This is a genomic window from Bacillus sp. AFS077874 (genome assembly GCF_002566505.1).
In the GTDB taxonomy this organism is placed as follows: Bacteria; Bacillota; Bacilli; order Bacillales; family Bacillaceae_G; genus Gottfriedia.
The window spans coordinates 1-57,671 of sequence record NZ_NUYF01000012.1; the positions used below are offsets into that span (position 1 = coordinate 1).

Sequence of the window (57,671 nt, forward strand, 5' to 3'; positions counted from 1 at the left end):
GTAAACGCTTCTATTGTCATTAAAAAATTAAATTAGTTTCAAATAGTTTAGTATTTTCATTTAGCATTAACTCTTTAACTATTTTATTTGAAGAGATGACAATTTAAATGTGCTCTGATTCGTTAACAGTATAGTCATTATAAAGCCTTTTTTCTATAAAGAAAAAACGGCTTTTTCTTTGGATATATAAATAATTAAGTAACTTTATTAGTTGTTGCTGTTCTGTTAAATCTTTTGCCTGCAAGGTCATTTTTAATCTCTTCAGTGAATTGCATTAATAACTCTTGAATATCTCGATAGTGTAACCAAAATGTTGTCCGATTTAATCCTGCTTTAACTGCTGCTTTCTGAACCGTCAAATTATTGCTACTTGAGTCCTCGCTCAATGGTGAAAAGAAAGCATTTTTTAAGATTTCTTTTGATCTAATTGTAAGTGGAGTTCAACTATTTTGTATCATTATAGATATATTATCTCTGAAGTTCTATTTCATCTTGTACACTAATAACATCTTATTGATAGTTATTTTATCGAATGATGAGGTGATATCTATGATTCAAAAATTACTACTTTCAATGGAGCAAATGATTTACATAATTCAAAATGGATTACAAAAAACGAATTCACCAAAACATATTACAATTATAGGTGCAGGGATTTCAGGTTTAGTTGCTTCATCACTTTTGAAAGAAGCAGGGCATCAGATTACCATTATAGAAGCGAATAACAGAATAGGGGGTAGAATTTACACAAAAAGGGAACCTTTTATAAATAATCAATATATAGATCTTGGGGCAATGCGTATCCCCTCATTTCACTATTTAGTTTTAGAATATATAAAAAAATTTAATTTGCCAGTTAATGAATTCGTTAATAGTACCCCTAATGATTTAATTTACGTTAATAACGTATTAACAAATGATAAAAATTATAAAGCTAATCCTGACCAATTAAATTTTAATGTCTTACCTAGTGAAAAAGGAAAAACTGCATTAGAGTTACTTTTGTTAGCAGTTGGTCCAGTTATTGATTTTATTAATCAAGATCCTGAAAGAAATTGGGAAATCATTATTAATATGTATGATCATTATTCAATGGCTAACTTTTTGAAATATAACCCTGTTGGTGTATCACTATCAACTGAAGCTATTAATCTAATTGAAACGTTTGTTGGATTAGAAGGATTTTCTGAACTTGCATTTACAGCCATATTAAGGGAAGTTTTAATCCTAATAACAAAAGACCTTAAACTTTACGAAATAACAGGTGGGACAGATCATCTTATAAATGGATTTTTACCACAACTTAAAGACTATATTATTACGAATCAAAGAGTAAAAAAAATTGTGCAGCAAGAATCAAACGTAACAATTTATACTGAAAATCAAATTCTTAATACAGAGCATCAACTTACTAGCGATTTTGTTATTTCAACAATTCCTTTTACTTTATTAAACTTTGTAGATTTACTTCCCTTTGAATCTATTTCATATGAAAAGAGGAAAGTTATTAGAAAAATACATTATGCAAATTCAACTAAAATAGCTCTACAATTTAAAACTAAATTTTGGGAAAAATATGGAATTCATGGTGGAAAATTAACTACTGATCTACCAATTAAATTTTCGTATTTTCCTAGCCATGAGTCTGGTACGTCTTTAGACACAGGTATTATGTTAGCAAGCTACACATGGGAAGATGATGCAAGTATTTGGAATAATATGACACAGGCAGAACGTATAAAAATTGCCTTGAATGATCTTTCGTATATATTTGGAGATGAAGTGTTTTCAGAGTTTCTAATAGGCTATTCACATGATTGGAATGAATTTCCTTATTCTGGAGGAGCATTTGTCATGTTTAAACCCGATCAAATAAAAGAATTAGGTCAATATATTAGTACGCCAGAAGGGAGAATTCATTTCGCTGGATCCCATTCATCTACTACACCAGGATGGATGCAAGGGGCAATTGAAGCAGGAATTAGAACAGCTTATGAGGTTAATAGTAGATAAATAATATTTAAATAAATTTAATAGATTTCCTTATGTAACTAAAGCAAGCTTTAGTTGAACAACATGATCGGCTGTATAGTCGATTTTTTTTAATGCACAATGTCAGTTCAGTTAACACTCATTTTTACATATTTGATCTATTCATACAGTTCAAAGGCTCAAACTTCAAAATTCGAATCTATTCTAAAATAATTTATCACGATCGTAAATTGACAATATAATTTTTGACGATCTTATTTAGCGAATTCCCCCAAGTTTAAAAAAGAAATTTTTGTATTCATATTCTATTTACTTCTTAATTCTACATTTTCTTTCAATTTTCAACATTTTACTACAAAACCTGAGCGTAGGAGTGAAGCTTTATTGGTCTCTTGTTAAAATAATCTACATGAGCAACGAAAAATTAACCCCAATTTACAGTGAATATAGGCCTAAGTACAATAAAAATTATAAGTCTTATTATTGGGAAAATTCTTAATAATCTGGTTTTTGACTTAGGTTTTGAGCAAGTGAACTTCACTAAAAGATTGTTCAGTCAATGGGGGAGGAAATATGAAGTATAGAAAAAGATTGTTGAAAAAAATGTCGTATATGGCGGTCTTCGGCCTTGTCATGTCAAACATGAATTTTGTATTTGCTGAGGAAAATAGTCATAAAAATCCATTCACAGTAAAAGAATCCAAACCAAAATCAGGAATATTTGTTACGAATGGTAAAGGGAGCTTAAATTCAGCTAATTTGTCTCAAAAAGACCTGGATGCTTTGAATGAGAAAGGTAAAAAGAGTATTGAGGCTGCAGTTGAAAGGGATAAGAAAAAGAAACTAGCAGATATGTCGAAATTGTCGAACCTAGAAGCGCGTAAGCCAGATGAGAAGGTTTCGGTCATTGTTCAGCTTAAAGGTCAAACGGTTTCGGAGTTGACAGCAGCTGATCATATTGGAGTCAATAAAATGTCTGTGACCAATGCAACAATTAGTGTTCAAGAAGATATTAAAACGACAAAAAACCAAATCATGAGTGAATTATCAAATAGTAAAACGAAGAGTAGTAATAAACTAGAGTTTAAGCACGAATTTGAAAATATATTTAAAGGGTTTAGTATTGATAATATCAAATTCGAAGATATAGATTATATTAAATCATTACCAGATGTTCAAGCTGTTACATTACAACAAACATTTACACCAGCTGTTAATCAACAGCATGATTTGACAGGAATTAAAAATCTTTGGAATGGTTCTTCATTAGGAAAACCGATTGGTTATAAAGGAGAAGGGATGGTCATTGCAGTAGTTGATACTGGCGTTGACTATACGCATGAAGCATTCCCAGATCCGAAAGATATGAGTAAAGCAAGAATTAAAAAGGGGAAATTTAAACGTCTAGATGGCACAACTTCACTAAAAGTAGTAGACGGCTACAATTGGGCTGATCAAAATGATGACATCATCCCACGAGTGGAAGATCCAAATAATGCAACAAGCTCACATGGTGTCCACGTGGCAGGAATTGCAGCTGGATCTGGCCCAGTTATACAAGGTGTTGCACCAGAAGCACAAATTATTGCTGAAAAAGTGTTCTCTGATCATCAAGCCGGTGCATTAACAGAAGATATTATTAAAGGAATCGATCATGCTTCTGCATTAGGAGCAGATGTGATTAACATGAGTTTAGGTTCATCTTCTTCTTTCGATACAAGAGACCCTAACGATCCATTAGGAATAGCGATTCGAAATGCAACAGATGAGGGACATGTTGTCGTTGTTGCAGCTGGAAATGCATCTAATGCATACTCAGATCGATCTGGTGGTCTGGGTGAAACAATAAAAATTGGACAAACTCCTGATTTAAATAAGATTGGTAATCCAGGTGTTTATCCAGATTCATTTACAGTTGCGGCTGCAAATAATATTGTATCGAAACATACCTATAAATTTCATACAGACGAAGTTGATAATGATATTTCTGGGGAAGGTCTAGATGACTGGAATTGGCCAGCAGACAAAAACAAAGAGTATACATTAGTTTCGCTAGGAAAAGACAGTAGTGGAAATGAACGTATTGGCGTACCATCTGATTACAATGGTATAGATGTGACTGGTAAAGTTGTTTTAATAAAGCGCGGAACAATAAGTTTTGCAGAAAAAGTAGCAAATGCGAAACAAAAAGGTGCTGCTGGAGTAATCGTTTATAACGGAAGTTCTTCTCAACCAGCACCAGATCCACAAGGATTCGGAACAATTCCATTTTCATTTATTAGTTATGAAGATGGAAAGGCATTAGACGATATACTTTCATGTGGTGGCGGTGATGGCCCTGTTATTGGTCCACTTAGCACATGTGGAGGTGGACCAGTTATTGGACCACTAGATGCAACAACTCAGAAGTCAATCAAGTTTAAAATTAATGACGAGAAAGTAAGCTCTGCATTCGCTGAATCGAACCCAGGACAACCAACGGATTTCACATCTTGGGGGACAACTAGTGATTTATTATTAAAACCAGAAGTAATGGCTCCTGGTCATGCGATTGTATCATCAGTTAGAACTGCTGATACGAATAAACACAATGCTTATGAGAGCGAAGATGGAACTTCTATGGCAGCTCCATACGTAGCTGGTGCAGTTGCAGATGTAATGCAAGCTTTAATTGATAAAGGATTTAAACCGGGAACAAGAGCTTTTGCGGGGTTATCGAAGAATTTAATTATGAATACGTCGATTCCAGCAAAAAGAGATTATGTCAATGGTAATAATTCAATTGACCGAAGTGACTATATGACTGAATATCAGCCTAGAAGACAGGGCGCAGGGATGATTCGCCCAGACCTTGCTGTAAAAACACCTGTGGTTGTTACCGGCTCAACTGGTACTGGCAGTATTAGTTTGAAAGAAATAGGCAAAGATACAACATTTACACTAACTGCTTCAAATCTTTCAGATAAAGCTGTAACTTACAAATTAAATGGAACTGTGATGACGGATGTTTTAAAAGACGAGCTTAAGACAAATTCGGATAACATTCGTAGCCGATATTTAGATGATGCAAAATTATTATTTGATTTAAAAGAAATTACAATTCCAGCAAATTCAACTAAGCGAGTAACTGTTACTTTATCTTTAACAGATGCTACAGTAAAAAATACATTTGTTGAGGGCTATATATATTTAACTCCGACAGATTCAAATAACCCAACATTAAACGTTCCATATAATGGTTTTTTCGGGAAATGGGATGAGCCAAAAGTCATCGATACACCAGATACTACAGATGTGTGGACTCAGTCAGGATTTGGGACACAATTAGCAATTCAAACAGGTCCTTTTTATTTTGGGTACGAGGAGGTATTCGGTAAACCACATACACCGGCTCAAATCGCTTTAGGTGACAAGTTTTATGCTTTTGGTCCTGAATTCTCCCCAGTACCTGCGCTTGCTTTACTTCGAAGCGCACGTAACTTGAAAATTGATGTTGTCGATAAAGAACATAATCTTGTGACTCATTTGGCAGATGATGAATGGAATGTCAAAAATGATCCATATTCAGGTGGTATACCTGCTCAGATTTCAGCAAACTGGGTTTGGTATGCATATAATCAAGGACTACCTGTTCATGATGGTCAGTATTACTTTGCGGTTACGGCAACAGCAGATGCACCGAATGCCAAACCTCAACCGACTGTTTATATACCGATGTATAAGGATACAACTGCACCGACTTTAAATTTATTACGATCAGCGGATTATGATGAAAAAACACATCCTGAAGTGACAAATTCAGATAGCTATACTGTGCGCTGGACAATGAATGATGGGGATGCTGGTGATGTTGACGGTAGTGTATATCTAGCCGTAAATGGAAGCGAGCCATTTACTACTTATAAATCAGATGTAAAGCATAATGCAGATGGCACATATGAATTAAAAGTACCTGGATTAAATGAAGGACGAAACATCATCACTATTGCTCCAATTGATAAAGTTGGAAATTTTGGTGAATATCATACAGTAATCGTTAATAAAACAAGTAATCATGTTTGGATTGATATGTATTCAGCTACTTTAGGCAACAACATTCCAAGTATGTACTGGACTGCTAACGTAAAACCTGGTGATAATTTTAGTTTGAACTTTAATGCAGTTGGACGTACAGGTGCTGTGAAAAAAATTCAAGTTGTCCTTTTAAAAGATTATTACGACAATAATACGATTGTTGGAGATCCAATCGATCTTGATCTAAATCAAGTGATGACGGAAAAACCAGCATATGGAGATTACAGTGAGTATTCGATTAAAGGACAATATACTGTTCCAAAAGATTTACCTGCAGGAGAGTATGTTGTGAAGTATGTATGTTTAGCTGATGGTGAACATTGGAATGATACAGAAATTCCAGCTATTGGTATCGAGACATTCGTAGATACAGTGGCACCAACGATTTCAGTGAATGCGGATAAAATGAAAGCCTTTATAGAAAAGAGCGGAGATCCTGTTTCTCTAATGTTAAATACGACAGTGAAAGATGAAATAGCAAATTCACGAGGCTATAAAGTAGAAGTTGCTGTTGATGGTGGAACTAAAAAATCGATGGGAAGTATTACAACTTTAGATAGATCTGAACAAACGTTCCGATATCCAGTTGTGTTAGCAAATGGTGATCACTCAGTCGAACTGACAACTACCGATTATATGGGAAATGCAAGCACGATTACGTTTGATGTAAATGTTGCATCAGATAAAGTAATTGTAAAAAATGGGGAAACAAACACTGAACTTCGGATTGAGGTTGTTCCATATAAAGATGCAAGTAGAAATCCAGAAATAAAACTACATTACAATAAGACTTACCATGTAGAAGGTTTCGATCCATGGGTTGGAGGTTATCTAGTTACGCCTTATGGAAATAATAAAACATGGTCAGCGGATCCAGATTTAGCACCAATTTTATTAGTTGGAAATCAACAAAGAAAAGCGGCAACATCGTATTATCCTAATGCTATACCAGAGTGGGACTTGCCATTAGGAGATGTATATGCCTTTAATAGTCCTGTTGGATATAATGATCCGGGCAGTATACCAGAAGGTGAAAGTACGTTCCCGGTAACGATGATTGACTATTTAGGTCACGAGACAACGATCCAAGTACCTGTCATCAAAAATCCGTATATACCAAAAGTAAAATTTGAAAATGCAATTATTGATTCAACAGGTACTGCAACATTCTTTACTTATGATTCAACGTATGATGTAAAAGGGTCGATAACTGCGGTTGGAATGAATTTCTATGCTGAATGGGTTGATTGGAATCGAGCAGCAGAGGGAGAAGATAAATTCTATAAAAACTTATTTGATCCAACGTTAGAATGGAGAAGTGGTCCATATGACGATGGGTTAAACGAAGAAACTGGCGGAAATATCCCAACAGGATATAACAATGAACCAGGGGTAAAACCATTCAGTATGCCAACAGGTGAGTTAAAACCGGGAGCAAACTTTTTTGAAATAGATGGTGGAAGTACAATCGGTGAGAACCCTAGTCACCCATTTGCAGGGAACCATCCATTAGTTTTCAATGTGGTAGTCTATCGTCTTGGTGCTGCAGAAGCCGCTGATCAACCTCTAGCAACAAAAGCAGCGGAACAGTTGAATTGGGACAAGATAAAAGGTGGTAACACAGAGCAAACGAATGTGATGACTAATTTAGTGCTACCTTTCTATGATAAAAATAATCTAGCAGAAATTAGCTGGGAAAGTAGTGATCCGAACATTATCACAAATGATGGGAAGGTATATCGAACAGATAAAGATACGAATATCACACTAACAGCTACTGTAACTGTAGGTGCTGCTACTGCTGTTAAGACGTTCAACCTAAAAGTGAATGCGAAAACTCAAAATGATTCACAGGCTGTTGCTGAAGATTCTTCATCAATTACTTGGGATGTTATTCGAGCAGGTAATACAGAACAAGGTGATGTATCGCAATCTTTATCATTACCAACTAGAGGATCAAATGGTTCAGTAATTACATGGACTTCTGATGATCAAAAGCATATTACAAATCAAGGACGCGTGTACCTACCTTTATTTGACGAAGATGATGCACACGTGGAGCTTGTTGCAAAATTCACGCGAAACAGCGGTACATTCTACAAAACGTTCCATCTAACGGTTCTAAGAGATACACAACACGCAGATCGAACAAAGGTACTACGTGTGTATCAAGGGTTAACAACTGACAAATTACTTGGCGAAAACATAAGCGATTTGGACGTCACAAAGGATTTAACGTTCCCGACAACTTTTGGAAAAGACGGTGTCGAAATTCGATGGGAATCGGACATGCCAGATGTGATTGCAAATGACGGGAAAGTGACAAGACCTGCTCAAAATCAGTACATTTCAGTATTCGCCTATATCAAATTAGGTGATGCTAGACTTGGAAAAACGTTCTATTTCTTTGTAAGAAGTCAAGATAATAATGACGAACCTGCCGTTTTGGCAGCAAAATCATCAGTCGTTTGGAATTTAATTAAGAACGATAATACAGATCAAAATTCTGTAACATCTAACTTGAATTTACCAACAAAAGGGACAAATGATACAACAATTAGTTGGTCTTCAAGTAATCCTTCTTTCATTAAAAATGATGGAACAGTAACAAGACCTAAATTTGAGCTTGGTAATCGTCCTGTTACGTTAACTGCAACTATTAAGAAAGGAAATGCGAGCACGACGAGAGAATTTTATCTGACAGTATTAAGACAAAATTATGAAGAACCACCAGTATCAACAATCAACACAATTGATGACAATGACACAAGTATTTCAGGAACTACGCTAGCCAATGCAAATATTATTGTGAAAAATAAAGAACTTGTAGTAGGAACTGGAAAAACAAATGCTGATGGAAAATTTGTCATAAAGATTAGTCCACAAAAAGCTGGCACAGTTTTAACGGTATATGTCCAAGGACTACAAAGTAAATCAGTAATCGTATTAGATCGTACAGCACCTAATGCACCAAGGATCTATCCAGTTGATGACAATGATACATCAATATCAGGAAGTACCGAAGCAAACGCATCGATTACGATTAGCGTACAAAATAAAGTACTAGCAACAGGAAAAGCAGATTCAAAAGGGGCATATCGAATTAAAATAAGTAAACAAAAAGCTGGTACAGCATTAATCGCATATGCAAAAGATCAAGCAGGAAATACAAGCGCAGCATCAAAAGTGACAGTATTAGACCGTACGGCACCTAATGCTCCAAGGATTAATCAGATTGATAACAACGATACATCAATATCTGGTACGAGCGAAGCAAACGCATCTATTATTGTTAAAAATCAAAACAAGATAATTGCAACTGGAAAAGCAGATACAAAGGGAGCATATCGTATAAAGGTAAGTAAACAAAAAGCAGGCACAATTCTAACAGTCTATGCAAAAGACCTTGCAGGAAATCAGAGCGCTGCATCTAAAACAAAAGTGTTAGATCGTACAGCTCCAAATACACCGGTCATCTCAAGCTTGAGTGTAAGTTCCAAATATGGTGTGGAAATTAAAGGTAAAGCAGAAGCTTATTCAACAATAGTTGTAACAATAGGGAATAAAACTGTTGCAAAAGCAAAAGTATCAAGTAAAGGTACATTTTATGTGAAGTTACCAAAACAAAGTAAAGGTACAAAAACTATTACTCTATACGCAATTGATAATGCTGGAAATAAAAGTCATTCTGTAAAACGAACTATAAAAGTTAAGTAATGGTAGTTCAATGTAATTAAAAAAAGAAGATGTCTCAAATGATTCGTATCATTTGAGACATCTTGTCATTTTATTAGCATTATACAATTTGAGGTTGTGAATTAGCTATGAATATGAAGTCGAATCTTAATTTATATAATATTGTAATTCAGATTTAATAAACCGAGTTAAGTGTTCCTCAATTTTTGTAAGAGTTCTATTCTTCGTTTGAATAATGCCAAGCGTTACATTAATAGGTTCATAATTGATAATATCAATTTCAACGATTTTACCTTCCATAACATAAGGGTTAGCTTTAGTAGCAAAGTCTGGGGCAAACCCAATTGCTAATCCATTTGAGATTAAACGAGATAGTTCTTCCGTTTGATTTGATGACAATAAAATATTTAATTTTCCAAAAGTATTTTGAAAATTATTGATAAACCATTTAATATAATCTCCATTATATAAGACTACAGTCTGTTGAATGATTTCCTCTGGTGTTATTTTTTTCTTTTTAGCGAAAGGAGAATCACTACTTACATAAACCTTTAATGTTCCCTCAGCGATACTTTCGAAATTTAAATGCTCAATATTTTTTAAAATATCTTCATATATACAGATCAGTCCGATATCAGCTTTATTCTGTTGAACTGATTCAACTGTCAGTTCAGTTATATTTTCTGAAATCTCTATCGTTAAATTTGAATATAAATTTTTAAATTCCATTAATGGTTTCAACAAATAAGTAATAAAAGCAGGTATTGTAGACACTCTGAGATTTCCAGAGTGTATATCCAAAATTTTTCTAGCCTCTTCGATCAATTCTTCATATTTTAACAAAACTTCATTTGCTTTTTTTACAATTTTAGTTCCTTCATATGATTGAACAACCCCATAACGAGTGCGATCGAAAATTTTTATACCTAATTCATCTTCTATTTTTTTAATATCCTGACTAATACCAGATTGACTTATATGAAGATTCTGACCAGCTATAGAAAAAGAGCCCGTTTTAGCAACTTCAGAAAGAATCTTTAGCTTTTGTATGTGCATAGGATGACCACCTTAGTATATAGATTACTATATTAGAAATTCGATTTGAGAATAATAAAATCCTCTAAATTTAGATATTAGTAATTGTGAACCAGGTATTACAAACCTTAATTTTACTAAGTAATTGTGACGTTATACAATTAATTCAGATAATTCTTAATTTTTAAATTTAATTAAAATTCTAAAAAAACTTTCATCTAATTTTATATTCTAAAAATTTTTATGTGTTTTTGCAAGCGTTTTCTTGGCTATAAACAGTCTGTGGAACCAGGTCATTTTAATTTATCTTAATTCATTTAAAAAGGGGAAAGAACATGATCCATTACCTAATATCGTTATACCCTAATGATCTACCATTTTTTCTAATTAAGAGGTAAGGCCAATTCGAAGGAAAAGGTGTTACTATAAATCCTATTTATCTAATATTAATAAAACTATTTTTAGGAGGTTTTTAAATGCAAACGACTGTAAAAGTATTAGAATTTCCGCTTTATATTGATGGTAAATGGACACCAGCAAAAAGTGGTGAAACGTTTAGTGTGAAAAATCCAGCAACTGGAGAAGTAGTCGCTCTGGTAGCTAAAGCTGGAAGAGAAGATACTGAAGCAGCTATAACTTCAGCTCGTAATGCTTTTGATTCAGGAATTTGGTCAAAAAAATCACCAAAAGAAAGAGCTCAGATCTTAGTTAATTTTGGGAATAAGATTGTCGAACATTCTGAAGAACTTGCATTCTTAGAAGCTATTAGCTCAGGTGCAACTGTAAGACGAATTTCAAATTTAGATATTTTATATTTAGTAGATTTACTTCAGCAGACAGCCAAATTTACTATTGAGTATCCATTTGTTGAGTCACTGCCAGTACTGCCTTTTCCAGGACCAAGCAATAATCAAGTATGGCGTGAAGGGATTGGTGTTGTAGCTGCGATTACACCTTGGAATCTTCCAATGCTTTTAGCAATGTGGAAAATTGCACCTGCCCTAGCAATGGGAAATTCTATCGTTATTAAACCAGCTTCAAATACACCTCTTTCTACTTTGAAATTAGCAGAATTAGCTACTGAAGCTGGAATTCCGGCTGGAGTTTTTAATGTTGTTTCTGGACCTGGAGCTACTGTCGGTGAAGTACTAGCTACACATCCACAGGTTGATAAAATTGCCTTTACTGGATCAACAGAGGTTGGACGACGCATAATGCAATTAGCTTCTGGAACAGTAAAACGAGTTACACTTGAATTAGGTGGAAAGTCACCTTCTATCGTTTTACCAGACGCTGATTTAGATATTACTATTCCAGGTAGCTTATTCGGATTCTGTCTACATTCTGGACAACTTTGCGAATCTGGAACTCGCCTTTTAGTACATGATTCGATTTATGATGAAGTTGTTGAGCGCTTAGCAAATTTAGCATCTTCAATTACAATTGGGAACCAGCTTGATATGGCAAACGGCATGGGGCCAATGGCTTCTCAGCAACAACTTGATACAGTGCTATCTTATGTTGAGACTGGAATTAAAGAAGGTGCTCGTTTAGTTTGCGGAGGAAAACGATTAACGGGCGAAGGTTATGAACATGGCTATTTCATTGAACCGACTATTTTCGCAGATGTAGACAATAAAATGAAAATTGCTCAAGAAGAGATTTTCGGACCTGTACTTTGCGTGATTCGCTACTCTACGGTTGAAGAAGCAATCGAAATTGCGAATGACACAATTTACGGATTAGCAGCCGGTATTTGGTCAAAAGATGTTAATAAAGCACTAAAAATTTCTCGTGAATTAAAAGCAGGAACAGTTTGGATTAATGACTGGCATATGTTAAGAAGTGATGCACCATTTGGTGGATATAAACAAAGTGGTTTTGGGCGTGAACTTGGCCGTTATGCTTTAGATGAGTACACACAAGTAAAGCATGTTCATTGTTCACTTACTCCGGAATTAAGCCAAAAACCTTGGTATGGCATCTTATTATAAAAACTAGATTTAAAAGTTACTAATATAAAAAAATAGATTAATTCAGTAAGACTAATAAAAAACATAATAGAAAAGAGAAGGTGATCCCATGATAACGTCATTTTTTCAGTTTTCGGTTCGTACAGTTGTAAACAGCGGGGCTGGAGCTCGCTCAATGTTACCAGAAATGATAAAAGGACTTGGTGGTAAAAGAGCAGTTCTTTACGTTGATAAAGGAATAACTCAAGCGGGAATTACAGATAAAATTAAGGAACTATTTGAAGCGATTCCTAGTACAGTACAGCTAGTAGGAGTTTTTGAGGACATTGAACAGGATGCAAAAGGTGAAATTATAAACCGCGGAGCTAAGTTCTTTAAAGAATGTAATGGAGATTCATTAATTGCTGTTGGTGGCGGAAGTGTTTTAGACACAGTTAAAGCGATTAAATGGATGCTACATAATAAGGTTCATGATATTCGTGAAGAGCTTCTTATTGGAAATTTAATGGAATTTTGGCCAGAAGCTCAGTATATTCCAATTCCACACGTTGCAATCGCAACAACAGCTGGAACTGGTGCAGAAGTGTCTCCAATCGCAGTAGTACTTAATGAAAAATTAGGAATTAAAACAAATATCCTAAATACATTCATTAGCCCTGATATGGCGATTTTAGACCCTGAGCTTACAGTTGGTTTACCACCAAAAATTACAGCGTTTACAGGATTTGACGCATTAACTCATGCAATTGAGGCTTATTTCTCACCTCAGGCGAATCCTATGACGGATGCATATGCAATTCAAGCAATTCGTATGATTGTAGATAATTTACCTACTGCTGTTCATGAAGGGCATAACCTTGCGTCACGATCAAATATGTTAATGGCTAGTTCGATGGCAATTTCTGCTTTCAGTCTTTCAGTAAATGCGATTCCAGTTCACAATATAGCTCATGTATTTGGAGCGAAATTTGGAATTCCACATGGACTAGCAAATGCAGTGTTATTACCAAATGTAATGGAATCACTAGCACCATATTATTTGAAACGAATTCATGGTTTTGCACAAGCTTTAGGTCTAAAAGATATACCGGAAAAACCAGAAGAGTGCCTTGCAGAAGTTGTTTTATTTATCCGTAATTTACGTGAAAAAGTTGGTCTTCCTAGTACATTTGCTGATTTTGAGGTGAATGTCGATAATATGGGATACATTGTAGCGATGGTTCATAGTGATCCTTGCGGAATATTCTTCAAAATTCCACCTGAAGTAATAGCAAAAGTTTCCAATGAAGTTGCAGGTTCTGGCTTAGTAATTTCATAATTTTTATTTATAGTTACCGGGCACCTTCAAACTTTTTGATGGTGCCTCAATTATATTCAAATTTTAAGTATAAAGTTGGAAGACATAATAATACTAATCTATTTCAATTTTTAGTATTACAATTTCATTTAATCTCACTAATTTAGTAAATTACTAGAATGTAGCCTATAAATAGTATGTAGTTATCAGGAGGAGAAAAATTTTTATGAATTGGAATTTAAATGAAAGTTTAAGAAAAAGTGCAGAAAAATATCCAAATCGTAATGCAATTACATTTGAAAATAAAAATATAACGTATAGTGAATTATATTTACAAGTTGAATGTGTAGCATCTAGTTTAGTACAAGATGGAATCAGAAAAGGTGATAAAGTAGCCTTGGTATTAGGGAATTGTCCGGAATTTGTCATCGCTTATTATGGAATTCTTCGTGCAGGTGGGGTAGTTGTACCGGTTAACCCAATCTATACGAAAGATGAAATTTCATATATTTTATCGAATAGCCAGGCAAAAGCTGTTATAGCAAATTTTACAATGGAAACGATCATTGATTCTCTTAAATTAGAATTAAAACAGATCGAAATGCTTTACTATGTCGGATCTAATAAAGCTGAATTCAATTGGGAGCAGTTGATTGTAAACAAATCAAAAAACAATGAAAATCCGTTAATTATGGCAGAAGATCTTGCTGTTATTTTATATACTTCTGGAACAACAGGAAGACCAAAAGGAGCTATGCTAAGTCACAGAAATATGGCATCAAATGCAGAGTCAATTGTTAAACTTGTCGACTTCAAAGAAGATGATCGCATGTTAGCTGTCCTTCCAATGTTCCATGTATTTAGCATGACAGTTTGTATTAATACACCAATTATGAGTGGTGCTAATATCGTAATTGTTCAAAAATTTAATCCTATTGAAGTCATTCATACAATTTTTAATGAGAAAGTGACATTATTTGCTGGTGTTCCAACGATGTATAACTTTTTATTACAATTAAAAGATTATTCAGCTGAGTATTTCGCATCTATACGTGTATGTTTATCAGGTGGAGCATCGATGCCAGTTGAATTACTTCAACGATTTGAGGAAAAATATAAGACTATTATTGCTGAAGGATTCGGTCTTTCTGAAACAGCTCCTGTTACGGCATTTAATCCTATAAAAGGAATAAGAAAAATTGGGTCTGTCGGAGTAGATATTCCAGGCGTAATAAATAAGGTTGTCGACAAATTTGGAAATGAAGTTCCAAGAGACGAAATAGGTGAACTAATTGTCAAAGGTCCAAATGTCATGATTGGATATCTTGGAATGCCTGATGTAACAACTAATACCATAAAAAATGATTGGTTTTATACTGGTGACTTAGCAAAAATGGATAAAGATGGATATATCTATATTGTTGATCGAATAAAGGACATGATCATTGTAAACGGATACAATGTATATCCAAGAGAAGTAGAGGAAGTTATCTATCAACATCCAGCGATTGTTGAAGTAGCTGTATTAGGAATAACTGATAAAGATTACGGAGAGATCGTAAAGGCTTTTGTTGTATCGAATGATGAAAGTATAACAGTGGATGACATCTTACATTTCTGCAAGGACAAGCTTGCAAAGTACAAGCTACCTAAACAAATAGAATTTAAGAAAGAATTACCTAAGAATAGTACAGGTAAGATTTTAAAAAGAGCTTTAAATGTTGAACAAGTAAAAGTTAATTAGTTTAATAGAGTATTTTTCTGATAAAAACTTTTGAAATTTATATCAAATCATGGAGGTTCCTATGACAAATAACATTTTAACTAAATCAATGCCCGCAACTTCTTTTACAAAAAAGGCTAATTTAGCAGTATATGATTCTCTAAATTTTGATGATAGGCAGGACTTCTTAGATGCAAATAGAGGATTTATTGCACCACTAGAAGCAAAGATTATTAAAGATGATTCTGGGGAAGTCGTTTGGGACATTGAACAGCTAAACTATTTAAATGACGCTGCTCCTGAGACTGTGAACCCTAGTTTATGGAGAAATGCACAATTACAGGCTATATCTGGTTTGTTTGAAGTTGTAGAAGGAGTATATCAAGTTCGTGGACAATCATTGGTAACTAACTTTTTTATTGAAGGAAAACATGGAGTGATTGTCGTTGATGCTTTAGGAAGTAATGAATCAGCTAAAGCCGCGATGGAATTATATTATAAACATCGACCTCAAAAGCCAGTAACAGCCATCATAATCAGTCAAAGTCACGCTGATCATTTTGGCGGTATTCAAGCTGTGCTTAAATATGCTGAAAAGCCTAATATTCCCATTATAGTTCCTCAATATTTTACAGAAGAAGCGTTAAGTGAGAATGCACTTTTAGGTACAATCATGGCGCGTCGTGCAGAGTATCAGTTTGGGAAAGATTTACCAGACGGTTCAAAAGGCTCCGTATCAGTAGGTATTGGCCCAACAATGGGTTCAGGTACTATGAGTTTTCAGTTACCAAATGTTGAAATAGAAAATGAAATCCAATCGATGGAAGTCGATGGTGTAACATTTGAATTTTTATTAACGCCAAACACAGAAGCACCAGCTGAAATGCATTTTTATATTAGGGATTACAAAATATTATTTGTTTCAGAGAATGCCAATAAATTGATGCATCAAATTTATACAGTAAGAGGAGCAAAAACGCGAGATGCATTACATTGGGCTAATTCACTGGATAAAACAATCGAATTATTTAAAAATGAAGAGATCGATGCATTACTCATGATTCATGCATGGCCTGTTTGGGAGAAAGATAATGCAATCAATCATTTAAAACTACAACGTGATTTATATAAATATATGCACGATCAGACGGTGCGCTTAGCCAATCATGGTTATACGATGGATGAGATAGCTGAAATAATTAAACTTCCAAAAGAATTGGATACTTACTGGGGAAATCGTGGGTATTATGGAACTTTAAAGCATAATTCAAAGGGTGTTTACAATTATTATTTAGGTTATTATAGTGCTCATCCTTCCGATCTAGATCCATTACCACAAGTTGAATCTGGCCAAAAATATGTAGAATATATGGGTGGAGCAGCAAACATTTTGAGACAAGCAAAAGTTGACTATGAAAAAGGTGAATATCGTTGGGTAGCTCAAGTATTAAAAAATGTCGTAATGGCTGACCCAGAAAATTCAGAAGCTAAAAATTTATTAGCAGATGCATTTGAACAATTAGGGTATCAAGCTGAATCAGCTAATTGGCGCAATATTTATCTTGTTGGCGCATCAGAACTAAGATATGGAATTAATAGAGATAATTCCCCATTAGATGTCTCAGGAATCATTAAGAAAATGCCAGTCAATGAATTCCTAAAACTTGTAGCCGTTAAATTAAACGGTCCAAAGGCAGAAGGTAAAAAAATAACGATAAATGTAACATTATCAGACTCTAACCAGCTATATACATTAAATTTAGAAAATTCTGTTTTATTTTCAAGAGCAAATAAGTTAGATGACAATGCAGATGTTTCATTAACAATTGATCAATTTGCATTTTATGGAACTTTACTTGGACTTCTATCACCTGAACAAGCAGTTGGAGCAGGAAAATTGATCATTTCTGGTAACCAAACAAAATTGAATGAATTTTTATCACTTTTAGATGAGTTCGACCGCTGTATAAATATCGTAACTCCTTAATTAAGAAAAAATAATGAATGTTTCAATTTTTACAATAAGCATCTGCTCAATCATGTTCGAAAAAATATTGATTGTGCAGGTGCTTTTCCAAAAGTATGTTTACTAAGGAGTAGCGAAAAAGGATAGATTTATTGAGAGGCAGGAGTTTGGATGAAAAGTTGGGCGAAATGGATCATTTTATTTTCACTTTTTATAATGGCTATTATTAATTTTGCTGACAAATCAATTTTAGGTTTAGCTAATATACACATTACCAAAGATTTGAACTTAACATCTACTGAGTTTGGTATCGTAGGTAGTAGTTTTTTTTGGTTATTTTCAATATTTGGAATCGTAGGTGGCTCATTGTCGGATCGTATTGGTACTGGAAAATCACTTGCTATTATGGCAATTGTTTGGACAATCGCGCAATCAATGGCATTGTTTGCTTCAAGTCTACCGATACTAATATTGAGTAGAGTATTATTAGGTGCAGGAGAAGGCGCATTTATGGCAACTGCAATTAGTCATCTTAGTAAATGGTTTAAACCTGAATCACGAGGATTCGCAATATCTATCATTAGTTTTGGAAATGTTGTTGGGATAGCTGTATCAGCTCCTATTCTAGTTTCTTTAATTTCAAATTACGGTTGGAGACAAGCATTTTTTATTTCTGGTATTTGTAGCTTTCTATGGTTTATTTGTTGGCTATGGTTAGGAAGTATGAAACCAACTGTTTCTTTTGAAGAAGTTGGTACCATGGAAAACAAAAATGAGATTAATAGAAGAGATGTTTGGAAAGCTTTACGATCTCCTATTTTTATATTTACAACTTTAATTGCCTTTATTGCTTATTCATTCATTGTCTTTGGACTTACTTTTAATCCTTCGTATTTAATAAAAGTAAAAGGATTATCTGAACAAAGGTCAGCATCAGTAATTGCTATTTCTGGTTTAATTGGGGCTATTTTAGCAATCTTACTATCTATCATTTCAGATCGTTTATACAAAAAAACACAAAGTTTATGGAAATCGCGGATTTTATTTTCTGCTATTAGTGTTTTGCTAGCAGGGTTTTTGTACTCATTGTATCCATTATTGAATGGTTCGGGTTCAATTATCATCGTACTTTCATTAGTAAATACACTGGTCATTACTGTAAACACACTTGCCCCAGCAATAGTAGTTAGTATACTCCCGCAGCGAAGGGGAGTTATGACAGGAACGTATTTTGGAATAATGACTTCATCGGGTATTATTACTCCAATTATTTTTGGGAAACTTATACAAAATTCTGGTACAAATGTAGCAAGTGGATATAGCATCGCAATTTTTGGAATGTCAATTGCTATGGTAATTGCAGCACTATTAATATTCCTTTTCGGAAGCCGAAATCAACAAGTTTCAACAGAAAAGGATAATAAGCTAGTGAACCTCTAATGAGAGTCGTATAGAAGAATCGATGTACTTTTACTCAAATAGTAGATTTAATTCTGGTGAAAATATTCCTATTGAATTTTTTTAAAGGTTATTCTGAAGAAGGATATAAATACAGAGGTATGAATATGAATAATGCGTTAGAAAAGCAGAAAGAAACAATTGATTCTAAATATATACAACAACATTTAGCAAATGAAAGAACCTATCTTGCTTGGGTAAGAACAAGTATAACCATTATGGGGGTTGGCTTTTTAATTACTAATCTTCATTTTTCTACTCTGGCTTCTAATGCAAAATTTGGAGACACATTATCAAAGATCATTGGATTATCATCGATTATTGTTGGAATTTTTGCTTTAATCATTTCAACGATCAGCTATTTTATCAAGGGAAATGATATTAATAATCAAACGTTTAAATTTTCAAGGATATTGGTTGTTTATTTATCGGTGGCCTTGGTTCTTATTTTTATTATTTTTGGAGCTTATTATTTAGATGTATGGGGATTGTTTTAAACTCTTCTGCTATGAGAATTTGTCAAAAAATGATCTTCGTTTTGAGGATCATTTTTTGGTATAGGGATCGAAAAAAGGACCTTCATTTTTTTCACATAGAGTGAATAAATCAATGATAAGAGATTTAATGATAAGTACTTAAATTTAGAGATGTGAGGTAATTGGTAATGAAGGTATTAGTAGAAAAAAAAGAAAAAATCTGTACGATTCAAATCAATCGGCCTAGTGTTAGGAATGCAGTTGACCGTGAGACAGCACAACAGCTTGCTGAAGCATTTCGTGATTTTGAAAATGATGAAAATCTACATGTAGCTGTATTGTATGGAAAGGGAGGAACGTTTTGTGCAGGTGCCGATCTTAAAGCTTTCTCGGTAGAAGAAGGCAATAGTTTGGAGATAGATATGTCGAAAGATGGTCCTATGGGTCCTAGTCGAATGAACTTATCAAAGCCTGTAATTGCTGCAGTTTCAGGTCATGCTGTCGCCGGAGGGTTAGAGTTAGCAATTTGGTGCGATCTTAGAGTGGTTGAAAAAGACGCAATATTCGGTGTTTTTTGTCGTCGTTTTGGTGTACCACTGATAGATGGTGGAACACAACGATTACCTCGATTAATCGGTATGAGCCGTGCTCTCGATCTGATTTTAACTGGTCGACCAGTAGGAGCAGAGGAAGCACTTTCTATGGGGCTTGCCAATCGTATTGTAGAAGTAGGAACTGTGAAAGAAGAAGCTGAAAAGCTTGCAGCTCAAATTGCTGAATATCCTCAATTATGTATGAAAAATGACCGAAAAGCAGTTTATGAAGGATTTGATCTAGATTTTGAGAAAGCAATGCAGTTAGAGTTCACTTTAGGAATGGCTGTTGTACAAAGTGGTGAATCCGTGAAAGGTGCTAAGCGCTTCGCACAAGGGCAAGGCAAACATGGAAATTAATTATGGATGAGAAATAGAAAGAACTACATTAATAATGAGACAAATTGAGATCCATTTATCAAATAATTGAAGGAGGGCGATCGAATTGGAAGGAAATGTAGCAATTATTACAGGGGCAGGAAGAATTTTCTCATGATTGCGTTTCAACACCTCTAAGCTCGTGTACATTTCACTAAGAACCTGTCTCTACTAGGTGTTATGTTAATGATTATGTATTTAGGATCCGGACCTTTTAGTTTGAATTAGTATTTAAACTTCGATAATTTAAATTTAAATATACACTTTTATGATAAAGGCGGCTTTTATAAGTCGCCTTTTAAATTTATACACATAAAATTTTGAAGAATTGTACATAAACTAAAAAGTGTAATGGAATTGGATTGTAAAAAACTTTCTATTTTCATTAGCTCTTTTTCAATGGAATTAGCTACATATCGACGAGTAATTCTCTTAATAAATAATAGCAATACTGAATAAAGAGTCCTTTACCTTGAATGTTTTGTAATACTGAAGGGAAAGCTAATTTGAATGTTTATTTACTAAATATTTATTTGGAGGAAATTATGCAAATTGAGGAGACTTCATTAACCAAGAATATTTATGCGAATATAAAATTAATTAAAGAACAATTACATGATTCTCCAGAATTACTTGTACGACTTATTAACTTAGATCCTTATCAAAATTATTGTGCATTATTATTTATTGATGGGCTTGCTAATACACAGGTGATTCGTGAGAGCATTATTGAACCTTTATTGGAGATACGTAAAATAGATAAAGAGTCACTAATGGATACAATTGCCATTCGTTATATTCGTTCAGAATCAGTTGAAGAGGTTACTTCAATTTCTTCTATAATTGATGGAATTGTTAGAGGGAAGACATTGGTACTGGTTGATGGCTTTGATAGTGTCCTTCTTGTGGATACCACAGAATGGCAAAAACGAGCAGTTGAACAGAGTACGAAGCAACGAAATTTTCAAGGTACATTAATATCATTTACAGAAGAATTAAAAGTGAATTTAAATATATTACATAATATGATTCCATCTCCGATATTGAAAGTTGAGAAAAAACAAATTGGAAGAATTGTAAAAACAGAGATTGCAATTGTATATCTAACTGATTTTGTAGATGAAACTGTTTTGGAGGAAGTACGTCAGCGAATTGATTCATTAGAAGTTAATTATGTAATGGAGTCAAGAATAATTGAAGAAGCGATTGAGGGAGATCAAAAAACGATTTTTCCTCTTAGTTTTAATAGCGAGATACCAGATGCAGTATCAGCTGCTTTGTACGAAGGAAGAATAGCAGTATTTACAAACGGAACGCCAACAGCATCAATTGTACCAAATTTATTCATTCAATACTTCCAAGAACCTAACGAATATAACACTAAAGAAAAATATGCTAAGCGTATTCTTACATTTCTTTGTTTTTTCATAACTATTCTGTCTCCTGGATCTTATCTTACGTTGATTTACCATCATAAAAATTGGGTACCCCCAAAAATTCAAGATGAATTCTTTCAACACATGTTATTGCCTTATTGGCTAGAAATTTTCATAACATTAATTTTTTTTCAAATACTAGGATTTAGTTCGTATAGAATTTCAAAAGAAATGATATTACTTGCTTCATTAGTTTCAACTATAACACTTGGCTCAATTGCTGTTGAAGCTAAAGTAATTCACCCTTTAAGTCTTATCGTAGTTGGTATATGCTATCTTACTAGCACAATACTTACAATTGGAAAACTACCAGATTCGATTATAACTCTTCGTTATGTATTTTTATTTTTGGGGCTTTTGTTCGGGATAACGGGATTATGTATTGGAGTGATAATCTTAATAATACATTTATCACGGTTACGGTCAGTAGGTGTTCCATATTTAGCACCTATTATTCCATTTAATTATAAAGAATTTAAAGATGTCTTTTATCGAGGTGATTTGCGAAAGTTAACAAATAGTCCTCATAAATATCCACACGATGACAAACAATAATATAATTTTTATAAAATTGTAAGGCTATTAAAATCAACTTATCCGATTTCTTTTAATATAAAGTAATAGGTATAAATAGCTTTGGATCCTACCGATATAAAAAACCCAATTTCTCATTATTAAAATTTGAGAAATTGGCTTTTTTATATTGGTTTTGCCTTAACCTATGTCTATAGGGTTACTACTCCATGCCTATCAAAAAAAACACATTCTTTCCATGATATTACAGAAAGAATAGCCTTTTTGAATCTTCAACTATCGCAATGCATTAGTTGTACAAAAGGATCGGCTGTTTAGCAGATCTTTTTGTTACATGAGGATTTTTTTCAAAGTAAATAATGGGAAGAATTTGTATAAAGAAATTGGGGAATTTTTACAATTAATATATAATAATATTACATTTCTTGTTTTTTTACCAATATCACCCATTTTTTAGAGAAACTCTTTCTCCTGTGAGTTTCTCTCTTTTAATTCTTGTTGAACTAATGCAGTGCGATAATTGATCAATGTGAGTTGCTTTTGCAGCTCATTTTTTTATTCAACAAAAGGAATGACTGAAGCTGAATTTTGGAGGCGAATAAACTTTCTTGAAAAAAACTTGTGCAAATCATTTTAAAGATACTTGCCATAGTTAATGCAGGCAATTTATTCCAATTTTGGGGCTATTTATGCAACTCACGCATTGCGTTAGTTGCATAAGGGAATAATTAATAGTATTCGATATAAAACCGAACTTATATATTAATCTACTATTATTAATTCATTTTTCAAAATCCAAGTTTTTCTATATCTTCATTCTTTAATAATTGTCTAATAGACAAAATTGCAAATTCTACATAATCCTCTGGTGATTTACTACTACGGTCCTTCCAATCCATTACAGCTGCATAAATCATCCAACTAAGCATAGTGGCTATTATTCTTAGATTTTCACTTCTTTCAACCTCATATTTTTTTAATAGTGATTGGAAAAAAATATGTTCAAGCTCTTTTTTTATGATAGATTCTATATTCATTTTCATATCATAATAACTTCTTTGACAGCGATCAGACAGGCTCATGTGAAATTTAGTGATTGATAAAAATACACGTTTGAGCAATTCCTCACTGAACTCTTGATCATTTGATAGTTCCAAAAGAACATTTGCCATTAATTCTTCTTTAATGACTTTTTCGAGCAAATCATATTTATCGACGAAATGGTGATAAAAAGTTGCTCGATTAATCATTGCCCCTAATGTAATATCTCTAATTGTAATGCTATTGAAATCCTTTTTTTCCAAAAGATGAATAAATGAATTAATAATGAATTTCCTTGTTCGGATTATACGTAGATCTGTGTTTCCCTCAATCATAAGATACCTCCATTTCAGAAAATTTCGTCATTTTATGTAGTATGTTGCTTAAGCAACATACTGAAGATTTTGTTGCTTGAGAGGTGATAAAACGATACCTATAATCAAATTATACAACAAGTGTTTCCTATACAACATATGATTTGTTCAAATTAAGGAGGGTTTAAATGTTTAACAGAACAAATTTTAGAAGAGATGTAAAAGAGTATTCGGAATGGGGAATCAATAAAAATAGCTGTCAGGCCGGGAGTTCGGAACAATGGAAGACATAGAGACTATGATTGAAACAATGATTAAACTGTATCGATTAAAATTAAATGACACAGCTATGCACTGCGGATTTACTGCTCCGGAAACAGTCACATGCAGTCAGGAATTAGATAAATGGATTTTATTGGCCATTAGTAAGAGTTACCATAAACAGCTTAATAAAAAAAAGTTGCACACTGTACGTGCATAGCGCATAGTGAACGGACTATGAATAGATTTAACAATGGTGTTATTAAGAGGAGGGAGCTCATGAATTTATCAGTTGAAGGATCGGTTTTGTGGGAACCAACCGAAGAACAGATTGCCAATAGTAATATAACTCGTTTTCAAAATTGGTTAAAACAAAATAAAAATATCAGCATTTCAACTGTCCAGGACTTGTGGAATTGGTCTATAAAAGAACTTGAGACTTTTTGGGCCTTTGTTTGGGAGTATGGTGAAGTACACTCTAGTACACCTTACCATCAAGTACTTAGTTCACGGAGAATGCCTGGAGCTAAATGGTTTGAAGGTGCACGTTTAAACTATGCACAACATTGTTTTCGTTATGTTGTTCCAAGTAAAACGGCAATTATTTTTCAATCTGAAAATAAGGGTTATCAAGAATTTACCTGGGAAGAATTACTTCGCAAAACAGCTTCTGTTGCTAATTACTTAAAAGAGCAAGGCGTGCAAAAAGGTGACCGGATAGTTTCTTATATGCCAAATATTCCGGAAACAGTCATTGCTTTTCTTGCATGTGCAAGTATTGGCGCCATTTGGTCTAGCTGCTCACCGGATTTCGGATCAAATAGTGTTATAGATCGTTTTAGGCAAATTGACCCAGTATTTCTTTTTGCTGTTGATGGATACCAATATAATGGAAAAACTTTTAATAAAAAAGAAGTGATTGAGCGGATCCAACAGGAAGTACCAAGTATAAAAAAAACGATCATAGTTTCATATATTGATAGTTTTGAACCTACGGAACTAAAGAATTCGGAAAATTGGGAAAAAACACTTCATTCCGATGCGGAGTTGACATTTGAACAATTACCTTTTGACCACCCCTTATGGATTGTATATTCCTCTGGAACGACTGGCCTGCCGAAGCCAATTGTCCATGGTCATGGCGGGATTTTAATAGAGCAAATTAAATTATCAAGTATAGAACAAAATTTCACTACGGAAGATTGTATATTCTGGTTTACTACCACAGGCTGGATGATGTGGAATTCACTCATTGGGGGACTCCTTTCAGGTGCAACGATCGCATTATATGATGGAAGTCCGACATATCCAAACTTAGGAGTCTTATGGGATTTTGTCAATAAATCCAGAGTATCTATTTTTGGTACAAGTGCAGCTTATATTGATCTTTGCATGAAATATAATTTTAGGCCCAAAGATTACTTTCCATTAGAAGAGTTAAAAGCAGTAATTTCAACTGCTTCACCAATGACAGAAAACGCCTATAAATGGGTATATGAAAATGTAAAAAAGGATATTTGGTTATCTTCTACAAGTGGTGGAACGGATGTATGTACGGCATTTGTTGGTGGTACACCTATATTACCAGTTCGTTCAGGCATTATTCCAACACGTGCATTAGGTGTAAAGGTTGAATCCTACGATGATAATGGAAATCCAATCAAAAATAGTGTAGGAGAATTGGTAATTACAACACCCATGCCGTCTATGCCTCTTTATTTTTGGAATGATAAAGACAACGTTCGTTATTTGGAAAGCTATTTTGAAACATTTGTGAATGTCTGGAGACACGGTGACTGGATTCAAATTAATGATGATGGTAGTTGTGTGATTTATGGACGTTCAGATTCAACTATAAATCGATCCGGTATACGAATGGGCACAAGTGAAATTTATAAAATAGTCGATGCAATCCCAGAGATTCTTGAAAGCTTGATCATCGACTTAGAATACAGTGGCAAATATTCATTTATGCCCTTATTTGTTGTCCTTCACTGGGGTGTGAAATTAACGGATGAACTGAAACAGGTTATTAATGAGCAGATTATGCAAAATTTATCTCCTCGATTTGTTCCGGATGCAATTTATGCGATTAAAGAAGTTCCTAAAACATTAAATGGGAAAAAACTCGAGGTACCCATTAGAAAAATCTTGCTTGGAATGTCTATTGAAAAGTCTATTAATCCTGATTCAATGGTCAATCCAAAATCACTCCAATATTTTGTAGATTTTGCCTTACATATAAATTCCATGAAATTGAATGAGCAAAAACAATTAAATTATCGGTAAAAAACAAAGGAGGTATTCGAAGTGGGAGTAAAAGTTATCCGCTACAGTGAAAACAATGAAGTGAAATGGGGTGTAGTGCAAAGGGATCGAGTAGCACCAATTCAGGGCACATTTGATTCACTTTCTGAATTTTTAAAGGATGGTGCGCCTTTAGCAAGACAAGTTATAAAGACATCAATAGATACGGTATCCCTAAAAGGGTTAGCTATTTTAAGCCCGGTGACAGAGCCGGCCCGTATTGTCTGTCAAGGGGCAAACTATAGAAGCCATCGCCAGGAAAGTGGATTAGATGGAAACCGTCCTCCTTATAACCTAATCTTTACAAAAGCCGACAGTTCTTTGACAGGAGCATATGACGACATCATTTGTCCATCACATGTACAATTGCTGGATTATGAAATTGAGCTGGGGCTTGTGATCGGGGCTGAAATAAAAGAACCAGTAGAGGTAACCGAACAGAATATCCATCAATATGTCGCAGGCCTAGTTATTGTAAATGATGTTTCAGCAAGAGATACACAAATTATGGAGATGCAATGGTATAAAGGAAAAAGCTATCGAACCTTTTGCCCGGTGGGACCTTACCTATACTTATTAGATGAAGGAGAGACTTCATTATTGGAACAGCTAAGCTTGAATTTATGGGTGAATGGGGAGTTGAGGCAATCAGCTGACACAAGCCAGTTGCTATACAAGCCGGCTGAAACGCTTACCGAACTGGCAAGTTTAATGAATTTATCCTCAGGTGATTTAATTTTGACTGGAACAACAGGTGGAGTGGCCCTCAAATTGAATGGAGAAATTCTTCAAAAGATTACCAATCATGCCTTATCGCATCAAGAAAAGGTTCATTTTTTTGTTGAGAGTCAGCAAGGCAATGGATACCTGAAAAACAGTGATATTGTTCGCTGTGAAATCAAAAGTCTCGATGGTTCTATTGATTTAGGATTGCAGCAAAACCGGGTTGTCGTACCCACGGTAGTTGAAACATCAGTAAAATAAAGGGGGAAATAGGAATGTTGAATGTTTTTAAATTAGGATATGCAGAATTTATAACAAAAGATGTCGAGGCACTCTTGCATTATTACACGGAAGTCATTGGACTATCATTAGTAGAACGGGCAGAGGATGGAACGGCTTATATTAGTAGCTGTCAGGATCATCATAATATTATTTTAAGAGAATCTGATAACAGCCGTCTGCAAACAATAGGCTGGCAGTTAGATCGGAATTTATCTTTGAAGGAAGTGCAAGGTTATCTAAGATCACATGGAATTGCCAGTGAAATAAAAAGCGATGCCCAGCCTGGAGTTGCGGAATTACTGGAATTGTCTGATCCGGACGAAAACACCGTTCATCTCTATCAAACAATGGAATTGTCTAGACCCGGGTTTAGGAATAGAGGGATTGTCCCGAACAAATTAGGCCATATTGCATTATGCTCAAGAAACGCTAAACAGGTTGTTGAATTTTACAAAGAGGTGTTGGGGTTCGTCATAACAGACAGAATGTTAGATGTTGCGAACTTTATGACATGCAACCATGATCATCATACGCTGAATGTTGTCTCTGCCCAGAAATCTCTGATGCATCACATTGCATTTGAATTGAGAGGAGCTGGTCATCAATACCACAGTTCCGATCTACTTGTCCAAAATAATATTCCAATTTTATGGGGTCCATCGCGCCATACAGCAGGTCATAATATTGCTTCCTATCATCATGACCCGGATAAACACATTATTGAATTGTTTACTAGCATGGATATATATCTGCCGGAGCTTGGATACATGGAACCTCGTCCATGGCATAAGGATTTACCTCAAAAACCAAAGGTATGGGACACTTTAAGTTACTGGGGAACGGAGTATGGTTTTAACCTTGCATCAGTGATTGAGGAAAAAACTCTCCTGGTCCAAAAAAAATGAAGTTATATATAAGGCTCTAATGGAGCCTTCCATATAAAAAATTTGATTAGAGGTGGATTTTATGAAGCCGGATTTTGATGTTACGATCGTCGGTTATGGTCCAGTCGGAAATATGCTGGCCATTTTACTTGGAAAAAAGGGTTACAATGTCGGAGTTTTTGAACGCTGGCCAAGCCAATACCCGCTTCCAAGGGCGATTGTCTATGATGATGAAATTGCAAGAATGATCAGATTGATATGTGGTAAGGAAGAATCAGAGAAGATTTCGGAAAATTTAACAGGTGCCTATGAATGGCGGAATGCTTTCGGAGATACTCTTCTAAGTATTAAACATCCTGATATTGGTCCCTCTGGTCTGCCCATTCATAACTTTTTTAATCAACCGGATTTAGAACTCGTTCTAAATGAGGTATGTCAAAAAATACCTTCAGTCAATCTTTTTAGAGGATATGAAGCAGTTGATGTTATTGAAAAAGACGATTCTGTTGAACTTGTGGTGGTAAATGAAAAAGGTGAACAACAAAGCTTTTCCTCCTCTTATCACGTTGGATGCGATGGCGCAAATAGTATGGTTCGAAAAAAAATGAAGGTTGGGTATACAGATTTAGGATTTGCCTTTACATGGCTTGTCGTAGACATTATTCCACACGATCAGAAAAAGATTGAACCAAGTTTCTGGCAATTTTGTGACCCTAAACGGCCCACCACCATTGTTCCAGGCGGGCCAGGAAGAAGAAGATGGGAATTTATGATGATGCCAGGTGAGAAAATAGAAGAGCTAAATAATGAGGAAACCGCATGGAAACTTTTGAAGCCATGGGGATATACAAAGGAAAACTGTCAGCTTGTACGTCATGCAGTGTATACCTTTAGGGGAGCGTGGGCAGAAAACTGGCGAAAAGGCAGGGTCATGATTGCTGGTGACGCCGCCCATTTGACCCCACCATTTATAGGTCAAGGGATGTGTTCAGGGTTAAGAGATGCCTGGAACTTAGCTTGGAAACTGGACTTAGTACTTCGAAATATAAGTCATGACAGAATACTAGATTCTTATACTGTAGAACGAAATCCTAATGTCCAGGGATATATCCATATGGCAATGGACCTTGGAAAGATGATTTGTGTAACAGACCCAGAGGAGGCAGCCATCAGAGATGAAAATTTTTTATCAGGCATTGTTGAACCATTTCCGCCATCCCCTCATTTAACATCTGGAATTCTATATAACTATTCTGAGCAGCCGGACTGTTTAACCGGGAGACTATCCGTACAGGGAATAGTGAAGCATGATGGGAAAGTTGGTTTATTAGATGATTTAGTCGGGAGCGGATGGGCAATAATCAGTGCTAATGGTGATCCAGTATCCGTCTTCAATAAGGAACAAATTCAATTTCTTGACGATATAGGAACCCATTTTATCGAAGTCACAACCGACATTTCAAATAAGAGCGGTTACTACGATATGGAAGGAACTTATCAGATGTATTTTAAACATAATAAAATGGAAGCAATTATCATTCGTCCAGACTTTTATGTGTACGGGGTAGCTACAAGTATGTCGGAATTAACAAGTATGGTAGATGAGCTGAAAAAACAAATGCATGATCAATCAGTTGTAAACCTTATAAGTTAGTCCCTGTTCTATTTGAAAAGCACATTGGAAAATGATTTAAAAATATGTTGGCTCTATCATTATTAATTTTGGTATTGATTAGATTTTTCTTTTAAAGACTTATCGAAAGGGGGAATTCATGAAGGGCTGTTGTGCAACTGAAAAATTAAATTAATAGAAAATCGAACTTGATAGAATTTATTAAACATTTATATTCTATCAACCTTCTATACAAGAAGGTAACTAATACAATAAGAGGGAGAGCGAAACATGAGAAAGAAGTTTATAAAGAGCACTGCGATTTTGGCGCTTAGTACAGGAGTTCTTCTTAATTCCTTGCCAAACAATAGTAATAATGCCGCTGCCGCTTTCAGCACAAAGTCTACAGCTTCAATTGAACAAGTATTGTCAAACCTCACGCCCGCCGAGCGGCTTGCGATTAGACAGCTGAAAACGAGTGATCAGGGGGGGCTTCAATTATCTCCTGAGGTAGATCCAAAAAGTGAGGCTGTTGTTTCTGTCATTGTTGAATTTAAGGACAAGCCCGCAAAAACTGCAGTGTTAGAAGCGCAATCCGAAGGCAAATCCCTTCCTTTATCTGAAGCAAAACAAAAGGTAGATGCTGCACATGAAACATTTCAAAACGATTTGAAAACGATTTTTAAAAAGGAGCTAAAAGAAAAAAAAGATCCTTACACACTCAAGCGTGTATTTAAGTATTCCTTTAACGGGGTTGCTATGACACTTCCTGCCAACAAGGCAGAAGAGTTGCTTCAATCCGGGGTAGTAAAGACGGTTTGGAGTGATATGCAAGTACAAGTAGAACCACCGGTAGAAAAACAAGAGTTGAACCAGCAAGCAAATACACATACAAGAGTGACATTTCCTGGCATCCAAAAGCTTCATGAAGAAGGATATACAGGAAAAGGCGTCAAAATAGGCATTCTCGACACCGGAATTGACTACAACCATCCTGATTTACACGATGCATACAAAGGCGGATATGATTTTGTAGATAACGATAATGACCCGATGGAAACAACATACGATGATTGGAAGAAAGCAGGAGAGCCAGAGACCGGCGGAACATATTATACCGAGCATGGTACACATGTCGCGGGAATTATTGCAGGACAAGGAAAGAACAACACGGATTATGCAGTGGAAGGCGTTGCACCGGGTGCTGACATTTACGCCTATCGTGTTCTAGGTCCATACGGTTCCGGTTCGACATCAGCAATTTTGGCGGGCATCGATAAAGCGGTGGCAGACGGTATGGATATTATTAGTATGTCCCTTGGCACCTCTTACAACGATCCATTGTACGTAGAAAATATCGCGGTTAACAACGCTGTTCTTGCGGGGGTCACAACGGTTGTAGCGGCCGGTAACGCCGGTGAGGGTATGTATACACTCGCTTCTCCGGGTACGTCTCCTTTGGCAATCACAGTCGGAGCGAACGATGTTTCGGAGAACATCACGACATTTAAGGGAACCATCGACACAGTATCTGCGGATATGCACCTTCTGGCACAGAACTACACAGATAACATCCCGGCTTTGAAAGGTCAAACACTTCCTGTCGTAGATGTGGGTTTTGGGGGAACGTCCGATTATAACGGGAAGGATGTAAAAGGGAAAATTGTCCTCGTAAGCCGAGGCTCGTATGGGATAAATGATAAAGTCAGGTATGCGAAGCAGAACGGCGCTGCTGCCATACTTATGTATAACAACAATACCACAGAAGGATATCTACCGTTTTTTCTGGGAGAAGGAATGGACTTCATCCCGGCGTTCAATCTCACGAATGCCGATGGATTGGCTCTTCAGGCAAAAGTGAAAGCAGGATATACAAATTTCACTTTTGGGGAAATGGGTCAGATGCAAACGAAAGGGAATACGTTGGCAAATTTCAGCTCCCGCGGTCCGTCCCGAGTGTTGTATGATATCAAGCCGGAAGTAACTGCACCTGGAGTTGCCGTATACTCTACTGTACCGTCTTATGTACACGGACCCGATCAAATCGGGAACTATCAATACGCTTACGAGCGCTTATCCGGCACGTCTATGGCGACTCCGAACGTTTCCGGCGTGGCAGCGCTGTTATTACAAGCAAATCCGAAGGCCACACCAGCCGAGGTGAAGGAAAAATTGATGAACACGGCCGATCCGTTAGACGGGCATTATAGCGTATTTGAAGTTGGGGCTGGACAAGTTGATCCGTACGAAGCGGTTCATTCTCAAACACGAATCGAAGTACTCGATAAAACGGAAGGGATATATAATAAAAAAGGAAATCTAAAAAACATAAAGGAGGAAACGGGAGCAATAAGCTTCGGTACATTTGCCCCAGATGGAAAAAATGTACAAGACAAACGTTCTCTAGATATCTATAACACCAGTAAACTAGCAAAAACGTTCGATGTAAAGGTACAGTTCCAGACCGCCCGAAGAGGTTCAAAGGATGCTGCGGCAAATGGAGTTCAAATCTTAACAGATAAGACAATTACAGTAAAGGAAAATTCGAAACAGAATACAAATGTTTTGATTGACGTTCCGAAGGAAGCAGCATTAGGCACGTATGAGGGGTATATCACGTACACAAACAAAGATAATCCGGAAGAAACATACCAAGTTCCGTTTGCCATTCATACAGTGGAAGAAGGGATTGATCATATCGCGGTAGCTCCGCCTGCCTTTACGACAGCGGTTGAAGCAGGCTATAACGGAATAAGATGGTCAGTCGGTCTCATCTTCCAATTAAAATCCCATATGCGTACAATGGATGTATTCCTTGTGGATCCGAAAACGAACCAGGAAATAGGATTCCTTGGCACAATGGACGGTATTGGTGCGGATGAGAATGTTGAATATTACTTAAGAGGTGCAATGAATGAGGGTCTTTATTATCCGTTAACAGGAAATCCGGATCACCCAATTGCGTATGATCATGAACAAACTGAACCAGGATTGTACAAAATCAGGCTCGTAGGGACAAATGATCAAGGGAAAACCTTTACCTCAGATGCACCGGTTTATTATAGCGTTACACAGCCAAAACTCAATCTTAACGTAGACTCTGGTGTATATGAATATAACCCGGATCAACCAACGATAACACTAACAGGTTCTGTTTACGATCCAGATATAGAAAAAATGAAAGCTGGCGGTATGAATGTGTCTCAAGCCAATAATAAATTTGTCTATATGTTGCCTGGTAGAGGCGGGACAGTATCCGTTCCATTAGACGAAAACGGTAACTTTACGACACAATTCAAAGCGAATACAAATATGCAACCGCTCCAAGTTTCCATGTATGCAGAAAACATGGCAACAGTACGAGCTATTGATAGCTATAAATTTGTAAACTTCGTGAAACAGGGCACGCCGTATGGAACAGCTATTGCCGATAAAAAGACAGTAAAAGCTGGTGATACGGTGACGGTTACCCTTGCGATGAACAATATGACAAACATGAAGCAAGCAGAGTATTCCTTTTTAGATCAAACTATATCCAAAGGCGCCGTACTGGTAAGTATCAAACCGCACCCTACATTGGAGGGTAAATTGGATATTCAGACAGTGAGTAAGGATCTAGACGGAACTGGACAGTTTATGGAAAGGAAGATTACTGCGACTTTAACTGACGAGGCAGCACAAACAGGAGTATCCGGAAAAGTTCCAATGGTAGATATCACATACAAAGTGAAAGATGATGCTGCTAAAGATTTACTATCTTTAGAAGAATTAAATGTATCGTACACAAATACAGATGATACGACGAACTCCACATTTGGTATCGGTGTGCCTTATCTTGTGGAACGAAATTACTCCTTTATGAAATCGTGGGTCTATGCGGAAGCATTTACGCTTCTCCCTCTTGATGAGCCAGCAAGGTTAAATTATGTAAAGGCGGGCGCAAAGGTCAAAGTGACAGATGAAACAGGGAAAGAATATCCAAACACGTTTGGAAGTGAAAGGTGGATGTTTCCTTCTTCGTTATCATCTAATCTGCCGCTAACGGATAAACCATTTACACTAGAAGTAGATATGCCGGGGCATTTCACTGTAAAGAAAACCTTTAGGATTGGATTGAAAGAAGATGGTGAAGTTAAACCTTACTCGAAAGCACTCTATTATGACTATGCTCCTGCAGGAGATGTGAACAAAGATAATGTGATCGATATTCATGATGCGCTATCCATTCAAGCCAATTGGAAAACAAACAATCGTGAGTCCGACATCAATTTTGATGGTGTTGTAGATGAGAAAGATATGCAGTATGTGGTGAATAATTACTTAATGCAAAACCCATGGTTGCTTGAAAAGGCTCCAAAACCAGAAAAGAAATACAAGGGGAAAACATTGAATGATGTGTTACACGAGGTAGGAATGTAACCAAATGATTCAGGGATTGTCATATGGTTAAAACTAGCCACAAATTAAACAATGAGAAGAGCGAATCGCTCTCCGATTTCTTATAGGATTCTCATTCCAAACAGATTAAGAAAATTAAAGGATACCCAAAGGGAAAGACGATACCCGAGACTTCATTCTTATTGAGTTAATCGAAGAAAATTTTTGCGGAAAGATTTTACACTAAATAGACCCTACTAGCTTGTAATTATCCCCTTGTAGTAGACAGTTAAAAGAAGGTGCTGTACTGTCAACTACAAGGGGGATTTTTTATGGGGAAAATTAATCATGAATATGCACCCTACCTCATAATGAATTAATACTGTTCGATTGCACATAAATTGCACAGACTTATTAGAAACTATTGAAATAAAGGAATAACAATGAATAAAATTTCACACCCGCTTGATTTACTAGACTCAATGGAACTAAAATATACATAAATACTGAATTATAATGCTACGCTGTAATTGACAGGGTAGGGGTAGCTGGTTCAAGTCCAGTTGGGATCATACGATTAAGGAAGCTCAAACCTAAGTTTATCAAGGGTTTGGGCTTTTTCTTTGTTTTCAGTTACTTCCATTTTTTGTAATGAATAATATTCATTGTACAAATACTGAGTCCGGATGCATGGATGGTATCGCCCACCGTTTCGACATTCGATAATGACAGCCACTCTCCATCACGGTTCCAAGGACGTTTTGGATCATTCATTGTCGGTGAAAGGATCCATTAGGCACAAATATATCCTTCTATTAAAACTTCTGTTACGTATCGCGCACTTCCAAATGCACCGGTGGTAAAGTTTACGCTCAAATTGGAGAATACGGGTGAGAAGGATTTCAATGGTTATTTCCAATACCTGCTTGATCCAGACAGTGCAGATGATACAGCTTTTGTTCGAGGAATTACGAATACAAATCCCGGTTTTTTGACTTCAGGATGGATTGGAAATTATATATATGACGGTCCGAAAGCTGCCATCTCCAGCCCTGCTCATGGAATTGCTTGGACAAAGGACTAGCCATCAGGATTAAGTGCCTTTGGATATATCTTCGGAGCATCGTTTGATGCTAGCATGAAAGCGGCGAAAAACGTACTAAACTTGTATCATATTACGGACTATCCTGCCGACAGAAGCAATCCTGCAGCAAATATCGCTAAATGGGCAAATGAACTTGATTCTATTGATCCGGATGCTGCGCATTGAACTGAGCTAGATAATTGAACAAGTAAAATATTAAAAACATTATGAATAAGGAATTATAAAAAAGGAACGTATTTTGAATTAAGAAATACGTTCCTTTTTTCATAATCTCAAGGAATGTATTGTTAATCTATCAATTTTACGGCGGCTTTGAAATTGCATAGCTGTTTAAGTAATCAAAGGAAATATGATTTTTCAGAAAGGATTGAAATAATATTATTGACAAACTATGTATGTAATTTTAACATTACATTTGTTAACCATCTACTAATAATTGGTTAACATTACATTTGTTAACCATCTACTAATAATTGGTTAACAATAAAAAAGATAATCAAAAATTGAATCTTTATGCTTTACGAAAGCTCTATTAGAAAGTGTTCTATAGTTTGCTCATGATGCAAATAACAAAAGAAAGTTTTATAAAAAAACCCCCGCATTAAATTTATAAGATTATTAAACGATACCAAGGTTTGGAGAGTAACGTGTATGATTGATGAAAACTTATTTAGTGTTAGAATGAGAGCCTCCAAGAATGGGGCACATGAAAATGGTGGTAAACATATATCTGGTGGCGAACTAATTTCAACTTACGACAATTTAAAAAGTGCAGTAATTGTCCTATTAGAGAAAGCTTTAACACATTCAAGAGGCAAACCGGACTTTTTTCAGATCCAGTTTGAATTAATTGATGAACCGATCTCAAAATTGAGGCCATTACATGTTAAGACAAATGAAGTGGGCTCCGTAGAAGAAGGACAAATAATCGCTCAGAGTCTTTTAGAACAAGCAGGTGTTCCAAAAGAGAGCATTAAAAAAGCATACCAACAAATATATGAATATATGAATCTTAGAGGGGCAATCTTGTTTGATATCCGAACTGGAAAACGAATTGATGATTTGAACGAAAAAGGTGTTCGGGTTTCAAGAATGGACTGGGGAACCATGGATTTTGAAAAGTGGGCTGACTTCTACACAATACCTCGAAGTCAAAGAGTGAAGGAGGCGCTTGTTCTTGCAACAAAGGTGAATAGGCATCACTCAACTATCGCAGAATTATGTTGGTCAGATGATCCTGAATACATAACAGGTTATGTTGCAAGTAAAAAGCTGGGCTATCAGAGAATTACGATGTTAAAAAAATATGGTGATGAACGCGGATGCCGAATCTTTTTTGTGGATGGTTCAAGCCATCTACAATCATACATAGACTACTTAGAAAAAAAGCCAATCATCGTTCAATGGGAGGAAGAAAATGCAACATGAGTTAATTGAAAAAAATAAAAAACATACTTGGTTACCGTTCACACAAATGAAAGATTATGACGAAAATCCTTCCATCATTGTGTTCACAAATGAGGTGACAAAGGTTGGAACTTGATGAATGGCTAAACCAACGAATACTTAATACAAAAGAGTCTGGTTTATATCGAATATTACGAACTATGAATTCGACCCCACTTTCTAATATGTTGATTGGTGGTCAAAGGCAAATTGTATTTTCATCTAATAACTATTTAGGCCTGTCGAATAATCCCAGCTTAGTTCATGCCATAGAAACGAACCTTCATGATTTTGGAGTAGGGAGTAGTGGATCAAGATTAACGACAGGCAATACGGTTTGGCATCAAAGGCTTGAGGAGAAACTTGCCTCTTTTAAGCAAACGGAAAAGGCTCTGCTTTTTTCAAGTGGTTATTTGGCAAACGTTGGTGTGTTATCATCTATACCAGAAAAAGGGGATATTATTTTAAGTGATCAATTAAACCATGCAAGTATTATTGATGGATGCCGTCTATCAAATGCGACTACTATTGTTTATAACCATATCGATATGAGTGATCTTGAGGAAAAATTGAAAGGGATTTCTTCCTGTCAGCGACGTTTTATCATAACAGATGGTGTTTTTAGTATGGATGGGACAATTGCCCCTCTTGATCAGATCATTCCACTTGCAAAAAAATATCATGCCTTCGTCATTGTTGATGATGCGCACGCAACAGGTGTTTTAGGGGAAAATGGTAGAGGAACGAGTGAATATTTCGGAATCCATCCAGATGTGGTCATCGGAACTTTAAGTAAAGCTATTGGGACCGAAGGCGGATTCGTAGCTGGTTCACCCGTATTAATTGATTTTCTCATAAACCATGCAAGAACCTTTATTTTTCAAACCGCTTTACCGCCGGCAGTCTGTGCAGCTTCTTATGCCGCATTGGAAATAATTGAGGAAAGTTATTCAAAACGCCAGCTGTTATTTTCCAATGTAAAAAAAATAAAAGCTAGTTTAATAGAAATGGGATATATCGTGAAGGGAGATTTGACACCGATTATTCCAGTAATTATAGGAGATGCCAAAGAGGCGCTAATTTTTGCAGAAAAGCTACTGGAAAATGGAATTTTTGCTCCTGCGATTCGTCCGCCAACTGTACCAATTGGGGAAAGCCGTATCAGGCTAACTGTCACCTCCGAACATTCCTCGGAAGAAATAAATTATCTGTTGGATTGTTTCTACAGAATAGGAAAAGAGGTAAACATGATAAAATGAACGGTTTATTTGTAACAAGAACTGATACAAATGTTGGCAAAACGACTATATTTAGCGGATTTGCATTGGTTTTAAAAGAGAAAACATTATTTCGCTCTATCAATCAAACCAAAGAAATTCGAATTTCAGGAGGACGCGAAGTTAAACTCCGTTCCTTATAGCCACTAGGTCTATATGCAGACAACTCTATCTTCGTTGGCGATTATTTAACAACTGCTGGGCAAGAAGAAAATGAGGATTACAAAATGTTACGTGACTTAGGATTTGTAGTGGAATCAGTAGAAGAAATGTAAGCCAGTTTAGCATTAGAAAATTAAAAAGTTTGATAGATTATTCAAATATGCAGCAATCAAAATTGATAGTAATTCTTTTTAGGGAGGCTAACATGAAAACGGAATACCAAGCATTTTCTTTTATTACTAATGAGTTTTTTCAAAACCCTTATCCATTTTATGAGAATCTTCGATCCATGAATTCAATCTATCGGGGAAATCTTTTAAAGTATCCAGGCTGGTATGTGACAGGATATGAAGAAGCTATAACCATTCTCAAAGATTCTCGATTTAAAAATCGCATCCCATTGCCAGCGACCTCAAAAAAATATGATTTTTTAAAAAACATTCAAAATGACATGATGCTTTTTAAGAATCAATCAGACCATAAGCGGCTGCGTTTCCTAGTTAGTAACGTATTTACACCTAGGATGGTGGAACATCTTCGTCCTTATATTGAAGAAACGGTATACGATTTATTGCAACAGTTTCAAAATCAGAAAACATTGGATATAGTTTCCGATTTAGCATTTCCTTTAGCAAGTCTCATTATTGCGAGAATAATAGGGATACCTCAACAGGATATATATCAATTTAAAAAGTGGGCGGAAGGCTTAATTCAAAGTATTGATTTTACCCGTTCAGGAAAGACGTTAGAAAGCGGGAATGCTATTACAATAGTCTTAAGAGATTATTTTAATGAATTGATTAAAAAACGAAAACATAGCCCTGAAGATGATCTTATCAGCAGGTTAACTATGGAAGAGCAGCAAGGGGACAGTTTATCAGATGAGGAATTATTAGCAACCTGCATTCTACTTGTTATTGCCGGCCACGAGACAACAGTTAATCTTATAAGCAATTCGGTTTTTACTTTATTAAAACATCCGAATCAAATGATAGAGCTCAAGGAAAACCCAGTTTTAATTGAACAAGCTGTTGAAGAGTGTTTGCGTTATGAGAGTCCAACACAGATGATCGCTCGGGTAGCTACCGAAGATATTGAAATTGATAATGCATCTATAAAAAAAGGGAATCAGATTTATGTCCTAATAGGAGCGGCCAATCGAGATCCGCATAAATTTCATGATCCTCATCTATTCGACATTACCAGGAGTCCTTGTCAACATCTAGCATTTGGATATGGTACTCATTTTTGTTTAGGTTCCTCCTTGGCACGTTTAGAAGCACAAATTGCGATTAAAACACTCCTTAATTGGAAAGAAGTTCATCTGTTAGATTCTACTGAGTTGCAGTGGCGAAGACTTATTGGGTTTAGGTCCTTAAAAGAACTCCGAATAATATTTGACTGAGCAAGAACTTACATAATTGGTTTGGTGACCTGGAAAATTGCCTAGACAGATCTTTGAGGAAAATAGATTTGACGTTGAAATCATAGGTATTACTAGAATTAATAGGGCTGCCAATAGATGGCGTACATCATATAATGATTCTGGAGTTCTTGGACTTCGTGATACGCGTAAAGCCAACTCTGGGAGACCAACTAATAAAGAGCTCACTTTAGAAGAAAAAAACGCTAAATTAGAAGCTCAAATCCAACTATTAAAAGCTGAAAATGAATTGCTAAAAAAGCTAGACATGCTGGAAAGGGGGATGAAGGTAATAGAGTAAAAGTACCAACTGAACAAAAATTTCTTTTAATTCGTTCAGTGATCGAAAAGTTTAACTTTAAAAAATATGATAAGCTTTCTATGCAAAATTTCAGGAGTCTCACGTTCAGGTTATTATATTTACTTCTCTTTTAGAGCTTCCGAAAGAAGAACACAATTTGAAAATAAAGACTCAAAAATAAAAGAAAATATCCTTAAAGCTATCAAATTTAAAAAACGTAAAAAAGGTGCTCGACAAATTAAAATGACACTACAGAAGATCTTCAATATTATATATAACTTGAAGCGTATTCGAAGAATTATGAAGAAGTATAAGATTATCTGTCCAATTAGAAAGGCTAATCCTTATAAGAAGATGTTAAAAGCTACACAAGAACACTCTGTATTACCAAACTTACTAAACCGTAAATTTAAACAGGGTATCCCAGGTAAAGCTCTTCTTACAGATATTACCTATCTTTATTACGGAAACGGGCATAAGGCATATTTATCTACTATTTTAGATAGTTCCACAAATGAAATACTTGCCTATAATGTTTCCAATAGACTTACTTTGGATTTAGCGACAGATATTTTATTGAAGTTAAAAAGAAACAGGCGTGTCATATTAACAGAAGATGCTTTTATTCACTCTGATCAAGGCTCACATTATACCAGCCCTACTTTTCAGAAACACGTTAAAAAATTTGGGTTAAAACAATCTATGTCTAGGAGAGGGAATTGTTGGGATAACGCTCTTCAAGAGTCTTTTTTTGGTCATTTCAAAGATGAGGCAAATATAAAACAGTGTAATACTTTACAAGAACTTAAGAAGGAAATAAGAAATTATATGCCTTACTATAATAATTATAGATATCAATGGAATTTAAAGAAGATGAGTCCTGTAGAATACAGAAATCATCTTCTTTGTGTGGCATAACCTTTTTTCAATGACCTTTACAAAGGGTATATTTTAATTTAACTGGTTGACCTTATAATACGAACGAATGCGTTAGTTGAAGATCAAAGTCACAGTTGTGGCTCTTTTTTTTGAAGAAATTAACGATAAACGGATAAAAAGGGTTCAATTATTTTTTGTGGAATATATTAAGTTACAGAATTGGAAATAAATCCCAGTGTGGAAAGGATATGTCCTCTGGAGGTGTTACTATTGGATTACAGTTTATTAGTTATTGGAATAGTGCTTTTAATGGTGTCTTACTTAGTAGCTGTGAAAAAACAAACTTGGTTGTTAGCAGGTTTTAATGAAAAAATGATTAAAAACAAATCCATGTTAGGTACAGTAACTGGTGCTGGCTTTTTTCTACCACTAAGCTTGTTAGTAATAATAAATAGTTTTATCAACTATCCTTATGAGAAAACGGTTCTTATAACGATAATGTTAATTTTATTAACCATTGTGTACCTTTTTATTAATAGAAAGTTACTTGATTAATCCAATTTAGCGTTTGTTGAATAACGAATATGCTGCTACGCAGTCTTTATTATTTTAATAACGGATTTTTATCTTCAAAAAACCAACGTAATTTTTGAATGATTTTATGGTTCTTAACGAGGTGATTTTTTTAAGTCATGATCATTAGGAGGAAGGCTAAGTGTCAAATCAAATTAAGAGTTATATTGACTATCAAATGGTAAAAATTCCAGGGGGAGATATAGAGTTAAGAGACGATAGAATAAAAAGTAAATGGAAAACTGAAATAAGACCATTTCTTCTTGCCCAGTTTCCTGTAACTATGGGTATATACAATACTATAACAAATAAATCACTCAATACTTTTGACAGAGATCTAAAACCAGTTGTGAATATTTCTTGGAATGATGCAATTTCTTTTTGTAATCTACTTTCACAGAAAGCAGGACTGAAAGAGTGTTATTTTATAAGTTATGATGGCGAAAGGATTTTTTGTGATTGGGAATCAGATGGCTATAGACTTCCTACAGAAGCAGAGTGGCAATATGCGTGTAAAGCAGGGACCAATGGTTATAGATACGGTGAACTTGATAAAATTGCTTGGTACAGTGTAAATTCTGGAGATAAAATCCATGAAGTAGGAAGAAAGGAACCGAATGCATGGGGTCTGTATGATATGATAGGAAATGTTTGGGAGTGGTGTTGGGATTTATATGATGAAAAAGTCTATGGGTCCTACCGAATTTTTCGAGGTGGTAGCTGGGCAGAAGTAGCTAGAGGTTGTGGCGCATCATGTCGTCGTCGTAGCCATCCGTCATTTTGCATAGACGATCTTGGATTCCGTCTTGCCCGGTCTTTTTAAATTCCTCAATGGATGGGACAGATATTTAGTCAATGCTTAAACTATCTTATTCAACTAAAGCAATGCTTTACTTCAATAGAAGGTCGCTTTTTAATTGAACTAAAAAGCAAATTATTTAAAGAAATGAATCGAGAATCTTTTGAACTACTTTAGTTTGATTTGTTACAATTAATGGAGGAACAGTAGGAAGAGGTAATATGAATGATAAAATTTATGTATATTTTTTGCATGATTGTATGGGGACTTAATTTTATTGCTGTAAAAATTCAAGGAACTCCAGTAAGCTTAGAATTATCCTTAACTTTTCGACTAGTTATGACAGCCTTTTTATTTTTAGTTCTTGTTTTGTTCATTCGACCAAAGGGGAGACCAACAAGTAAAGATATCCCGTTTGTAATGGCATTTGGTATATGTAACTTTGCATTAAGCTATCTGTGTCTTTATTACGCTACAATTTTGAGTTCTGCAGCAATCGTAACATTGGTATTTTCTTTAAAAGTGATTTTAACTCCGATTGCTCTCCGGATTTTTTTAAAAGAAAAATTACATTCGAGAGTTCTAATTGGAGGTATTCTTGGTGTAGTGGGAGTGTGTATTCTAATTTATCCGACACTGGAAAATTTTCAAGGGTTCCATGACATAAAAGGAATTATTTTCGCTTTCCTAGGTACTCTCCTAACAGCAGTTGGTGACGCATGCTCGGCAAGAAATGCTAATCGCAAGGTTGATCCCATTTATGCAAATGCAATTGGATTTACAGTGGGCAGTTTATTGATGGGAGCAATAATATTGTTTCAAGGGAAAGAATTTATTTTTCCAACATCTTTTACGTACTTATCTGCGTTGTTATATTTAACGTTGGTTGCTTCTTTTGCTGCATGGTTATTCTATTTGAAGCTAGTAGAAAAAATTGGAGGATCTCAAAGCGGTTATATGGTCGCCCTTTTCCCCGCAATTGGTGGAGTGGCCTCTGTTTTAATTGGCGAGTCTGATCCATCAGTGTATTTGTTTGCTGGTTGCTTTTTTTGCTGTATTGGCGCCGCGATTGCTTTAGGTTTTGGAACGAGAAATCAGAATATGAAGTTGCCTATACAGGGCTAACTAAGGCTTTTCTTAAACGTAATGTTTTAGTTATATGACGATGGAAAAGATTTCCAATAAGGAAGGCGAATAACTAATACAATACATAATAATTTTTATATAATAAAGTACAGTTACATGTTTCTTTTTTACCAATATCACCTATTTTTTAGGGAAACTCTTTATCCTGTGAGTTTCTCTTTTTTGTCAGTCTAAACATAACAATGTTAATAGATAAAAAGAGCCTGTATCGAAAATTACTTGGTATTTGAAGATACAGGCTTTTAATTTAAACGATTAATTGTTGTTATATATATTAGTTGATTACAAGAAGAAGAGCTTGATCTCATATTAAAAAATCGAGAAGGCTTAAGAAATGTAGTCAATGCATGCAATTTTAGTAGTCGGTGAATCTGGTCTACTCAATTATCATGTTAAGAAAGATTATGCTGCATTTGTTTGTTTACCGGAATCAAGTGATTTAATATAAGCTTGCGCTTTTTGTTTATCGAATTGACCTTCTGATTTAGAAATAACAACTGCCGCTAGCGAGTTACCTACGACGTTAACTGCTGTTCTCGCCATATCTAAAAGACGGTCAATACCTGCGATAAACGCTAATCCTTCCACTGGAATTCCAACTGTACCGAGCGTTGCCAACAATACAACAAACGACACTCCGGGAACCCCTGCAATTCCTTTAGATGTTACTACCAATACAAGTACTAATGAGATTTGGTCGCTAATCGATAAATTAATACCATACATTTGTGCAATAAAAATGGCCGCTAATGCTTGATATAACGTTGAACCATCTAAGTTGAAAGAATATCCTGTTGGGATAACGAACGATGTGATTCCTTTAGGGCATCCGAATTTCTCCATTTTATTCATAATTCGAGGTAAAACAGTCTCAGAACTAGCCGTTGAATAAGCAAGGAGCAGTTCATCTTTTAATAACTTAATAAAATGAATAATGTTTATGCCCGCCCATCTTGCAACAAGTCCTAAAACAACTAACACAAAGAAAATCATCGTTGAATAAACAAGAATCGTTAACTTACTTAATGGAATCAGTGATTGGACACCGAATTTTGATACCGTTATACCAATTAATGCAAATACACCAAATGGAGCAAACTTCATGATTAGATTTGTCACATAGAACATTGCTTCAGCTGTTCCCTCGAAAAACTTTATGACCGGTTTTCCTTTTTCACCTATCGCTGCCACACCTAGTCCGAATAAAACAGAGAAGAAAATAATGGCTAACATGTTTCCTTCTGTCATTGCTGAAATGATATTTGGCGGAACGATATTGACGAAAGTTTCAGCAAAACCGTGGCTTTTCGTCATTTCAGTTGTTTCTATATAGCTTCCGATATCTGTTTTCTGTAATGATGACATATCAACGCCGCTACCGGGATGAAAGATATTTGCCGCTAGCAATCCAACAAGAATGGCAATAGTTGTAATGATTTCAAAATATAAAATCGTTTTACCACCTAGTTTACCAAGCTTTTTCATATTCCCAACGCCGGCAACACCGACAATTAAGCTTGAGACAACAATAGGAATAACAATCATTTTGATTAAACGAATAAAAATATCTCCAATCGGCTTTAGGTATCCTTCAATATTTGGATTTCCATAAAAGGCAGCTCCAACTGCGATACCTAAAATGAGACCAATTACAATCTGCCAAGCTAACCCAAGTTTTAGTTTTTTCATCCCATACACCCCTTCAAGTTTATTAAGAATATGAATGTAAGCGATTCCACTCAAAATCATACCGAATCATACAAAAACCTACAAATAAAAAATAAATAATAAATAATTTTCTCACAACTATTTCAATTTTCCAAAGGTTTGAGTAAAATGTTTAATGTTTGGAGGTGTGGAACTGAAGGAACGAATTTTAGCAGTTGTATTTTTGATGATTACCGTTCCGCTCGCTGGAGAGTTTAAATTCTATCCGTTCAATGATGCATTCCGTGTTAGCCTGGGGACACCGGCATTTTTCTTATTTTTGTTATTGGGAAGGGGCATTCACCCGAATATTGCAGGAATTTTGACTGGGACAAGTGTGTTTGTATTTCGATTTTTTTTGGCGGTCCTAATCAGTGACATACCGGTTGATGAGGCATTTTACAGTCATTTTCCGGTACTCTTTTATTACGTCGTGTTCGCTTTCATCTTTCATTTTACAAAGATGAATGAGCAGCATAACAAGCCATTTATGATTGGATTACTAGGAATGGTCATAGAAATTGGTGCAAGTTTAGTTGAAATGGTGATTCGATACTCGATAGCGGATAAAATCATTGCATTTCACTCAATCGAACAGATTATCTTTATCGCGTTTATTCGAAGTTTTTTTGTACTCGGCTTTTTTAACATTTTTAAACTGAGAGAATCAAAATTGGCAGTGGAAGAGCAACGTAGACAAAACGAGCAAATGCTGTTGTTCATTTCGAATTTGTATGAGGAATCGGTACAGCTTAAGAAAACAATGCAAAATGCGGAAGAAATCACCCGCATAAGTTATGATTTATATCGTAGGTTGAAATCGGAAGTTTCTCATGTCCATTTTTCCCAAACCGCACTGCAAATTGCAAGTCTCGTGCATGAAGTAAAAAAAGATAATCAGCGAATTTATGCTGGACTATCACAGTTGATTTCTACTGAAAAGCTAGAGGACTACATGGGCATTGAGTTACTGAGTAACATTATCCTTGTTTCCAATAGACGGTATGCAGAGTTATTGAATAAACACATTTCGTTTTCTATGCATGTCGAAGGGGAACATCCGCCATATCATGTCTATAGGGTATTATCTTTGATAAATAACTTGATCGCAAATGCGGTGGAAGCCATTGAGCAAGAGGGACATGTATCGTTGTATGTCATTCGAAGAGACTGGATTGTAGAATTTCATGTCAGTGATAATGGACCAGGCATTGCACCGAAGTTGAAAGAAGTCATTTTTAAAGAGGGTTTTACATCTAAGTATGATGCTTCCGGCAATCCTTCTACAGGAATTGGACTTTCATATGTGAAACTAACCGTGGACAAGCTTGGCGGACATATTAAGCTAAAAGAAAGTCATAAAGAAACAGTATTTGTTATCGAGCTTCCAATTAATGCGATGATACAGAAAGGATAAATCAAATGAATTATTTTATAATAGACGATGATCCAGCTATTAGAGCGATGCTAATAGACATGATTGAGGATGAGGATTTAGGCAAAGTGATGGGTGAAGCAGAAGACGGATCATTGGTAGACAATGACTTGCTTGCGCTCAAAAAAGTAGACGTAGTACTTATTGATTTACTGATGCCAAAGAGGGATGGAATTGAAACAATTCGTGTCCTTTCTTCTGAATTCAAGGGGAAATTCGTGATGATTTCGCAAGTAGAGGCAAAGGAGCTCATAGGGGAAGTATATAGTTTAGGAGCAGAATACTACATCACTAAGCCGTTAAACCGCATTGAAATCTCAGGAGTGTTAAAAAAGGTTAACGAACGGGTGATTCTGGAAAAATCAATTCGAGGCATACAAGAATCGTTAACATTATTAAAAGGTCATCAGTCGCCACCATTCGGCTCTTCTCATACAAAAAACATAATCGAAGCCGGCCGTTCATTGATTTCGGATTTAGGGATTATCGGAGAAAGCGGTAGTGAAGACTTGATGAATATTTTAGAATTCCTGCAGGACCAAAAACAAAAGTTTGGATCCTTCTACATCTTCCCGTCTCTAAAAGAAATATTTTATGGAAATGCCAAAAAATCGCTTGGAGAACAGGCTACCGAGGCGGAAATACAAAAAGAATCGAAAGCCTCCGAACAACGGGTTCGCAGAGCTATTTACCATGTGCTCATCCATATTGCCTCATTAGGATTAACAGATTACACGAATCCAAAATTCGAAGCGTATTCATCCACGTTTTTCGATTTCTCGGAAGTCCGAAAGAAAATGTTAGAGCTTGAAGGTAAAAGTGAAAAAAGCACTAATCAAAGCCGAATCAACATGAAAAAATTCATTCAATCGCTCTATATAGAATCAAAACAGTTGGTAGATTAGCCAATAAATTTGTTTCTTCAAATTGCAGGGATTGTAAAAGTGTTGTAGTCAGGTTGTAACAAGGGTACGGATAATAAGCCAATGCTGTCTTTGTTTATTTAATTTTAGAAAAGGATCTGAAGATAGTCTTTCTACACATTTTCTGAATATTTTATTTTGTTGAAAAATGCTTTGTATAGTTACAAATCGTATGATAAGATAAAAATCGCGTTTAATTCAAACAATTAAATTTTTATGGTTTTAGTTGTCCGAATTTTCTATTTTTTACAAACAACTATGAAAGTACAAAATAATTAAAATTGGAAAAGTAGCACAAGAATTTAGAGGAGGTTTTTATGAATTTATTTCGAAAAAAATCAGTATCGAGTGGATTATCTAACAGTTCACTTAATAAAGTTTTAGGTGCATTTGACTTAACAATGCTAGGAATAGGTGCAATTATTGGTACAGGGATTTTCGTTCTAACTGGTGTAGCAGCAGCAGATTATGCTGGTCCGGCACTTATTCTTTCATTTATAATTGCAGGTTTAGCCTGTACATTTGCTGCATTATGTTACTCTGAATTTGCATCAATGATTCCTGAGGCAGGTAGCGCATATACGTATAGTTATGTCGCATTCGGTGAAATTGTGGCATGGATTTTAGGTTGGGATATGGTACTTGAATATGGACTGGCTTCATCAGCTGTAGCTAGTGGATGGTCTGGTTACTTCCAAAGTTTATTATCAGGTTTCGGAATTCATTTTCCAACAGCATTAACAAGTGCATTTGATCCTTCTAAAGGAACTTTTATAGATTTACCAGCAGTTCTTATCGTATTATTAGTTACATTCATTCTTACTAGAGGTGTAAAAGAATCTGCAAAACTAAACACTGTAATGGTAATTGTTAAATTAGCAGTAGTAATTCTTTTCATCGCTATAGGTGTTTGGTATGTTGAGCCAGGAAACTGGACACCGTTTATGCCAATGGGATTCTCTGGTGTAACAGCTGGAGCTGCAGTTGTTGTTTTTGCTTACTTTGGTTTTGATGCAGTAGCTACTGCTGCTGAGGAGGTAAAAAATCCTCAACGTAACTTACCAATCGGTATTATTTCTGCATTAACAATTTGTACAATCTTATATATCGTTGTTTCATTAATTCTTACGGGTATCGTACCGTTCGATCAACTTGGTGTTAAAGATCCTGTTGCTTTTGCTTTATCATTTATCCACCAAGATTGGGCAGCTGGTTTCATTTCACTTGGTGCAATAATTGGTATTACTACAGTTTTAATCGTAATGATGTTTGGACAAACGCGTTTATTCTACTCAATCAGTAGAGATGGTTTACTTCCGAAAAAATTATCAAAAGTTAATGGTAAAACTCAAGTGCCAGTTGTAAGTACATGGGTAACTGGTGGATTAGTTGCATTATTTGCTGGTTTAATTCCATTAAATAAACTAGCTGAATTAACAAATATTGGTACATTATTTGCCTTCTCAGCTGTATCACTTGGTATTTTAGTCTTAAGAAAAACTCATCCAAACTTAAAACGTGGATTTAAAACTCCTTGGGTTCCTGTTGTTCCAGTATTAGCAATTTTATTCTGTGGATATTTAATGTTTCAACTTTCAGCATTTACTTGGAAGGGATTCGTAGTTTGGTTAGTAATCGGTTTAGTAATTTACGCTACTTACGGATATAAAAACAGTAAATTAAATCAAAGTGACAGTACAGAAGCAAACACAAATACAAATACACCTGCATAAATAAAAATTGGGCTATCTCTTAAGTTAGGAGAACTGACTTTTGGGAAGCCCTTTTAAATACAAAAAATCACCTATTACTAAGTGGTTTGCACATACTTCCTATGCAAGTTCTTTCCGTCATAACAAAATAAAATGTTTTCCCTTCAAATCAGTTCCAAAATGTGTTGGACGTCCCCATAGCTGATAAATACAATCTAATCACAGACATTTTCCCAACTCGTATCACTGATTTTGCATTCCTTGCCTTGTTTTTGGAACAGGTACATATCTTCTTGTATTATCAGTTTTGAAGATTTGAGTATTTAATATTATTTTTCTGAATTCCATTTTGTATTTGGAAAATCTCAAGTATATGGACAACATTACTGCCTGTATTATGACACCAAGGAAAGGAGATTTTTCGATGAACGCCACCAAACACTCAATCGAACAAAATCAAAAAATAGAAAAAAAATAAACAGTAGACTAAAAATTTAGTTAATGGAATTTTTCTAAAAAAAATTAATGAAAAAGAAGCTATACTTTATATTAAAATAAGAAAAGATCAATCAACATACACGACAATTAATGTTGATATTAAAAAATTGGATAATAAATTTACTTCGGAAAATTAAATGGAGAAATCCCCTTTTAATAAATTACAAGTTTATTTAATTTTGAAAAAAAGTGAAATAATAATTATAGAATAAAAAAAGCAAGATTATTTATTTCTTTTTACTATTGAACACCTATTAAAAAACTTTTTGTAAGCAGTTATTGAAACTGCTTACTTTTTTTATTTACAAAAAGGATTACAAAACTTTCATAAACTATGAAAATACTTTTCATCCGAATATGATAGACAGGTACAAAACATAGAACATCATGCAAGAAAAATGGAACCGCTTTCTCCAATTATTTGAACGATTGGTAAAACAATGGATTCATTCGAGATTATAAAACTATTTTTAGGAGGGTTAAAAATGCAAATTCCAATAAAGAAAACGCTTGATAAAATTCCAGGTGGTCTGATGGTTGTTCCACTATTTTTAGGAGTATTAACGAATACCTTTTTCCCGCAATTTTTACAAATTGGAAGTTTTACAACGGCATTATTTAGTAAAGAAGCATCGTCTACCATTTTGGCGTGTTTTATGTTTTTAATTGGTTCACAAATTAATTTCAAATTAGCACCAAAGGCATTAAAAAAAGGTGCAATATTATTAACAGGAAAATTTATAGTGGGTGCAGGTATCGGTATAACTGTAGCAATGCTTTTTGGGCCTGCCGGAATTTTAGGATTATCACCATTAGCTATCCTAGCAGCGTTATTAAATGCTAATGGTGGATTATATGCATCTCTTGCTTCATCATATGGTGACGAAACCGATGTAGGTGCATATGCTTTATTTTCTTTAAAAGATGGTCCATTTTTTACATTAGTTGCATTAGGTGCATCTGGCCTAGCCACAATTCCTTTTCAAACACTTATAGGAGTATTAATTCCAATCGTAATAGGAATGATTTTAGGAAATATTGATTCTGATATGAGAAAATTCCTTGGAAGCAGTAAATTATTATTAATCCCATTCTTCTCATTCCCATTAGGTGCGGGAATGAATCTTTCAACTATTATAAAAGCGGGAGGTCCTGGCATATTACTAGGATTAATAGCTGCATTCACTGGAATTGGAGCTTACGTACTATTAAAGTTATTTAAAGAAAATCCGATCGTTGGTTTAGCAACAGGGTCAACTGCAGGGAATGCTGTAGCTACACCAGCTGTTGTTGCAGCTGCAGATCCAACCTTAGCTGCAATAGCACCAGGCGCTACTGCGCAAGTTGCAGCAGCATGTGTAATATCTGCAATAGTCTGCCCAATTATTGTTAATTATGTATTTAAAATGTCCGAAAAGAAAAAAGCAAATAAATCAATTGCAAGAGCATCATGACAATAAAGTAAAAATCTACTGTAATCTTGGCCATCATGCTGCTGAAGCTTTAATGCCAATTTGAAAATGAAACTAAAACAAAGCAGTCAGCGATTTTACTTTCTGCTTTTTTTAGTTACAAAAAAGGTTTTTAGTTAAAAAAATAGTGGGATAAGGAAAATTTTATTAACATGGTTTCGGTATTGTCTAAAATAGCTAATTTAAGATAGAAGGAAGGAAACACCATGAATGTACTTGAGAGTGTACCTGAGAATGTTATTATAACTACAACAAAAGGAAAAGAAGTTCTCTCTAATCCTTTTTTAAATAAAGGAACAGCTTTTACGAAAGAGGAAAGGGAAGACCTTGGACTTGAAGGTTTGTTACCGCCACAAGTAATAACCCTTGATGAACAAGTTAATAGGGTCTATGAACAATATTCGATGCGGACGACCAATCTGTTCAAAAACGGGCTGCTTTATGATTTATATAACCGTAATGTTGTCTTGTTTTACCGTCTTTTGAAAGAACACCTGGCAGAAATGCTCCCAATCATCTATACTCCAACTGTCGGCGATGCAATCCAGTCATACTCCCATAGATACCGTCGCTCAGATGGCTTATATCTTTCCATTGATAATCCTGAGGGTATTGAAAAGGCATTTTATAATCTTGGAAAAGCCAAAAATGGTATTGATTTAATCGTCGTGACTGACTCTGAAAGCATTCTTGGTATTGGGGACCAAGGGATAGGCGGTATTAATATTGCGATTGGTAAACTTGCCGTGTACACTGCTGCAGCTGGCATTGATCCAAACCGTGTTCTACCAATCGTGTTGGATGTTGGTACGAACAATCAGGCTTTGATTGCAGATCCTATGTATATCGGGAACAAATTCCCACGTGTCCGAGGTGATCGTTATGATCAATTCATTGATTTATTCGTACAGACTGCAAGAAAGTTCTTTCCAGAGGTTCTCATTCACTGGGAGGATCTTGGCAACGTCAATGCGCGAAAAATTTTGGACAAATATGGTGACAAAATCCTTACATTCAACGATGACATCCAGGGGACAGGTGCCGTTACTCTTGCTGCTATTATGTCTGCTTTGAAAGTAACAGGAGAATCCATGAAGGACCAGCGCATTGTTGTCTTTGGACCAGGGGCAGCCGGCATTGGTAACGCAGATCAAATGGCAGATGCTATGGTTCTAGAAGGATCGACTAGAGAAGAAGCCTTTGATCGTTTCTGGGCAGTAGACTATCGGGGTCTACTAACAGATGAAACACCAAATGTTCTGCACTTCCAGAAGCCTTATGCAAGAAAAGTGGATGAAGTTAAGGAATGGGATAAGAATGAGGAAGGGATCATTTCATTATTGGAAGTAGTTCAAAGGGTGAAGCCAACAATCCTGATTGGTACTTCAGGACAAGCCGGCGCGTTCACTGAAGAAATTATTAAAGAAATGGCTAAGCACGTTGAGCGTCCTATCATCTTACCTATGTCCAATCCGACTTCATTGACTGAAGCAGTTCCGGAAAACCTGATTAAGTGGACCGATGGCAAAGCTCTAATTGCAACCGGTAGCCCGTTTGCAAATGTAGAATTCAAAGGTGTTTCCTATGAAATTGGACAGTCAAATAACGCATTTGTCTTTCCAGGTCTAGGCTTGGGGGCGATTGTTGCAAAAGCTGAAGTGATCTCAAAAGGAATGTTTGCAGCTGCTGCTTATGCGGTTGCAAGTATGTCAGACACCAGTAAACCTGGAGCATCCCTGCTGCCATCCATTGAAAAGCTACATGAAGTCTCAAAATACGTAGCCGTTGAAGTAGCTTATGCTGCTATAAACGAAGGAATTGCAAGAGCAGATATTCAAAATGTTGAAAATGCGATTGACGAAGCTATGTGGAAAGCTGAGTATAAAGAAATTAAGAGTGTAGCTATAGAAGTAAAAGGGGAAAGCTATTAACAGTTATTCCTTAGTAATAAAACAGAGCCTAAATATTGGATAAAAATAAAGATGGAGCAATAGTTTTACATTGACTCCATCTTTATTTCTTTACCATACCTTGATTAACCAAATCGTGGCGGGAGAAATTTCACTAATAAGTTGATTTAATATAGAGACTGCAAAGCTCTTCCATAGAGCTTCGCGGTCTCTTAGTATGTAATGGATAAACCTTATTCATACTATCATTAAGCAGATAACCTGGAGGAGATTATGAAAAAAGGTAGATTTAGTTTACAAGCTATCATCATTATTTTTGTATGCCTTGTTGTCGCTTTGTCACTAGGTATAACCGATTTGCTAATCAGTAAGAGAATTACCTCCAGTGTTGAAGAGACACAGAAAGAAAAGGTACTCAATATTGCAAAGATCGTTTCTCTTAACTCGCAAGTAATTGGGTCACTTGAGGGGAAAACAAATTCGACAGAAATAGAAGTTTTTGCTAATCAAATAAAAGATTTAACACATGTTAACTTTATTGTCGTCATGGATATGAAAGGAATCCGGCTTTCCCATCCGGATCCAAGTGAAGTTGGAAAGAGATTCAGAGGAGGAGATGAGGGACCGGTCCTTCGAGGGAAAGAGTATGTATCTATCTCCAAGGGGATTCTCGGCCCATCCATGCGGGCATTTGCACCAATAATGAATTCAAATGGAAAACAAATCGGCGCTGTTGCGGTAGGGATTTCTTTGGAAAACGTAACGAAGGCTGTACATAAAGGTCGGATGGGGATGATGATCGGGACAATAATCGGAATATTAATCGGGATAACCGGTGCGGTGGGCTTGGCCAGGTTTATCAAAAAAATCCTATTGGGCCTCGAGCCGTTCGCTATTGCTAGGCTGCTTGAAGAGCGGAGTTCCATGCTCCAGTCGGTGCGTGAGGGAATTATAGCCATTGACCAAGAAGGGAAAATTACCCTTGTAAACAGGGCTGCCCAAAAGCTTTTTAATAAAGCCGGCCTAGAAGGGAATCCAAAAGGACTCAAAATAGAAGATTATTTGCCAGAGACCCGCTTAACCCGTATTTTGCAGTCTGGAGAAACAGAGGTTGATCAGGAACAGGATCTGCATGGAGTTACTATTTTGGTAAACAGGGTACCGGTAGTGGTGGGGAATCAACCGGTTGGAGCAATCGCTACATTCCGTGATAAAACGGAAGTTCAGTTATTGGCCGAACAGCTCACAGGTGTGCGCAATTATGCGGATGCCCTCCGTGCTCATGCCCATGAATTCATGAATAAGATGCATGTTATTCTTGGCCTTGTCCGTACAGAACAATACGATACACTTGCGAACTATGTGAGTGAAACAGTTAACCACCGGGAAATGGAAATGGGTTTTGTAACCAAGAATGTCCAGGATCCGGTTCTAGCAGGATTTTTGATTGGCAAGCTAAGCTTTGCAAGAGAGTCAGGTGCATCACTATCATTTGATTGTTCTAATAAGATTCCCCAGCCTGTGAACCCGGGAATCACCCAAGAACTCATAACGATTATTGGAAACCTTGTCGATAATGCAATGGAAGCGATAGCGAACAGTGCTGTCAAAAAAGTTGACTTAAAGCTTGATTACGCTGAGGATATTTTAACAATCGAGGTTAAGGATACAGGTATGGGAATGACAAGAGCAATACAAAATAAAATATTCGATAAAGGCTTCTCCACAAAAGGAGATAACCGCGGGGTCGGACTATATCTTTTAGCTCAGGGGATTGAAAGACTAGAAGGGGACCTAATCATTTCTTCTAAGCCGGGAAAGGGAACGAATTTTGCGGTGTACATACCTTATAAAGCAGAGGATGAAAAGGCATGATCAATGTTATGATTGTTGAAGATGATCCTATGGTGGCGGAAATCAATAAACGATACCTTTCTAAGATTGGTGGTTTCCGTTTGACTACAGTAGCCAATTCAGTTGATGATGCTATCCTTTTACTTGGAAAGGAAGAGATACAGCTTATACTTCTGGATATTTTTATGCCAGGCAAACAGGGTTTAGAGCTATTGACGTACCTCAGGAAAAATGAACTTGAAGTTGATGTAATTATTATTTCGGCAGCATCAGATCTAGAGCGAATCAAAAAGGCATTAAGATACGGTGTTGTCGATTATTTAATAAAGCCTTTTGAATTTGAAAGGTTCAATGCTGCTCTTGTCAGCTATCAGCAAAAGACCCGGTTTACCGATAAACTGAAAGCAGTCAGCCAACAAGAGCTCGATAATTATCTTTTACATAGGGAGGAAACTGCAATAGTTGAAGAGCTCCCAAAAGGATTGACTAAGGATACTTTAAAGCAAGTATGGGAAGCTGTTCAGGAATTGAAAGAGGTACCGTTTTCCACCGAAGAAGTGGCAAATGTTGTTGGCATTTCAAGGGTTTCAGCGAGAAAGTATCTGAACTTTTTAAAGGATTTAGGAATCCTTGATGTCAAGGTTATATATGGGACCATCGGAAGACCTGTTTACCAGCATGAATATAACCAAATTAACGAGTACTTAATAAAAAACTTTCTGTAAGTGTTTATACCGAAATTAAGTGTAGAAGCCGGTGGTTCTCCCTTATTTATAATTTGCTTAAGTAATAGCAAATAGATTAAATATTAAATAGAAAATGGTAGCGTGGGTGCTTATGCCTGCGCTACCATTTTACGGATTAACCAAAGTAAAGGTCAGATGAACTTTACTTCTAATTAAAAAAAGCGCTGATTAAATCAGCGCTAAAATTCATACGTTTTGTTTACTTAGATTTCGCTGAGCTGCCATATAACTTCCAATTATATTTTGATAACCTGGAAGATTACTAGCAAGCAAATTACCAAAACCTTCGACATCATTGCGCCAATCGCGTTGTAATTCGCACGCTACACTAAACCAGTTCAAAAGTTGCACGCCACTATGTGCCATTCGCGTATTGGCGGCATCTGCAACTTGTTTGCTAAAAGTGCCTGAAGCATCAGTAACAGCAAATACTTCATAACCAGCTTTTATAGCGGAAAGTGCTGGGAAAGCAACGCAAACATCCGTAACTACGCCAGCAATAATAAGTTGTTTTTTTCCAGTTTCTTCGATTGCTTTTACAAAATCATCATTATCCCATGCATTAATTTGTCCAGGACGTGCTATTTTTGGCGCGTTAGGAAAAAGATCAACTAATTCTTGCATAAGTGGTCCATTAGGCCCGTTTTCAAAGCTCGTTGTTAAAATAACAGGTAAATCAAAAAACTTAGCAGTGTGAGCAAGAGCCAAAACATTGTTCTTGAATTCATCAACACCATAATCACGAACTAGTCCAGCCATAAGACCAGTTTGATGATCCACTAAAAGAACGACAGCATCATCTTTATTAATACGAGAATAGAGATCAGACATTATGTATTCCTCCTAAAAATTAAGTAATCGATGAAAGTTTAAAACTGGAAAATTATCAAATTTCTTCGTGTGTTACAATCAGTTTCTCAAAAAACAGAAAAAAGTTAGACTGACTTTTAAATACTTAGGACTTCTATTAATCTAAAACAGAAGCTTTATCTATCCAATTGATAAATTGTTGTAAATAACGATGAAGATATCGTTTTGTTCGTTCGTCAGTAAGTACTTTATGATCGGAATCAATTTTTTCATGTACTTGGGAAATCAGCATTTTTTGAAATGGAAGGACATGAGCTTGCATTGTTTCTAGTATTTCTCTGATTTGTATTTGAGCATAGACAGTACCTAATCCCCCAGGGGTTGCACCAATTACACCAACCGGTTTTTTACTAAGAACAGCTGATTCTCGAGGTCTTGATGCCCAGTCCAATGCATTCTTTAATACGCCTGGAATGCCAGAATTGTACTCTGGACTTACAATAATGATACCGTCAACGTCCTGGATAGCAGATTTAAATGATGTAACTGCTTCCGGAATATTTGTTTCTAAGTCTTCATTGAATAAAGGTAGATCATTAATCTCGATCCAACGAAATTGATGGGAATCAGCCATCTCTGTTAATGATTGAGCAATGATTCGATTATAAGAGTTTTTACGTAAACTACCACAAATAAGACCAATTGTCTTAGTCATACATACCCTCCTTTGTTAAAATCATCCTAATTTTACCATAATATTCCAAAGTTAAAAAAGTGGCTTTATACCTAATATTCAGACTATTTAAATTGTAAACTAAGATATTAATTGATTTAATGTTTTTGGAATAATTTTACAATTTTAGTAGTTACGAATATAATAATCTTAAACATTTACTAAAAAAATAGTTTAAATGTTTTAGAGTAAAAAGTTTTTTGATCAGAGAAGCAAGAATATAGGTTTAATAATGAAAATTCATGGGAGGAAATTTAGATGGGAAAATTTACTGTAGGTAAAGAAAATCATGCTCCAATTGAACTTTATTATGAGGACCATGGTTCAG

37 protein-coding genes and 3 pseudogenes (1 of these 40 running past the window's edge) are annotated in these 57,671 nt (G+C 35.7%); 34 read left to right on the plus strand and 6 right to left on the minus strand.

Translation table 11 applies throughout. The features are described from left to right. Positions 1-194: 194 nt before the first annotated feature. Positions 195-359: a hypothetical protein gene (locus COJ46_RS24495; RefSeq protein WP_176522527.1), complete on the minus strand. Its 165-nt coding sequence runs from the start codon at positions 357-359 to the stop codon at positions 195-197. A gap of 190 nt (positions 360-549) precedes the next feature. Between COJ46_RS24495 and COJ46_RS12830 the strand changes: the two genes are divergently transcribed. Continuing rightward, on the plus strand, positions 550-2,013 hold the full coding sequence (locus COJ46_RS12830) for a flavin monoamine oxidase family protein (protein WP_098565989.1): 1,464 nt from the start codon (positions 550-552) through the stop codon (positions 2,011-2,013). A 552-nt stretch (positions 2,014-2,565) separates the two neighbouring features. Then, the gene (locus tag COJ46_RS12835; protein ID WP_097976111.1) at positions 2,566-9,783 is read left to right on the plus strand and encodes an immunoglobulin-like domain-containing protein; all 7,218 of its coding nucleotides are present in this window, start codon (positions 2,566-2,568) and stop codon (positions 9,781-9,783) included. Between the two features lie 126 nt (positions 9,784-9,909). On the opposite strand, the gene COJ46_RS12840 is transcribed toward COJ46_RS12835, so the two are convergent. Beyond that, the gene (locus tag COJ46_RS12840; RefSeq protein WP_097976109.1) at positions 9,910-10,818 is read right to left on the minus strand and encodes a LysR family transcriptional regulator; all 909 of its coding nucleotides are present in this window, start codon (positions 10,816-10,818) and stop codon (positions 9,910-9,912) included. Between the two features lie 455 nt (positions 10,819-11,273). Here COJ46_RS12840 and COJ46_RS12845 point away from each other — a divergent pair, with 455 nt between their 5' ends. From COJ46_RS12845 to COJ46_RS12880, 8 genes are all read left to right on the plus strand, one after another. Next, positions 11,274-12,791: an aldehyde dehydrogenase family protein gene (locus COJ46_RS12845; protein ID WP_098565990.1), complete on the plus strand. Its 1,518-nt coding sequence runs from the start codon at positions 11,274-11,276 to the stop codon at positions 12,789-12,791. An 88-nt stretch (positions 12,792-12,879) separates the two neighbouring features. Beyond that, entirely contained in the window at positions 12,880-14,088 is a 1,209-nt protein-coding gene (locus COJ46_RS12850; RefSeq protein ID WP_097976106.1) for an iron-containing alcohol dehydrogenase, read from the plus strand. A 205-nt stretch (positions 14,089-14,293) separates the two neighbouring features. Continuing rightward, complete coding sequence (locus COJ46_RS12855; protein WP_098565991.1) at positions 14,294-15,811, plus strand: long-chain-fatty-acid--CoA ligase; 1,518 nt, start codon at positions 14,294-14,296, stop codon at positions 15,809-15,811. A 61-nt stretch (positions 15,812-15,872) separates the two neighbouring features. Next, complete coding sequence (locus COJ46_RS12860) at positions 15,873-17,777, plus strand: alkyl/aryl-sulfatase (protein ID WP_176527942.1); 1,905 nt, start codon at positions 15,873-15,875, stop codon at positions 17,775-17,777. A gap of 150 nt (positions 17,778-17,927) precedes the next feature. After that, a complete protein-coding gene (locus COJ46_RS12865) occupies positions 17,928-19,196 on the plus strand; it encodes an MFS transporter (protein WP_097976101.1) in 1,269 nt (422 codons plus the stop codon). A gap of 125 nt (positions 19,197-19,321) precedes the next feature. Next, positions 19,322-19,711, plus strand: coding sequence for a YidH family protein (locus COJ46_RS12870; protein WP_097976206.1), 390 nt, complete (start codon positions 19,322-19,324; stop codon positions 19,709-19,711). Between the two features lie 167 nt (positions 19,712-19,878). Next, complete coding sequence (locus tag COJ46_RS12875; protein ID WP_097976099.1) at positions 19,879-20,643, plus strand: crotonase/enoyl-CoA hydratase family protein; 765 nt, start codon at positions 19,879-19,881, stop codon at positions 20,641-20,643. Between the two features lie 563 nt (positions 20,644-21,206). Then, entirely contained in the window at positions 21,207-22,652 is a 1,446-nt protein-coding gene (locus COJ46_RS12880; protein WP_176522525.1) for a spore germination protein, read from the plus strand. Positions 22,653-23,419: 767 nt separating this feature from the next. Here COJ46_RS12880 and COJ46_RS12885 read toward each other — a convergent pair. Beyond that, on the minus strand, positions 23,420-24,007 hold the full coding sequence (locus tag COJ46_RS12885) for a TetR/AcrR family transcriptional regulator (RefSeq protein WP_098565993.1): 588 nt from the start codon (positions 24,005-24,007) through the stop codon (positions 23,420-23,422). Between the two features lie 259 nt (positions 24,008-24,266). Here COJ46_RS12885 and COJ46_RS12890 point away from each other — a divergent pair, with 259 nt between their 5' ends. From COJ46_RS12890 to COJ46_RS12965, 16 genes and pseudogenes are all read left to right on the plus strand, one after another. Beyond that, positions 24,267-24,467 carry an aspartyl-phosphate phosphatase Spo0E family protein gene (locus COJ46_RS12890; RefSeq protein ID WP_098565994.1) on the plus strand — a complete coding sequence of 67 codons (201 nt, stop codon included), beginning with the start codon at positions 24,267-24,269 and terminating at the stop codon, positions 24,465-24,467. A 59-nt stretch (positions 24,468-24,526) separates the two neighbouring features. Further along, a complete protein-coding gene (locus COJ46_RS12895) occupies positions 24,527-26,536 on the plus strand; it encodes an acetoacetate--CoA ligase (RefSeq protein WP_098565995.1) in 2,010 nt (669 codons plus the stop codon). 21 nt (positions 26,537-26,557) lie between these two features. Beyond that, on the plus strand, positions 26,558-27,538 hold the full coding sequence (locus COJ46_RS12900) for a fumarylacetoacetate hydrolase family protein (protein ID WP_097976091.1): 981 nt from the start codon (positions 26,558-26,560) through the stop codon (positions 27,536-27,538). 14 nt (positions 27,539-27,552) lie between these two features. Continuing rightward, complete coding sequence (locus COJ46_RS12905; RefSeq protein WP_098565996.1) at positions 27,553-28,464, plus strand: VOC family protein; 912 nt, start codon at positions 27,553-27,555, stop codon at positions 28,462-28,464. Between the two features lie 61 nt (positions 28,465-28,525). Then, positions 28,526-30,097, plus strand: a complete 1,572-nt coding sequence (gene mhpA, locus COJ46_RS12910; RefSeq protein ID WP_097976088.1) for a bifunctional 3-(3-hydroxy-phenyl)propionate/3-hydroxycinnamic acid hydroxylase MhpA — start codon at positions 28,526-28,528, stop codon at positions 30,095-30,097. Positions 30,098-30,346: 249 nt separating this feature from the next. Then, positions 30,347-34,474: a S8 family serine peptidase gene (locus tag COJ46_RS12915; protein WP_097976086.1), complete on the plus strand. Its 4,128-nt coding sequence runs from the start codon at positions 30,347-30,349 to the stop codon at positions 34,472-34,474. A gap of 835 nt (positions 34,475-35,309) precedes the next feature. Next, a complete protein-coding gene (locus tag COJ46_RS12920; protein ID WP_097976084.1) occupies positions 35,310-35,516 on the plus strand; it encodes a hypothetical protein in 207 nt (68 codons plus the stop codon). A 672-nt stretch (positions 35,517-36,188) separates the two neighbouring features. Beyond that, positions 36,189-36,965 (plus strand): 6-carboxyhexanoate--CoA ligase, encoded by a 777-nt coding sequence (gene bioW / locus COJ46_RS12925; RefSeq protein ID WP_098565997.1) that lies wholly within the window; start codon positions 36,189-36,191, stop codon positions 36,963-36,965. Next, positions 36,955-37,044 (plus strand): annotated as a pseudogene (locus COJ46_RS25005) (hypothetical protein); the annotation flags it as partial. The gene bioW and the pseudogene COJ46_RS25005, both read left to right, overlap by 11 nt. 25 nt (positions 37,045-37,069) lie before the next feature. After that, positions 37,070-38,242 carry an 8-amino-7-oxononanoate synthase gene (bioF, locus tag COJ46_RS12930; RefSeq protein WP_098565998.1) on the plus strand — a complete coding sequence of 391 codons (1,173 nt, stop codon included), beginning with the start codon at positions 37,070-37,072 and terminating at the stop codon, positions 38,240-38,242. Between the two features lie 71 nt (positions 38,243-38,313). Then, positions 38,314-38,535: pseudogene (locus tag COJ46_RS12935) on the plus strand (biotin synthase BioB); the annotation flags it as partial. A gap of 92 nt (positions 38,536-38,627) precedes the next feature. After that, entirely contained in the window at positions 38,628-39,827 is a 1,200-nt protein-coding gene (locus COJ46_RS12940; protein WP_097976078.1) for a cytochrome P450, read from the plus strand. A 31-nt stretch (positions 39,828-39,858) separates the two neighbouring features. After that, positions 39,859-41,064: pseudogene (locus COJ46_RS12950) on the plus strand (IS3 family transposase); the annotation flags it as partial. Positions 41,065-41,286: 222 nt separating this feature from the next. After that, positions 41,287-41,580 carry a DUF3784 domain-containing protein gene (locus tag COJ46_RS12955; RefSeq protein ID WP_286145512.1) on the plus strand — a complete coding sequence of 98 codons (294 nt, stop codon included), beginning with the start codon at positions 41,287-41,289 and terminating at the stop codon, positions 41,578-41,580. A gap of 196 nt (positions 41,581-41,776) precedes the next feature. Next, a complete protein-coding gene (locus COJ46_RS12960) occupies positions 41,777-42,421 on the plus strand; it encodes a formylglycine-generating enzyme family protein (protein ID WP_176522532.1) in 645 nt (214 codons plus the stop codon). Between the two features lie 201 nt (positions 42,422-42,622). Beyond that, positions 42,623-43,522, plus strand: coding sequence for a DMT family transporter (locus tag COJ46_RS12965; protein ID WP_097976069.1), 900 nt, complete (start codon positions 42,623-42,625; stop codon positions 43,520-43,522). Between the two features lie 423 nt (positions 43,523-43,945). Here the strand turns inward: COJ46_RS12965 and COJ46_RS12970 are convergent, their stop codons facing one another. Further along, entirely contained in the window at positions 43,946-45,232 is a 1,287-nt protein-coding gene (locus COJ46_RS12970; protein ID WP_097976067.1) for a cation:dicarboxylate symporter family transporter, read from the minus strand. Positions 45,233-45,398: 166 nt separating this feature from the next. Between COJ46_RS12970 and COJ46_RS12975 the strand changes: the two genes are divergently transcribed. From COJ46_RS12975 to COJ46_RS13005, 7 genes are all read left to right on the plus strand, one after another. Then, complete coding sequence (locus COJ46_RS12975; RefSeq protein WP_286133547.1) at positions 45,399-46,667, plus strand: sensor histidine kinase; 1,269 nt, start codon at positions 45,399-45,401, stop codon at positions 46,665-46,667. Between the two features lie 5 nt (positions 46,668-46,672). Then, positions 46,673-47,590 (plus strand): response regulator, encoded by a 918-nt coding sequence (locus COJ46_RS12980; RefSeq protein WP_097976065.1) that lies wholly within the window; start codon positions 46,673-46,675, stop codon positions 47,588-47,590. 335 nt (positions 47,591-47,925) lie between these two features. Beyond that, the gene (bcaP, locus tag COJ46_RS12985; RefSeq protein WP_097976061.1) at positions 47,926-49,341 is read left to right on the plus strand and encodes a branched-chain amino acid transporter BcaP; all 1,416 of its coding nucleotides are present in this window, start codon (positions 47,926-47,928) and stop codon (positions 49,339-49,341) included. Between the two features lie 962 nt (positions 49,342-50,303). Beyond that, complete coding sequence (locus COJ46_RS12990; protein WP_097976059.1) at positions 50,304-51,272, plus strand: 2-keto-3-deoxygluconate permease; 969 nt, start codon at positions 50,304-50,306, stop codon at positions 51,270-51,272. A 224-nt stretch (positions 51,273-51,496) separates the two neighbouring features. Then, positions 51,497-53,221, plus strand: coding sequence for an NAD-dependent malic enzyme (locus COJ46_RS12995; protein ID WP_097976057.1), 1,725 nt, complete (start codon positions 51,497-51,499; stop codon positions 53,219-53,221). 252 nt (positions 53,222-53,473) lie between these two features. Next, positions 53,474-55,075 carry a DcuS/MalK family sensor histidine kinase gene (gene dcuS / locus COJ46_RS13000; RefSeq protein WP_097976054.1) on the plus strand — a complete coding sequence of 534 codons (1,602 nt, stop codon included), beginning with the start codon at positions 53,474-53,476 and terminating at the stop codon, positions 55,073-55,075. After that, a complete protein-coding gene (locus COJ46_RS13005) occupies positions 55,072-55,779 on the plus strand; it encodes a response regulator (protein WP_097976053.1) in 708 nt (235 codons plus the stop codon). The genes dcuS and COJ46_RS13005 overlap by 4 nt, the downstream gene beginning before the upstream one ends. A gap of 207 nt (positions 55,780-55,986) precedes the next feature. Here COJ46_RS13005 and ycaC read toward each other — a convergent pair whose 3' ends face one another. Together ycaC and COJ46_RS13015 are read right to left on the minus strand one after the other, a co-directional pair. Then, positions 55,987-56,631: an isochorismate family cysteine hydrolase YcaC gene (gene ycaC, locus COJ46_RS13010; RefSeq protein ID WP_097976051.1), complete on the minus strand. Its 645-nt coding sequence runs from the start codon at positions 56,629-56,631 to the stop codon at positions 55,987-55,989. Between the two features lie 136 nt (positions 56,632-56,767). Further along, positions 56,768-57,325: an NADPH-dependent FMN reductase gene (locus COJ46_RS13015; RefSeq protein WP_097976049.1), complete on the minus strand. Its 558-nt coding sequence runs from the start codon at positions 57,323-57,325 to the stop codon at positions 56,768-56,770. Between the two features lie 276 nt (positions 57,326-57,601). Between COJ46_RS13015 and COJ46_RS13020 the strand changes: the two genes are divergently transcribed. Beyond that, positions 57,602-57,671, plus strand: partial view of an alpha/beta fold hydrolase gene (locus COJ46_RS13020; RefSeq protein WP_097976048.1) — the start only. It continues 767 nt past the right edge of the window; only the first 70 of its 837 coding nucleotides appear in the window; the start codon lies at positions 57,602-57,604; its stop codon lies beyond the right edge, outside the window.

Excerpts from the sequence above, each read along its gene's own strand:
- COJ46_RS12905 (WP_098565996.1), top strand. The coding sequence starts at position 27,553 with ATGTTGAATGTTTTTAAATTAGGATATGCAGAATTTATAACAAAAGAT.
- COJ46_RS12855 (WP_098565991.1), top strand. The coding sequence starts at position 14,294 with ATGAATTGGAATTTAAATGAAAGTTTAAGAAAAAGTGCAGAAAAATAT.
- COJ46_RS12995 (WP_097976057.1), top strand. The coding sequence starts at position 51,497 with ATGAATGTACTTGAGAGTGTACCTGAGAATGTTATTATAACTACAACA.
- COJ46_RS12990 (WP_097976059.1), top strand. The coding sequence starts at position 50,304 with ATGCAAATTCCAATAAAGAAAACGCTTGATAAAATTCCAGGTGGTCTG.
- COJ46_RS12870 (WP_097976206.1), top strand. The coding sequence starts at position 19,322 with ATGAATAATGCGTTAGAAAAGCAGAAAGAAACAATTGATTCTAAATAT.
- COJ46_RS12845 (WP_098565990.1), top strand. The coding sequence starts at position 11,274 with ATGCAAACGACTGTAAAAGTATTAGAATTTCCGCTTTATATTGATGGT.
- COJ46_RS12960 (WP_176522532.1), top strand. The coding sequence starts at position 41,777 with ATGGTAAAAATTCCAGGGGGAGATATAGAGTTAAGAGACGATAGAATA.
- COJ46_RS13015 (WP_097976049.1), bottom strand. The coding sequence starts at position 57,325 with ATGACTAAGACAATTGGTCTTATTTGTGGTAGTTTACGTAAAAACTCT.
- COJ46_RS12875 (WP_097976099.1), top strand. The coding sequence starts at position 19,879 with ATGAAGGTATTAGTAGAAAAAAAAGAAAAAATCTGTACGATTCAAATC.
- COJ46_RS12965 (WP_097976069.1), top strand. The coding sequence starts at position 42,623 with ATGATAAAATTTATGTATATTTTTTGCATGATTGTATGGGGACTTAAT.
- COJ46_RS12895 (WP_098565995.1), top strand. The coding sequence starts at position 24,527 with ATGAATTTATCAGTTGAAGGATCGGTTTTGTGGGAACCAACCGAAGAA.
- COJ46_RS12885 (WP_098565993.1), bottom strand. The coding sequence starts at position 24,007 with ATGATTGAGGGAAACACAGATCTACGTATAATCCGAACAAGGAAATTC.
- COJ46_RS12840 (WP_097976109.1), bottom strand. The coding sequence starts at position 10,818 with ATGCACATACAAAAGCTAAAGATTCTTTCTGAAGTTGCTAAAACGGGC.
- mhpA (WP_097976088.1), top strand. The coding sequence starts at position 28,526 with ATGAAGCCGGATTTTGATGTTACGATCGTCGGTTATGGTCCAGTCGGA.
- COJ46_RS12980 (WP_097976065.1), top strand. The coding sequence starts at position 46,673 with ATGAATTATTTTATAATAGACGATGATCCAGCTATTAGAGCGATGCTA.
- COJ46_RS12860 (WP_176527942.1), top strand. The coding sequence starts at position 15,873 with ATGACAAATAACATTTTAACTAAATCAATGCCCGCAACTTCTTTTACA.
- COJ46_RS13005 (WP_097976053.1), top strand. The coding sequence starts at position 55,072 with ATGATCAATGTTATGATTGTTGAAGATGATCCTATGGTGGCGGAAATC.
- ycaC (WP_097976051.1), bottom strand. The coding sequence starts at position 56,631 with ATGTCTGATCTCTATTCTCGTATTAATAAAGATGATGCTGTCGTTCTT.
- bioW (WP_098565997.1), top strand. The coding sequence starts at position 36,189 with ATGATTGATGAAAACTTATTTAGTGTTAGAATGAGAGCCTCCAAGAAT.
- COJ46_RS12970 (WP_097976067.1), bottom strand. The coding sequence starts at position 45,232 with ATGAAAAAACTAAAACTTGGGTTAGCTTGGCAGATTGTAATTGGTCTC.
- COJ46_RS12940 (WP_097976078.1), top strand. The coding sequence starts at position 38,628 with ATGAAAACGGAATACCAAGCATTTTCTTTTATTACTAATGAGTTTTTT.
- dcuS (WP_097976054.1), top strand. The coding sequence starts at position 53,474 with ATGAAAAAAGGTAGATTTAGTTTACAAGCTATCATCATTATTTTTGTA.
- bcaP (WP_097976061.1), top strand. The coding sequence starts at position 47,926 with ATGAATTTATTTCGAAAAAAATCAGTATCGAGTGGATTATCTAACAGT.
- COJ46_RS12830 (WP_098565989.1), top strand. The coding sequence starts at position 550 with ATGATTCAAAAATTACTACTTTCAATGGAGCAAATGATTTACATAATT.
- COJ46_RS12835 (WP_097976111.1), top strand. The coding sequence starts at position 2,566 with ATGAAGTATAGAAAAAGATTGTTGAAAAAAATGTCGTATATGGCGGTC.
- COJ46_RS12890 (WP_098565994.1), top strand. The coding sequence starts at position 24,267 with ATGGAAGACATAGAGACTATGATTGAAACAATGATTAAACTGTATCGA.
- COJ46_RS12915 (WP_097976086.1), top strand. The coding sequence starts at position 30,347 with ATGAGAAAGAAGTTTATAAAGAGCACTGCGATTTTGGCGCTTAGTACA.
- COJ46_RS12865 (WP_097976101.1), top strand. The coding sequence starts at position 17,928 with ATGAAAAGTTGGGCGAAATGGATCATTTTATTTTCACTTTTTATAATG.
- COJ46_RS12850 (WP_097976106.1), top strand. The coding sequence starts at position 12,880 with ATGATAACGTCATTTTTTCAGTTTTCGGTTCGTACAGTTGTAAACAGC.
- COJ46_RS12880 (WP_176522525.1), top strand. The coding sequence starts at position 21,207 with ATGCAAATTGAGGAGACTTCATTAACCAAGAATATTTATGCGAATATA.